The sequence below is a fragment of the Citrobacter sp. Cpo040 genome (assembly GCF_030332915.1).
Lineage (GTDB): Bacteria > Pseudomonadota > Gammaproteobacteria > Enterobacterales > Enterobacteriaceae > Citrobacter > Citrobacter portucalensis.
This window is the reverse complement of the sequence record NZ_JAOWGX010000032.1, coordinates 113,455-156,463: the sequence shown is the minus strand read 5'-3', so window position 1 is coordinate 156,463 and position 43,009 is coordinate 113,455. Positions and strand designations below refer to the sequence as shown.

39 protein-coding genes, 4 tRNA genes and 1 rRNA gene (1 of these 44 cut by a window edge) are annotated in these 43,009 nt (G+C 52.2%); 23 read left to right on the top strand and 21 right to left on the bottom strand.

Going from position 1 to position 43,009, the window contains the following annotated elements; all coding sequences use genetic code 11:
- A 5S ribosomal RNA gene (rrf, locus tag OGX86_RS22790) occupies positions 1-73 on the top strand; the annotation flags it as partial.
- Positions 74-578: 505 nt separating this feature from the next.
- Positions 579-2,300, top strand: a complete 1,722-nt coding sequence (locus tag OGX86_RS03070) for a SulP family inorganic anion transporter (protein WP_081003608.1) — start codon at positions 579-581, stop codon at positions 2,298-2,300.
- A gap of 310 nt (positions 2,301-2,610) precedes the next feature.
- On the opposite strand, the gene OGX86_RS03065 is transcribed toward OGX86_RS03070, so the two are convergent.
- On the bottom strand, positions 2,611-4,272 hold the full coding sequence (locus tag OGX86_RS03065; RefSeq protein WP_048215098.1) for a fatty acid--CoA ligase: 1,662 nt from the start codon (positions 4,270-4,272) through the stop codon (positions 2,611-2,613).
- Positions 4,273-4,321: 49 nt separating this feature from the next.
- Here OGX86_RS03065 and OGX86_RS03060 point away from each other — a divergent pair, with 49 nt between their 5' ends.
- Entirely contained in the window at positions 4,322-4,639 is a 318-nt protein-coding gene (locus OGX86_RS03060) for a helix-turn-helix transcriptional regulator (protein ID WP_286639281.1), read from the top strand.
- An 82-nt stretch (positions 4,640-4,721) separates the two neighbouring features.
- Here the strand turns inward: OGX86_RS03060 and OGX86_RS03055 are convergent.
- The 6 genes from OGX86_RS03055 to aspA form a co-directional block, all read right to left on the bottom strand.
- Positions 4,722-4,797 (bottom strand) — tRNA-Phe (locus tag OGX86_RS03055).
- 152 nt (positions 4,798-4,949) lie between these two features.
- The gene (locus tag OGX86_RS03050) at positions 4,950-5,525 is read right to left on the bottom strand and encodes a transcriptional regulator (protein WP_008785982.1); all 576 of its coding nucleotides are present in this window, start codon (positions 5,523-5,525) and stop codon (positions 4,950-4,952) included.
- 36 nt (positions 5,526-5,561) lie between these two features.
- Entirely contained in the window at positions 5,562-7,271 is a 1,710-nt protein-coding gene (locus OGX86_RS03045; RefSeq protein ID WP_286639279.1) for a protein-disulfide reductase DsbD, read from the bottom strand.
- Positions 7,247-7,594, bottom strand: a complete 348-nt coding sequence (gene cutA, locus OGX86_RS03040; RefSeq protein WP_003025447.1) for a divalent cation tolerance protein CutA — start codon at positions 7,592-7,594, stop codon at positions 7,247-7,249. The genes OGX86_RS03045 and cutA overlap by 25 nt, the downstream gene beginning before the upstream one ends.
- Before the next feature lie 128 nt (positions 7,595-7,722).
- Positions 7,723-9,024: an anaerobic C4-dicarboxylate transporter DcuA gene (gene dcuA / locus OGX86_RS03035; RefSeq protein ID WP_003830670.1), complete on the bottom strand. Its 1,302-nt coding sequence runs from the start codon at positions 9,022-9,024 to the stop codon at positions 7,723-7,725.
- Positions 9,025-9,139: 115 nt separating this feature from the next.
- Positions 9,140-10,576 (bottom strand): aspartate ammonia-lyase, encoded by a 1,437-nt coding sequence (gene aspA, locus OGX86_RS03030; protein ID WP_048215096.1) that lies wholly within the window; start codon positions 10,574-10,576, stop codon positions 9,140-9,142.
- 338 nt (positions 10,577-10,914) lie between these two features.
- Here aspA and OGX86_RS03025 point away from each other — a divergent pair, with 338 nt between their 5' ends.
- The gene (locus OGX86_RS03025; RefSeq protein ID WP_003025457.1) at positions 10,915-11,391 is read left to right on the top strand and encodes an FxsA family protein; all 477 of its coding nucleotides are present in this window, start codon (positions 10,915-10,917) and stop codon (positions 11,389-11,391) included.
- A 49-nt stretch (positions 11,392-11,440) separates the two neighbouring features.
- On the opposite strand, the gene yjeH is transcribed toward OGX86_RS03025, so the two are convergent.
- Positions 11,441-12,706, bottom strand: a complete 1,266-nt coding sequence (gene yjeH, locus OGX86_RS03020) for an L-methionine/branched-chain amino acid transporter (RefSeq protein WP_008785985.1) — start codon at positions 12,704-12,706, stop codon at positions 11,441-11,443.
- A gap of 275 nt (positions 12,707-12,981) precedes the next feature.
- On the opposite strand from yjeH, the gene OGX86_RS03015 reads away from it, so the two are divergent.
- From OGX86_RS03015 to OGX86_RS03005, 3 genes are all read left to right on the top strand, one after another.
- Entirely contained in the window at positions 12,982-13,275 is a 294-nt protein-coding gene (locus OGX86_RS03015; protein WP_000027827.1) for a co-chaperone GroES, read from the top strand.
- Between the two features lie 43 nt (positions 13,276-13,318).
- On the top strand, positions 13,319-14,962 hold the full coding sequence (gene groL / locus OGX86_RS03010; protein ID WP_003830576.1) for a chaperonin GroEL: 1,644 nt from the start codon (positions 13,319-13,321) through the stop codon (positions 14,960-14,962).
- Positions 14,963-15,214: 252 nt separating this feature from the next.
- Complete coding sequence (locus OGX86_RS03005; RefSeq protein WP_003025468.1) at positions 15,215-15,568, top strand: DUF4156 domain-containing protein; 354 nt, start codon at positions 15,215-15,217, stop codon at positions 15,566-15,568.
- A gap of 88 nt (positions 15,569-15,656) precedes the next feature.
- Here the strand turns inward: OGX86_RS03005 and yjeJ are convergent, their stop codons facing one another.
- Both yjeJ and epmB read right to left on the bottom strand, forming a co-directional pair.
- Positions 15,657-16,520 (bottom strand): YjeJ family protein, encoded by an 864-nt coding sequence (gene yjeJ / locus OGX86_RS03000; protein WP_048227213.1) that lies wholly within the window; start codon positions 16,518-16,520, stop codon positions 15,657-15,659.
- Positions 16,521-16,703: 183 nt separating this feature from the next.
- Positions 16,704-17,732, bottom strand: a complete 1,029-nt coding sequence (gene epmB, locus OGX86_RS02995; RefSeq protein ID WP_136391434.1) for an EF-P beta-lysylation protein EpmB — start codon at positions 17,730-17,732, stop codon at positions 16,704-16,706.
- 41 nt (positions 17,733-17,773) lie between these two features.
- Here epmB and efp point away from each other — a divergent pair, with 41 nt between their 5' ends.
- The 3 genes from efp (at position 17,774) to ecnB (ending at position 18,786) form a co-directional block, all read left to right on the top strand.
- Positions 17,774-18,340, top strand: a complete 567-nt coding sequence (gene efp / locus OGX86_RS02990) for an elongation factor P (protein WP_003025478.1) — start codon at positions 17,774-17,776, stop codon at positions 18,338-18,340.
- A 57-nt stretch (positions 18,341-18,397) separates the two neighbouring features.
- Positions 18,398-18,532 carry a lipoprotein antitoxin entericidin A gene (ecnA, locus tag OGX86_RS02985; RefSeq protein ID WP_003830568.1) on the top strand — a complete coding sequence of 45 codons (135 nt, stop codon included), beginning with the start codon at positions 18,398-18,400 and terminating at the stop codon, positions 18,530-18,532.
- A 107-nt stretch (positions 18,533-18,639) separates the two neighbouring features.
- On the top strand, positions 18,640-18,786 hold the full coding sequence (gene ecnB, locus OGX86_RS02980) for a lipoprotein toxin entericidin B (RefSeq protein ID WP_003025482.1): 147 nt from the start codon (positions 18,640-18,642) through the stop codon (positions 18,784-18,786).
- A gap of 36 nt (positions 18,787-18,822) precedes the next feature.
- Here the strand turns inward: ecnB and OGX86_RS02975 are convergent, their stop codons facing one another.
- A complete protein-coding gene (locus tag OGX86_RS02975; protein ID WP_286639276.1) occupies positions 18,823-19,422 on the bottom strand; it encodes a LuxR C-terminal-related transcriptional regulator in 600 nt (199 codons plus the stop codon).
- A 256-nt stretch (positions 19,423-19,678) separates the two neighbouring features.
- On the opposite strand from OGX86_RS02975, the gene sugE reads away from it, so the two are divergent.
- Entirely contained in the window at positions 19,679-19,996 is a 318-nt protein-coding gene (sugE, locus tag OGX86_RS02970; RefSeq protein ID WP_000118520.1) for a quaternary ammonium compound efflux SMR transporter SugE, read from the top strand.
- Here sugE and OGX86_RS02965 read toward each other — a convergent pair.
- Together OGX86_RS02965 and OGX86_RS02960 are read right to left on the bottom strand one after the other, a co-directional pair.
- On the bottom strand, positions 19,993-20,526 hold the full coding sequence (locus OGX86_RS02965; protein ID WP_001221666.1) for a lipocalin family protein: 534 nt from the start codon (positions 20,524-20,526) through the stop codon (positions 19,993-19,995). The genes sugE and OGX86_RS02965 overlap by 4 nt on opposite strands.
- Positions 20,527-20,619: 93 nt before the next feature.
- Complete coding sequence (locus tag OGX86_RS02960) at positions 20,620-21,765, bottom strand: class C beta-lactamase CMY-39 (RefSeq protein ID WP_063859839.1); 1,146 nt, start codon at positions 21,763-21,765, stop codon at positions 20,620-20,622.
- 131 nt (positions 21,766-21,896) lie between these two features.
- Between OGX86_RS02960 and ampR the strand changes: the two genes are divergently transcribed.
- Positions 21,897-22,772 (top strand): LysR family transcriptional regulator AmpR, encoded by an 876-nt coding sequence (gene ampR / locus OGX86_RS02955; protein ID WP_020996269.1) that lies wholly within the window; start codon positions 21,897-21,899, stop codon positions 22,770-22,772.
- A 41-nt stretch (positions 22,773-22,813) separates the two neighbouring features.
- Here the strand turns inward: ampR and frdD are convergent, their stop codons facing one another.
- Genes frdD through frdA form a run of 4 tightly spaced genes read right to left on the bottom strand, consistent with a single transcriptional unit; the run spans position 22,814 to position 26,104 of the window.
- On the bottom strand, positions 22,814-23,170 hold the full coding sequence (gene frdD, locus OGX86_RS02950) for a fumarate reductase subunit FrdD (protein WP_003025535.1): 357 nt from the start codon (positions 23,168-23,170) through the stop codon (positions 22,814-22,816).
- Positions 23,171-23,180: 10 nt separating this feature from the next.
- Entirely contained in the window at positions 23,181-23,576 is a 396-nt protein-coding gene (frdC, locus tag OGX86_RS02945; protein WP_003025537.1) for a fumarate reductase subunit FrdC, read from the bottom strand.
- 10 nt (positions 23,577-23,586) lie between these two features.
- Complete coding sequence (gene frdB, locus OGX86_RS02940; RefSeq protein WP_003025540.1) at positions 23,587-24,321, bottom strand: fumarate reductase iron-sulfur protein; 735 nt, start codon at positions 24,319-24,321, stop codon at positions 23,587-23,589.
- Positions 24,314-26,104 carry a fumarate reductase (quinol) flavoprotein subunit gene (frdA, locus tag OGX86_RS02935; RefSeq protein ID WP_003830519.1) on the bottom strand — a complete coding sequence of 597 codons (1,791 nt, stop codon included), beginning with the start codon at positions 26,102-26,104 and terminating at the stop codon, positions 24,314-24,316. The genes frdB and frdA overlap by 8 nt, the downstream gene beginning before the upstream one ends.
- 324 nt (positions 26,105-26,428) lie before the next feature.
- On the opposite strand from frdA, the gene epmA reads away from it, so the two are divergent.
- Both epmA and yjeM read left to right on the top strand, forming a co-directional pair.
- Positions 26,429-27,406, top strand: coding sequence for an elongation factor P--(R)-beta-lysine ligase (gene epmA, locus OGX86_RS02930; RefSeq protein ID WP_048215093.1), 978 nt, complete (start codon positions 26,429-26,431; stop codon positions 27,404-27,406).
- A gap of 214 nt (positions 27,407-27,620) precedes the next feature.
- Positions 27,621-29,123, top strand: a complete 1,503-nt coding sequence (yjeM, locus tag OGX86_RS02925) for a glutamate/gamma-aminobutyrate family transporter YjeM (protein ID WP_008785995.1) — start codon at positions 27,621-27,623, stop codon at positions 29,121-29,123.
- Positions 29,124-29,304: 181 nt separating this feature from the next.
- Here the strand turns inward: yjeM and mscM are convergent, their stop codons facing one another.
- From mscM to rsgA, 3 genes are all read right to left on the bottom strand, one after another.
- Positions 29,305-32,619 (bottom strand): miniconductance mechanosensitive channel MscM, encoded by a 3,315-nt coding sequence (gene mscM / locus OGX86_RS02920; RefSeq protein ID WP_286639273.1) that lies wholly within the window; start codon positions 32,617-32,619, stop codon positions 29,305-29,307.
- Between the two features lie 17 nt (positions 32,620-32,636).
- Entirely contained in the window at positions 32,637-33,605 is a 969-nt protein-coding gene (gene asd / locus OGX86_RS02915; RefSeq protein WP_008785997.1) for an archaetidylserine decarboxylase, read from the bottom strand.
- A 92-nt stretch (positions 33,606-33,697) separates the two neighbouring features.
- The gene (rsgA, locus tag OGX86_RS02910) at positions 33,698-34,750 is read right to left on the bottom strand and encodes a small ribosomal subunit biogenesis GTPase RsgA (protein WP_170974257.1); all 1,053 of its coding nucleotides are present in this window, start codon (positions 34,748-34,750) and stop codon (positions 33,698-33,700) included.
- A 105-nt stretch (positions 34,751-34,855) separates the two neighbouring features.
- Here rsgA and orn point away from each other — a divergent pair, with 105 nt between their 5' ends.
- The 4 genes from orn (at position 34,856) to OGX86_RS02890 (ending at position 35,899) form a co-directional block, all read left to right on the top strand.
- Positions 34,856-35,401, top strand: coding sequence for an oligoribonuclease (orn, locus tag OGX86_RS02905; RefSeq protein ID WP_020996267.1), 546 nt, complete (start codon positions 34,856-34,858; stop codon positions 35,399-35,401).
- A 196-nt stretch (positions 35,402-35,597) separates the two neighbouring features.
- Positions 35,598-35,673 (top strand) — tRNA-Gly (locus OGX86_RS02900).
- Positions 35,674-35,710: 37 nt separating this feature from the next.
- A tRNA-Gly gene (locus tag OGX86_RS02895) sits at positions 35,711-35,786 on the top strand.
- 37 nt (positions 35,787-35,823) lie between these two features.
- A tRNA-Gly gene (locus OGX86_RS02890) sits at positions 35,824-35,899 on the top strand.
- A gap of 269 nt (positions 35,900-36,168) precedes the next feature.
- Here the strand turns inward: OGX86_RS02890 and queG are convergent.
- Positions 36,169-37,308: a tRNA epoxyqueuosine(34) reductase QueG gene (queG, locus tag OGX86_RS02885; protein ID WP_048227209.1), complete on the bottom strand. Its 1,140-nt coding sequence runs from the start codon at positions 37,306-37,308 to the stop codon at positions 36,169-36,171.
- Here queG and nnr point away from each other — a divergent pair.
- The 5 genes in view from nnr to miaA are tightly spaced (at most 16 nt apart) and all read left to right on the top strand, a layout consistent with a single transcriptional unit that may run on beyond the window.
- Positions 37,307-38,854, top strand: coding sequence for a bifunctional ADP-dependent NAD(P)H-hydrate dehydratase/NAD(P)H-hydrate epimerase (nnr, locus tag OGX86_RS02880; RefSeq protein WP_048227208.1), 1,548 nt, complete (start codon positions 37,307-37,309; stop codon positions 38,852-38,854). The two genes, queG and nnr, sit on opposite strands and share 2 nt — an antisense overlap.
- Positions 38,826-39,287 (top strand): tRNA (adenosine(37)-N6)-threonylcarbamoyltransferase complex ATPase subunit type 1 TsaE, encoded by a 462-nt coding sequence (gene tsaE, locus OGX86_RS02875; protein WP_008786002.1) that lies wholly within the window; start codon positions 38,826-38,828, stop codon positions 39,285-39,287. The genes nnr and tsaE overlap by 29 nt, the downstream gene beginning before the upstream one ends.
- Positions 39,288-39,303: 16 nt before the next feature.
- Positions 39,304-40,635 carry an N-acetylmuramoyl-L-alanine amidase AmiB gene (amiB, locus tag OGX86_RS02870; RefSeq protein ID WP_168978603.1) on the top strand — a complete coding sequence of 444 codons (1,332 nt, stop codon included), beginning with the start codon at positions 39,304-39,306 and terminating at the stop codon, positions 40,633-40,635.
- 9 nt (positions 40,636-40,644) lie between these two features.
- The gene (gene mutL, locus OGX86_RS02865) at positions 40,645-42,531 is read left to right on the top strand and encodes a DNA mismatch repair endonuclease MutL (RefSeq protein WP_048227206.1); all 1,887 of its coding nucleotides are present in this window, start codon (positions 40,645-40,647) and stop codon (positions 42,529-42,531) included.
- A protein-coding gene (gene miaA / locus OGX86_RS02860) for a tRNA (adenosine(37)-N6)-dimethylallyltransferase MiaA (RefSeq protein ID WP_008786004.1) crosses the window boundary here: on the top strand, positions 42,524-43,009 show its 5' portion. Its footprint extends 465 nt past the window's final position; the window shows 486 of its 951 coding nt (coding positions 1-486); its start codon is at positions 42,524-42,526; its stop codon lies off the right edge, out of view. Before mutL ends, miaA begins: the two co-directional genes overlap by 8 nt.

Here is a 43,009-nt window from a genome sequence, read left to right as displayed (position 1 = left end):
ACTCAGAAGTGAAACGCCGTAGCGCCGATGGTAGTGTGGGGTCTCCCCATGCGAGAGTAGGGAACTGCCAGGCATCAAATAAAAGCGAAAGGCTCAGTCGAAAGACTGGGCCTTTTGTTTTATCTGTTGTCTGTCGGTGAGCGCTCTCCTGCCCAGGACAAATCCGCCGGGAGCGGATTTGAACGTTGCGCAGCAACGGCCCGGAGGGTGGCGGGCAGGACGCCCGCCATAAACTGCCAGGCATTAATTAAAGTGAAGAAGCCCATCCTGACGGATGGGCTTTTTTGCGTCTGTGCGGGATGAAAACCGCCGGATGCGGCGTACCGCCTTATCCGGCCTGCAGGGGCCGGGCTGAACGTATTTTGTAGGCCTGATAAGCGCAGCGCATCAGGCACATCACAACACCGCACCATCGGGTGCAAAGCTATATCCTGAGCCTCCATAACACAAGCCATCCTGCGGTATATGCAGTAAACCCCCAATCTGAATTTTCTGTATTACCTCCCGAAAATATCAGGATCGCCTGCGACAGTTACGTGTACCTTTATCTATAAGTAAGGGTCTATCCGGAGAATAAAGTGTTCGGAAAAATGGTATTAAACTACATGCCAGGGCTAAAAAATTTATTAGCGTACGATAAAAGCTGGCTAAAACATGATGTTAAAGCCGGGTTATCCGTTGCTGCCGTAGCACTACCGGTTGCGATTGCTTACGCTGAGTTGGCGGGAGTCGGGGCTATCGTCGGATTATATTCCTGTGTTTTGCCAATGCTAGCTTATGCGCTGTTTGGTTCTTCCCGCCAATTGATTGTTGGTCCTGATGCCACGACCTGCGCGGTAATTGCAGCCGTTGTAGTTCCTCTTTCTGCCGGAAACCCAGAACTTCACTGGCAGTTGACAATTGTCATGACTGTGATGATGGGGGGATGGTGCCTGCTTGCCAGTAAATTTCGCCTGGGTGCGCTTGCTGACTTGCTTTCGCATCCCATTCTAACGGGTCTGCTTAACGGGGTTGCCGTGACGATTATTGTCGGGCAACTCGGTAAGGTGTTGGGGATTACGCTTGATGAAGAGCAAGTGATTGAGAAGATCATTGCCCTGCCTGGCCGACTCTCAGAAATTCATTTATTAACCTTAGGTATCTCCATCCTAACGTTAGCGATTTTAATAGCTATCAAAACGTTTCGTAGCCAATGGCCAGCACCGTTGATTGCTATTGTGATAACAACGGCGCTGGTATGGATTACATCTGCGCAGCAGTATGGGATTGCCACTATTGGGGGATCGGGCTTTCAGTCTGGTTTGCCCGTCGTTCACTGGGGATCGTTTCAGCCTGGTCTGGCGCGTGATTTATTGATCCCTGCGCTGAACCTGGCGTTAGTCAGTTTTGTTAGCCTGATGCTAACCGCTCGCAGTTTTGCCGCAAAAAACGGATACGAAATAAATGCTGATGCTGAGTTCAGGGCTTTGGGTGTCGCGAATCTAATGTCTGGCTTATCTCAGGGGTTTGCGATTAGCGGAGCCGATTCCCGGACTGCGGTAAATGATTCCTCTGGAGGGAAAAGCCAGCTTGTTTCCGTTGTTGCTGCCTTAATCATCGGAATCGTCGTGGTATTTTTCACGCAGCCATTACAATTTATTCCGGTATCTGCATTAGGCATTGTTCTAATTTATGCATCGTGGTCATTAATTGATTTACGCGGACTCTGGAACCTGAGGCGAAGAAATAAACCCGCATTTCGCCTGGCGTTCTTCACCTTTGGCTGTGTTCTGATTATTGGTGTTATTCAGGGGATTGGCCTTGCGGTATTGTTGGGTCTGTTGCAGTTCCTGCGCACAGTTTTCCGTCCTACTGAACACTTATTGGGAATTGACGAAAATGGGATGATTCACTCATTAGGTAATTCAACTGATGTGAAAATGATCCCTGGCGTGTTGATGTACCGATTTAACTCACCGCTGACCTATTTTAATGTGGCTTATTTTAAGCGCCGCGTTTTGAATTTAGTCGATGGTGCAGTACTACAACCTAAATGGGTGGTCATTGACGCCGTTTCTTGCTTTACCTATTCAGATATCAGCGTTCTGGCAACCATTAATGAGTTAAAACGGGACCTGAAGGGGCGGCAGATTAAGTTAATTCTTGCGGGCCGAAAAACGGAGTTAACACGCTGGTTTAAGGAGAGTCGACCGACAATGAAAGATGACGACATGATTCTGGCACCAGACCTTTATTTGGCGCTCCGGTTCATTCAAAGCAAAGAAAGCATGAGTGAGGGTGAATCTGGCGTTGTTGAATAATGCAGATTTAGGTAAGTGATCAGGCTGGATGGAAGGTCTGGGGGCGGATTTTTCGTCCAGCAGGACCTGACATTGACCGAAATCCACAAAGCAAGGAAATCAGCCCGTAAACTGATTTTGCCGAATCAACATAACGCCGGGCCCGAGGTGCCTGTGGCGATGAACATGCCCAGGCACCCATTTGCTAAAGGGCGATCAGCATCCGCGCGGGGACGGTGAGATCCCCGGCAGAGCATTGATACCGACATGCTACCTGAAATATAAGCAGTGTGACTGTTGTTAACCTTACGCTATGAATGCGACAGATCGCTTAAATGCTTTCCTTCCCATTGCTGGCTTCGAGCTCGCGGATCAAGCGCTTGTTGATCTTGCCGACGCTGGTTTTGGGAATTTCCGGGACTATCCTTATCTGCCGTGGGATCGCCCATTTAGTGATGTGGCCGCGGTCGACGAATCCTTGCAGATGTGCCGCTATGGCCTGCGGCTCCAGGTCTTCTCCTTCCTTGCAAACCACCAGAGCCAGGGGGCGTTCGCCCCACTGTTCATCAGGTATCCCGACGACGGCTACCGACCTGACCGCCGCGTGTGAGCTGATGAGGCTCTCCAGCTCCAGCGTGCTTATCCACTCACCGCCCGTCTTGATTACGTCTTTGATGCGATCCTTGATTTCCACTATCCCATGGGGATCGATAGAGGCAATGTCGCCGGTATGCAGCCAACTGCCATTCCATAGCTCAGCTCCTTTCTCGGGTTCCTTCAGGTAGCCCTGAGTCAGCCAAGGGGCTCGCACCACTATTTCACCCAGGGCTTCGCCGTCGTGCACTACCTCCCGACCTTCGCCATCGACGATACGCAGATCCACCAACGGAACAGGCAGGCCGGTTCGAATCCGCAAGGGTAACTGCTCATCCATGGGAAGGGCCAGCTCGGCATCGCTTAAGTGGGTCATACAGAGCAGGGGACAGGTTTCAGACATACCATAGCCAGCGTGAATGCGTATGCCCTTATGGTGGGCCTGTGTCGCCAGTCCAAGGGACAGTGAACTGCCACCCAGCAACATCTTCCATCCCGACAGATCGGTCCGTGTGGCTTCGTCGCACTCGAGGATCATTTGCAAGATGGTTGGCACACAGTGCGAGAAGGTTACACCCTCATCGTGATAGAACCGCACCAGCTTGTTGGGTTCGTAACGACCGGGGTAGACCTGCTTCACACCAAGCATTGTTGCGACATAGGGAGCGCCCCAGGCGTGCACGTGAAACATAGGAGTGATCGGCATGTAGACATCGTTCGATCGTAGCAGCGACTGTCCCTCGTGGGCTGCCAGGAGGCCCAGCTCATTGAGCGTGTGCAGGACCAGCTGACGATGGCTGAAGTAGACCCCCTTGGGATTGCCCGTGGTTCCAGTGGTGTAGAACAAGGTCGCTACCGAGTTTTCATCGAAGTCGGGGAAGTCAAAGCGATCTCCCGCTGCGGCCAGAAGGGGCTCATATTCCCCCAGCACCGGCAGGCTGGTTGCCTTCGATTCTTCGTCGCTAAGCTGGATGTATCCCCGGACAGTGGTCAGTGTCTCTGCCAGTGACTCGACAACCGGCAAGAAGTCGTCGTGCACCAGTACCAGGTTGTCCTCGGCATGATTCATGGTGTAAGCGATTTGGTCCGCCGAGAAGCGGACGTTCACCGTGTGTAGCACGGCACCAATCATAGGCACCGCGAAGAAGCACTCGAGGGCGCGATGGCTGTCCCAATCTAAGAGGGCGACGGTGTCTCCAGGCATGACACCGGCCGCTGTCAGCATGTTTGCCAGGCGATGGATGCGCTGTTTGAGGGTGCGATAGTCGTAACGCAGCTTGTCGGCGTAGACGATTTCTCGCTCGGGATGAGAACGCCCACCCGACAGCAGCAAGCTCTTGATCAGCAACGGATAGGCATGGGCTCCCTGCGCTGACTGTATGACTCTTGTTTTCACCATCCAGGTTCCTCGTTGACTCATTATTTGCTCGGTATGATGGCAATTGTAGATGAAGGTTGGTATTTACTCCCTGGCGTTTGCTTCAGATGTCGAGGCGGCGCACCAACTCCAGCCCGTGGGGATGAATGTGCGTACCCTGCAACGCCATCTGGAAGAGGGGGGGACCTTCAGCGAGCTTATCAATGAAGTGCGGCGCGACCTGGCGCTCCCGCAACAGTATTGTGCCCAAGGTTGTTCAGATAAATTACTCAAATTTAGCCTACGGTTAAGCACGCCAGACAAAGAGGTGTGCCTGATACCGCTATATTTTTTGCAGTACCATCGTGGTTCCAGTGAAAGGTTTAACTGTCGTGATGATGTGGGGTAGGAGTCGCTGTGGGCAGAACGATAAGAAATCTCGCGGAACCCATAAAGCAAAAAACCCGCCATAGGCGGGTTCTTCTAAATAGTGGTGCCCGGACTCGGAATCGAACCAAGGACACGGGGATTTTCAATCCCCTGCTCTACCGACTGAGCTATCCGGGCAACGGGGCGCATTAAACCGTATTCACGTCTGTCAGTCAATCAAATTTCTGGAAACATTGTTCAACCGCTTAATATTACGGCAATCTGCATGGTTATGCCTGAAGTTTGCACAAAACTATCCGGCAGAGGCGACGAAAACAGATAATGTTCGCTTAGGTCAGCGCACCGCCCATTCGGCACTGGGCAAAGCGCAGGATATCTTCAGCCAGGCGGTGTGCCGTTTCGACATCAGCATGACTACGATTAACCAGCATGCGGCTCAGGCAGCCTTCCAGCACCAGTTCCATCTGTTTGGCGACCATTGCCGGGTCGTCAACTTCCAGCGTCGTCAGCAGCTCATGGGTGAAGTCATGTGCCGCCTTTTTTTGCTGATCGGCTAACTGATGGATCGGATGCCCGGGATCGGGGTAAAACGTACAAGCGGCGATGAACAGACAGCCGGGATAGCGATTATTGCTCACGCATTCGGACAGCGCAGTGTAGCGCGCCAGTAATTTCTGCTCAGCGCTCAGCGTGTCATCCAGCAAAAGCTGACGCCGCCAGATATCCACCCGCTGGCTGAGGTAGCGTAGCGCATCGTACAGAATGGCCTCTTTATCGGGCCAAAAGCGCTGCAGTTCATCCAGAGGATAATCGATGCGTTCGGCCACCATTTCCAGCGTGGTATTGGCTATCCCTTGCACCTCAAGTAATTTCAGGGCTTCTCCCAGGACATCTTCACGTTGCACGGTATTCTCCTCCGTATTTCCTGTTGCAAGTGTCGCTCACGGTTGGCGATCGCGCAAATGTGCGCTGAAGGTCGCGGCATCCATAAAGCCCGTAACCCGAGCTTCCGGGTGCTCTTTCCCCTCGGCATCAAAGAACAAGATAGTCGGCAAACCTAAAACCTGTAGATGTTTCAGGAGAGCGACATCCTGGGCATTGTTTGCTGTCACATCCGCCTGCAATAGCACCGTGTTGCCTAGCGCTTGCTGAACCTGCGGATTACTGAACGTGTACTTTTCAAATTCCTTACAGGCTACACACCAGTCGGCATACAGATCCAGCATGACTGGCCTGCCTTTAGCTTGCGCCAGTGCTTGATTTAACGCATCTACCGATGCCACCGATGTGAAGTTAAGATGTGCCTGGGTTTGAGCATGTGGCGCGCCGAACGCCCAGTCTTGCAATGGACGTACACTGACAAGCGCTGCGGCTAACAGGACAATCTGCACGATGCGCATCCAGGCGTGCTTTGCCTGCAGGCTGGTGATGAACGCCCAGCCAAAGAACGCGACGCCTAGCAGTGACCATAAGCGAACGCCCCACTCGTCGCCAACGATACGTTCGAGTAAGAAGACGGGAAGCGCCAGAATGACAAAGCCAAAAGCGGTTTTGACATGTTCCATCCATGGGCCACTTTTAGGCAGCAGGCGGTTGCCAAATACGGTAATCAGCATCAGGGGTAATCCCATCCCCAACGCATACAGATACAGTGTGCCGCCTCCCAGCCACATGTTCCCGCTCTGAGCGATATACAGCAAAATCGCGCTTAGCGGGGCCGTTGTGCAAGGAGAACAGATGAGGCCAGCAATCGCCCCCATCGCAAAGACGCTGCCGGGAGATCCGCCTTGCTGGCGGTTACTCATTAGCGTGAGACGCGTTTGCAGTGATGAAGGCAATTGCAGCGTGAACAAGCCAAACATCGACAGAGCCAGCAGCGTAAAGATGACGGCAAGGCCAATCAGGACGTAGGGATGCTGAAGCGCAGCCTGAAACTGCAAACCGGCGGCTGCAACAACCAAACCCAGCGCGGTATAGGTGAGCGCCATACCTTGAACGTAGATAAACGTCAGCAACAGTGCCCGTCCGGTTGATAAGCGTTGCTTGCCACCCAGTACGATACCGGAAATCAACGGATACATCGGCAATACGCAAGGCGTAAACGCGATACCAATTCCGATCAGCAATGCCCACAGCGCGGAGAAGGGGAGTTGGGCCGTGGGCTGCGGTTTTTCTTGCGGATCTGCAGTGGCTGGGGCTGGTGCAGGGGCCGCCGCGGAACCAGAAGACACTTCACTTAATGGCACCGTTTTTGTTTCTGGTGGATAGCAAAATCCAGCGTCGGCGCAGCCCTGATATGTGACCGTTAATGTTGCGCCAGACTTAGCCTGATTGACCGTGATCGGGACAGTCAGCTGTTTACGGTAAATCTCACTTTTGCCGTAAAACTCATCTTCATGCCAGACGCCTGGCGGCAGTTTTACCTCAGCAATATCGGCCTGAGATGGCATGATGCTTATCTGTTTGCGATACAGATAGTAGCCATCTTTAACCTGCCATGTGAGGTTCAGATCGTGTTGGTTTTGCTGAAAATCAAAAACAAACGCCCGATCGGCAGGAACAAACTGCGAGCGGCCAGGCGCGTCAAATAATCCGGCAAAGGTAGATGTGCTGCACAGCAGCAGGATCAGCGTAAGGATGCGTTGAGCCATGAGCGGTAATCAAAGTCTCCGTGAGTGACGGGTAAAACCAGAAGTTCAGGTGTTTGATATGGATGATGTGACTTCAGGCAATCGAGAAGGGCTTGCTGGTGTGTGACGGTGGTTTTTAAAATCATCTGGACTTCATATTCCTGTTCCAGTTTGCCTTCCCAATAGTAGAGGGAGGTCGCACCGGGTAGCAGGGTCACGCAAGCAGCCAGCTTTTCCGCCAGCACTTTGGCGGCGAGATCCTGGGCGGTTGCTTCATCCGGGGCGGTACAGAGCACCACAACGGTATCGGGGATGGAAATATCCTGACTCTTTACATCAAGCATAAACACCTCGAAAGAACAGAGTAACCAGCAAAAGAATGGTCACTATACAACGGACGAGGGAAGGATGTTAGTTAAAGCGGGGTGGGGAGGAGGAACTGCAGGGCGCCCAGGCACCCTGCAGGAAAAACTTACAGCATGAAGCTGCCCAGCAAGAAGCCGAAGCAGACAGCCAGAACCACACCCAGAGTACCCGGGATGAAGAACGGATGGTTAAAGACGAATTTACCAATGCGAGTTGTACCGGTGTCATCCATCTGAACTGCCGCAACCAGAGTTGGGTAGGTTGGCAGAATGAACAGGCCAGAAACCGCGGCGAAAGACGCAACAGCAGTCAGTGGGGAAACGTTCAGAGCCAGAGCCATCGGCATCAGTGCTTTAGCGGTTGCAGCCTGAGAGTACAGCAGTGCAGAAGCAAAGAAGAAGATGACAGCCAGCAGCCACGGATGACCCTGAATTACGCTACCTGCAGTATCTTTGATCCAGTCAATGTTGTGAGATACGAAGGTATCACCCAGCCATGCAACACCCAGGATACAAATACAGGCGCTCATACCGGCTTTGAAAGTGCTGGAGTTCAGGATTGAGTCAGTTTCAACGCGGCAGATGATTGTGGTCAGCGTCGCGATGCTCAGCATGATGATCAGGATTGCGTTGGTGGTGTTCATCAGCGGTTTAGCGACCAGACCGAGGCTTGGGCTGTTGACGATCGCATATACGACGACACAAACCACGCCCAGCAGGAACAACCAAACAGAAGTTTTTGCGCCCGCTTTGATTTCAACTTGTCTTTCACCACGCAGTTCAACCAGGCCTTCTTCCAGACGCTTACGATAAATCGGATCGTCAGACAGTTTGGAGTTGAACAGCGCAGTTACCAGGAAGGACATGACCAGAACAGCCAGCAGGGTGGACGGAATGACCACGGACAGCAGGTGAATGTAGCTGATGCCATGACCTTCCATTACGGAAGACATGTAAACCACGGCTGCGGAGATTGGAGAAGCCGTAATCGCAATCTGTGCAGAAACCACTGCAGTAGAGAGCGGACGGCAAGGTTTGATCCCTTGTTCTTTCGCAACTTCAGCGATAACTGGCAGCGTGGCCAGAGAGATGTTGCCGGTACCTGCGAAGATAGTCAGGAAATAGGTCACGATAGGTGCAAGGATCGTGATGTATTTCGGGTTTTTACGCAGCAGTTTTTCAGTTTGATGAACCAGATAGTCCAGACCACCTGCAATCTGCATAGCTGAAATGGCAGCGATAACCGCCATGATGATGGAAATAACATCGAACGGGATATTACCGGGTTTTACGCCGATAGCGGCGAGAACCAGAACACCCAGCCCACCTGCAAATCCAATACCGATACCCCCAAGTCTGGCACCTAAAAAGATTGCCAGCAAAACGATGATAAGTTCTAAAACTATCATATTAGCCTTCCTTGTTGTTTAACAAGTTGATATTAAATTGTTGTTTTTAAGTAACTTCGAGTAAGAAAAAAGGCACGTCATCATGACGTGCCTTCTCCGGTACTACCCTACACGATTACTGTTCGCTTTCATCAGTATAACGTTTTGCTTTATAAGCAGGGTGCATCAGGTTCTGTGCAGAGAAGATATCGTCCAGTTCAGACTCGGTCAACAGACCGCGCTCCAGGACAACTTCACGTACGCTCTTACCGGTTTCGGCACAAATTTTACCGACGATGTCGCCGTTGTGGTGACCAATGAACGGGTTGAGGTAAGTAACGATGCCGATGGAGTTGAATACAAACGCTTCACAGACTTCTTTGTTAGCAGTGATGCCACTAACGCATTTTTCCAGCAGGTTGTAGCAAGCATTGCTCAGAATGTGAATGGATTCAAACATTGCCTGACCAATGACCGGCTCCATTACGTTCAGCTGCAGCTGACCAGCTTCAGATGCCATGGTTACAGTGATGTCGTTACCGATGACTTTGAAGCACACCTGGTTTACGACTTCCGGAACAACCGGGTTCACTTTAGCTGGCATGATAGAAGAACCAGCTTGCAGTTCCGGCAGGTTGATCTCGTTCAGACCCGCACGCGGACCAGAGGAGAGCAAACGCAGGTCGTTACAGATTTTGGACATCTTCACAGCCAGACGTTTCAGTGCGCCGTGCACCATAACGTATGCGCCACAGTCAGAAGTTGCTTCAATCAGGTCTTCTGCAGGAACACAGGCGAAGCCGGTGACTTCAGCCAGTTTCTGTACTGCCAGCGGAGAGTACTCTTTCGGCGTGTTCAGACCAGTACCGATTGCTGTCGCGCCGAGGTTAACTTCCAGCAGCAGCTCAGCGGTACGGCTAATGTTTTTCACTTCTTCTTTCAACAGTACGCTAAAAGCATGGAATTCCTGACCGAGGGTCATCGGTACAGCATCCTGCAGCTGGGTACGACCCATTTTCAGGATGTCCTGGAATTCAACAGCTTTTTTCTCGAAGCCTTCGCGCAGCTGGTTCAGTGCATCAATCAGTTTGATGATGGATGCGTATACAGCGATACGGAAGCCAGTTGGGTATGCGTCGTTGGTAGACTGACATTTGTTAACGTGGTCGTTCGGGTTCAGGTACTGATATTCACCTTTCTGGTGACCCATCAGTTCCAGACCGATATTGGCCAGAACTTCGTTGGTGTTCATGTTGACGGAGGTACCCGCACCACCCTGGTAAACGTCTACCGGGAACTGATCCATGCATTTTCCGTTATTCAGGACTTCATCACACGCCGCGATGATGGCATTTGCCACACTCTTAGGAATGGTTTGCAGCTCTTTGTTGGCCATAGCCGCTGCCTTTTTAACCATTACCATACCGCGAACAAATTCAGGAATATCGCTGATTTTGTTGTTGCTAATGTAGAAGTTTTCAATCGCTCTCAGAGTGTGGACACCGTAGTAGGCGTCCGCTGGAACTTCCCTGGTACCCAACAAGTCTTCTTCGATACGAATGTTGTTTAACATGTGAACCTTCTTTTTCAAGCTGCCAATGATTTGACTAAACACACAGGATATATGTGATTTCGATTGTTTCTCGACCGACGATTATCCCCTGCATCGGTCTGATACCCGAGATCATATGCTGGTTCAGGATTTCTACCGTAATCTGGATCACTTAAAGCGTGGAATTTACCCCTTATTTATTATTCTGTGAAATGGATCACCCCTTTGTGATTAACCCCAAATATTAGTGTACAAGCCACTTGAAATTTTGCTAACCACCACAATATCAAATCGATGCGATTAACATAATTTTTCGAACAGAAGTTGAACAAAACGGCTGTTATTAACAGGAGATCCCTTTGCGCTGGATACCATTACTTGCCATTTTTCTCTATGTTTACATAGAGATATCTATTTTTATTCAGGTTGCCCATGTGATGGGCGTCCTGATGACGCTGATTTTGGTTATTTTTACATCGGTTATCGGTATGTCTCTGGTTCGTAATCAGGGATTTAAGAACTTTTTACTGATGCAACAGAAAATGGCGGCAGGTGAAAGTCCGGCTGCAGAAATGATCAAAAGCGTATCGCTGATTATTGCCGGTCTGCTGTTGGTGCTGCCCGGATTTTTCACCGATTTCCTCGGTCTTCTTCTTTTATTACCCCCGGTGCAAAAACATCTGACGATGAAACTGCTGCCACATTTGCGTTTTTCGCGTATGCCTGGCGGTGGTTTTAGCGCCGGAACGGGTGGCGGTGAGACTTTTGATGGTGAATTTCAGCGCAAGGATGACAAGCGCGACAGCATCGAACATAAAGACGATCGTCGGGATTAAGCATCAGTATGTAGGCCGGATAAGCGTTAGCGTCATCCGGCAAAAGTGTTTATAGGCCGGATGATGGCGTCAACGTTGCCTTATCCGGCCTGCGGGGTAAAAACAGCCACAGTCCTGCCAGCATAATCAACGCGTACAGACTCTTCCAGCCGACCATCGCCAGTAGCAGTAGGCACAGCAGACCGCCAATGACCGCCAGTACGCGATAATGCCCTTTCAGTAATCGACAACCTGCCAGCATGCACAGCAGATAAATCATAATAAAGATGCCGTTGGCGTAGACGATTAACGCATCGAGATTGATTTGCAGCATATAGATGCACAGAGTACTGATTACGCAACAGCCCAATACGGCGTTTAGCGCATTGCGCGGAAGGTGTCGGGGGGACAGACGAGCCAGATAACTCTCCGGCTTATACTGCGCTTGTGACCAGACCAGCCGGGCGAAGCTTTGTATATAAATGTTGAGGCTGGCAAAACAGGCCAGATAACCAATGATGCAGGCGACCCACAGAGCTTGTACGCCAAACAGTTGCACGACGATCTCTGGCAGCGACGCTGCGGCCGCCATTTGCTCGCCGTAGGCACCAAAATGGAGAACGACAACGGTGCATGCCCAATAAACAGACCCTGCCAGCAGCAGGCCGATCATCAGTGCGCGTGGGAAGTCTCGCTCCGGATTTTTGAATTCAGACGCCAGGTGAGCAAACGCTTCAAGGCCGACAAAGCACCAGAACATGACCGACAACGCGGCGAACAGGCCGGGAAGCTCAATATCGGTAATCGCAGGGAAGGGGATTTCGCCAGGTGTCAGATCGCCCGCCCACCAGATAGCAACAATCAGGGCAACAATCAGTCCTGCAATGACCGTTTGTAGATTCGCGCTGGAGCTTGCGCCGCGAGAGCCGATGTACCAAACCAATGCCAGCGTACCGAGCTCAGCCAGCAAAAGCTGCTCGTCATGCCAGCCAAACATCGCCTGACCGAATCCGGCGGCGATATGCAATGCCGCAGGCAAACCGACAGGAATGACCGACAAAAATAGCCATCCGGTGACGCGCTCCAGGCGTGAACCAAAGGCCATGCCGACAAAATGCGCCACACCGCCTGCGCTGGGAAAATGACGACCCAGTACGGCGAAGACAATCGCCACAGGAAAGACCAAAACAATCAGCACCGGCCATGCCCACAGGCTGTTGTTGCCCGCAACCAGTGCGGCCAGCGCGGGGACGGCAAAAACGCCTGTACCTAACAATGATGTCGACAACAGGCCAACGCCCTGAGCCAGTCCCAGCTCTTGTTTCAGTCCGCTCATAAATTGTTATCCGGTTATGCCCATTGATCGGGCTACAGCGCAGATTTTTGATGGTATCACAATCAGATTTGCTTATGACGACGTGACTGAAATCGTTATGAAATGTGAGGTGCGTCGGCGTTTTGACGGGATTTTCTGCTGATAAAAAATTTTTTTCGCTTGCCCCCTTGAAGGCACAAAACCCCATCCCCATCTCTCTGGTCACTAGCCGGGAAACCGTTTACGGGCCGGCGTCACCCATAACTGATAAAGACTTTCTCAAAGGAGAGCTATCAATGAGTATTCGTCCGTTACATGATCGTGTGATCGTCAAACGTAAAGAAGTTGAATCCAAATCTGCTGGCGGCATCGTACTGACTGGTTCTGCAGCAGGTAAATCAACTCGTGGCGAAATCATCGCTGTCGGTAAGGGTCGCATCCTGGACAACGGTACCGTACAGCCGCTGGACGTGAAAGTCGGCGATATCGTTATTTTCAACGATGGCTACGGAGTTAAATCTGAGAAGATCGACAATGAAGAAGTGTTGATCATGTCTGAAAGCGACATCCTGGCGATTGTTGAAGCCTAATCCGCGAACGACACTGAACATACGAATTTAAGGGAAAGAGAAAATGGCAGCTAAAGACGTAAAATTCGGTAACGACGCTCGTGTGAAAATGCTGCGCGGCGTAAACGTACTGGCAGATGCAGTGAAAGTTACCCTCGGTCCAAAAGGCCGTAACGTAGTTCTGGATAAATCTTTCGGTGCACCGACCATCACTAAAGATGGTGTTTCCGTAGCACGTGAAATCGAACTGGAAGACAAGTTCGAAAACATGGGTGCGCAGATGGTGAAAGAAGTTGCCTCTAAAGCGAACGACGCTGCAGGTGACGGTACCACCACCGCAACCGTACTGGCTCAGTCCATCATCACTGAAGGTCTGAAAGCCGTTGCTGCGGGCATGAACCCGATGGATCTGAAACGTGGTATCGACAAAGCTGTCGCTGCTGCTGTTGAAGAACTGAAAGCACTGTCCGTACCGTGCTCCGACTCTAAAGCTATTGCTCAGGTTGGTACCATCTCCGCTAACTCCGACGAAACCGTAGGTAAACTGATCGCTGAAGCGATGGACAAAGTCGGTAAAGAAGGCGTGATCACCGTTGAAGACGGTACCGGTCTGCAGGACGAACTGGACGTGGTTGAAGGTATGCAGTTCGACCGTGGCTACCTGTCTCCTTACTTCATCAACAAGCCGGAAACTGGCGCAGTAGAACTGGAAAGCCCGTTCATCCTGCTGGCTGACAAGAAAATCTCCAACATCCGCGAAATGCTGCCGGTTCTGGAAGCTGTAGCGAAAGCAGGCAAACCGCTGCTGATCATCGCTGAAGATGTTGAAGGCGAAGCGCTGGCAACTCTGGTTGTTAACACCATGCGCGGTATCGTGAAAGTCGCTGCAGTTAAAGCACCTGGCTTCGGCGATCGTCGTAAAGCAATGCTGCAGGATATCGCTACCCTGACCGGTGGTACCGTTATCTCTGAAGAGATCGGTATGGAGCTGGAAAAAGCAACTCTGGAAGATCTGGGTCAGGCGAAACGCGTTGTTATCAACAAAGATACCACCACCATCATCGATGGCGTGGGCGACGAAGCTGCAATCCAGGGTCGCGTGACTCAGATTCGTCAGCAGATCGAAGAAGCAACTTCTGACTATGACCGTGAAAAACTGCAGGAGCGCGTAGCGAAACTGGCAGGCGGCGTTGCGGTTATCAAAGTTGGTGCTGCGACTGAAGTTGAAATGAAAGAGAAGAAAGCCCGCGTTGAAGATGCCCTGCACGCTACCCGTGCTGCGGTAGAAGAAGGCGTGGTTGCTGGTGGTGGTGTTGCGCTGATTCGCGTAGCGTCTAAAATTGCCGGCCTGAAAGGTCAGAACGAAGACCAAAACGTAGGTATCAAAGTTGCGCTGCGCGCAATGGAATCCCCACTGCGTCAAATCGTACTGAACTGCGGCGAAGAGCCGTCTGTAGTGGCTAACACCGTAAAAGCGGGTGACGGTAACTACGGTTACAACGCTGCAACTGAAGAATACGGCAACATGATCGACATGGGTATCCTGGATCCAACCAAAGTAACTCGTTCTGCTCTGCAGTACGCGGCTTCTGTTGCGGGTCTGATGATCACCACCGAGTGCATGGTTACCGACCTGCCGAAAGGCGATGCGCCTGACTTAGGTGCTGCCGGTATGGGTGGCATGGGTGGAATGGGCGGCATGATGTAATTTAATCTTCATACTTCAAGCCGCAGGTTCGTTGGCCGCGTTCGTTCACCCCAGTCACTTACTCATGTAAGCTCCTGGGGATTCATGAACTTGCCGCCTGCCTGCAACTTGAATTATTTGATTAAATACGCATCTCGCGAAAAATGAGAAACCCTCGGGCAGAAATGTCTGGGGGTTTTTCTTTTGGTCATCTTTTTAGTATATGATTCAGCTACGGACATAAGGTCCAAATAATTGAATATGGGGAATGACATGCACGTGAAATATTTAGCAGGGATCGTTGGTGCCGCGCTACTGATGGCGGGTTGTAGCTCCAGCAATGAACTGAGTTCAGCCGGGCAAAGCGTACGCTTCGTCGAAGACAAGCCTGGCGCAGAGTGCCAATTGATAGGCACTGCAACCGGTAAGCAAAGCAACTGGCTTTCTGGCCAGCACGGCGAAGAGGGCGGCTCAATGCGTGGCGCAGCAAACGATCTGCGTAACCAGGCTGCGGCAATGGGCGGTAACGTGATTTATGGCGTCAGCAGCCCATCGCAGGGAATGCTGTCCAGCTTTGTTCCTACCGCCAGTGAGATGATTGGACAGGTTTATAAGTGCCCTAATTGAGAACTGCTGCTGATGCCGGATGGCGACGCTAAAGCGTCTTATCCGGCCTACGGTACGAATGATCGTAGGCCTGATAAGCGCAGCGCCATCAGGCATTCTGAGTCTTATGCGCAGACTGAACGCGTAAATGATGCAATGCGCGCAGGCACTGATCCTGATTGAGCTTTTGCGTCTTATCACCCGTCAACGTTCTGACAAACACCTGGCACGGTACACCGGCAAGTTTTTTCAGCCGCGGGCTGAAGTCGAGAAGGCGGCGAGTAATGGCTTCGGCTTCTTTGCTACCGGAAAGGGCGCGAGTTTTCACGACCGAACCACAGAACTGGGCTTTTCCTTTATCATCTGTATAGCGGTAAATAATCGCCAGATAATGATTAAACAGGTTATGTTTCCATTCGGGTTGTGTATAAGAGTCGTATTCCAGATTGTCGTTTTGCTGACAATCAACATCGTACAGCGGCAGGAAATCCAGCAGCGATGTTATTCGTAGCGCGAGTTCTCTCATGCCAGCATTATTTATTGCGTGAATAATTGCATGCGCCAGCACCTGAATCTGTAATTCATTAACCAGTAATTCGCATGTTTGTCCGTCATGCAACGTCAGAGAAAATGTTAAATTCTCGCCTTTGTCATCCACTAACATCAGCGAATTTATGCGGCGGTTAATATCCGCATTTTTTAGTTCATCTTCCTGAATTGACGGAATATTCTCGTGCATTTTTTTGCTGGCTTTATCACATGCCTTTTCATATTGTATACGCTCGTCTTTGTTTAGCTGAGAAATAGCGTACAGCCGGCTCTCCAGCGCGATAAGCAGGTCTCTAAGTCCAAGTGGAGAGAGAAAAAAGAGTGATTCCTTGTTTCTTGGTTCTTTTATTTTTAATGCCATGGCAACAAATTCATTCTTTTGACGAATAATGCCAGTATTAATGCCCTTAATACTTATAGCCATAAAAGGTTCTCCCTAACCATATATTTGTTAATATTCTGCATTTGAAATTATTGATAAAATTTACGAATGAATGATTTAACTGCGCTAATTAAAATAGCACAGATTAAAAGCGAGGCTCCACTTGTGGGGATTTAAATAATAAGTAATCGTGGTGAGTGTCCGGAATCGGACACTCAGTAATGGCTATTGTTGACGTAACTGCAGATCCAGCGGTGTTTTACTTGGCTCTCCACCAATTTCACGCGCCAGTTTGGGGACCATATAGCCGGAAACTAGCGTCAGAAGCTCACGCATAATGCGACGCGCTTCATCGTCGCTGACCATAAAGTGTGCGGCACCCTGCACTTTATCCAGCACGTGCAGGTAATAGGGCATCACACCGGCATCAAACAGTGTGTTGCTAAGGTTTGCCAGGGTTTGTGCGTTATCGTTCACGCCTCGCAGCAATACGCTCTGGTTGAGTAACGTAACGCCCGCGGCGCGCAGACTGCTCATCGCCTGGCGAAACGTCTCATCAATTTCATTGGCATGGTTAATGTGATTGACCAGCAGAATCTGCAAGGAGGAGTGCGCAAAACGCTCGACCAGTCCTTCTGTAATGCGCGCCGGGATCACTATCGGCAAACGGCTGTGAATACGCAGACGCTTAATGTGCGGGATAGCTTCCAGTTGCGTGAGCAACCAGTCCAGTTCGTGGTCCTTGGCCATTAACGGATCGCCACCAGAAAAGATGATTTCATCCAGCTCAGGGTGCGCGTTAATGTAGTCGATGGCGACCTGCCAGTTGCGCTTATTGCCCTGATTTTCGGCGTATGGGAAATGCCGGCGGAAGCAATAGCGACAATTTACCGCGCAACCGCCTTTAACCAGCAGCAGTGCCCGATTACGATATTTATGCAGCAGACCGGGAACCACGCTGTGCTGTTCTTCCAGTGGGTCGGTTGAGTAGCCTGGCGCGGCCACAAACTCTTCCTGGGCAGTCAGTACCTGACGTAAAAGCGGATCGTCCGGGTTGCCTTTCTCCATGCGGGCAATAAACGCACGCGGCACGCGCAGGGCGAAAAGCCGTCTCGCGTCGCGTCCGGCCAACAGTTTTTCATCTGCATCTATGTTCAAAAGATGCAGAAGTTCATCGGGATCGGTCACAACATCGGCAAGTTGCGATAACCAATCTTCTCTGGATGGGGTATTTAGGGTTACAATATGCGCCATTTTGTGGCTTAGCTACCAGTTAACAATTTTCAGAGGGCCTTATGGCAACGTACTATAGCAACGATTTTCGTGCTGGTCTTAAAATCATGTTGGACGGCGAACCTTATGCGGTTGAAGCCAGCGAATTCGTTAAACCAGGTAAAGGCCAGGCGTTTGCGCGCGTTAAGCTGCGTCGCCTGCTGACCGGTACTCGCGTAGAGAAAACCTTCAAGTCTACTGACTCCGCTGAAGGCGCAGACGTAGCCGACATGAACCTGACCTTCCTGTATAGCGACGGTGAGTTCTGGCACTTTATGAATAATACCACTTTCGAACAGCTGGCTGCAGACGAGAAAGCGGTAGGCGATAACGCTAAATGGCTGCTGGACCAGGCTGAATGCATCGTGACCCTGTGGAACGGTCAGCCGATCTCCGTAACTCCGCCGAACTTCGTTGAGCTGGAAGTTGTTGAAACCGACCCAGGTCTGAAAGGCGATACCGCTGGTACTGGCGGCAAACCGGCTACCCTGTCTACCGGCGCAGTCGTTAAAGTTCCGCTGTTCGTACAGATCGGCGAAGTGATCAAAGTGGATACCCGCTCCGGCGAATACGTTTCTCGCGTAAAATAAGTCTTCCATTTGATCTTATGGCGCAGGTTGCTGCGCCATACTTTTTCCAGGGCAGGAATGATGAAACGTCTTCTCGGTCTTGTAATGCTACTCCTTTTCACCAGCACCCTTCTGACAGGATGCAATACCGCGCGCGGCTTCGGTGAAGACATCAAACATCTTGGCAACTCAATTTCACACGCCGCCAGCTAATCCTTTCATATAGTCTTAAAAACGGTTGTTTATCCATCACACTCCCGGATCTTGTCTATTATTAAGTAGCTATACACAAACAATATTGGCTAGAAAAGGAAGACGTTATGGTTAAGAAGACAATTGCTGCGATCTTTTCTGTGTTGGTACTTTCTTCCGTTTTAACCGCGTGTAATACCACACGAGGCGTAGGACAGGATATCTCTGAAGGCGGTAGCGCAATCTCTGGTGCAGCGACAAAAGCTCAGCAATAGCAATAATGAAGAACGGTACGACGTCGTGTCGTACCGTTAATCACCCTTCCCTGGGAGTGAAAGGAACGGCGAGAAGCGGTTCCCCAGGTGCAGTTTCATACGGATATTCCGCTTATAGGTGTAGACCGTTTTGCCATGAATGCTGAGCGCGGCGGCAATGGCATTGTTACTCACACCATCCATCCACATTGATAATACTTTCTCCTCTTGCGGCGTAAGCAAAGGCGTGGCGTTTTTGGCTATTTCTAATGCGGGGCGAACCTGAAGCGCTTCCTGAATTGTGTGGGAGAGTGTGTTCAGCGTGGTGTGCTTGGTCAAGACCGAATGGGCTACGGATTGAGAGGCCACGATGGGGGCATGCTGTCTGTCTGCTGATTGCAGTAAAATCAGTGGGATGACGCCACAACTCATAAAAAAAGGTTTAATTGGCGGACTGGAGTGCGTCTCGCTAATAAAACTGTATAAATCCGCGATCACCAGATGCGGTTTCCATTGCAAAATATGCTCTTTTGCTAACAGGAGATTATTGATTCCTGATACCAGAAATGAGGAGCTGAACCTGCCAGAATGATTAAGCAAGGCCTCTATCCCTGTGCGGGTAAAGTGGCACCGGTCAATCACTAAAATTTTAAGCATAAACGTTTCGCATTCAGAAGAGGGGCAATCGACTTTCTGGTTTCAGAAAGCCCTTCATCATAGAGAACTCCGATGAGTGCCAAATGCGGGAACTACGCCGCTAATTATGCTTAATTCTTGCTTTTAGCAGGCAGTGAATAAAAAGGTTGAAATTCATTTTCTTCCGGGCAAAAATGCCATTTCACACATCAGCTTTGCAGGACGACCTGCAAACGCTTCATTCACCGGGGACGGCCCCATAGTTCTGGAGCCTGATATGTCCTGGATCGTTTTATTAATTGCAGGTTTGCTCGAAGTCGTATGGGCGATTGGCCTGAAATACACCCACGGTTTTACGCGTCTTACGCCAAGCATTATCACTATTGCGGCGATGATCGTCAGTATCGCCATGCTCTCCTGGGCAATGCGCACGTTGCCTGTTGGAACAGCTTATGCGGTCTGGACCGGTATTGGCGCTGTTGGGGCGGCCATTACAGGGATTTTGCTGCTGGGTGAGTCTGCCAGCCCGGCACGTTTGCTGAGCCTTGGGCTGATCGTTGCTGGTATTATTGGTCTGAAGCTGAGCACTCACTAAGCGCCAGGCTGTTTCACCCAAATCAGTTTATTCACTTCAAACCCTTCCCGGGTCGCGATGGCTAACATTTGCTGTTTCATTTCATCTGAAATAGTAGGGGTCCGTGAAAGGATCCACAGGTAGTCGCGATCCGGACCACAAACCAGCGCGTGACGATATTCCCGGTCGAGTGCAATTACGTTATACCCGCCATAGAAGGGGCCGAAAAAAGAAACTTTAAGCGCGGCTCTGCTTGGGTCGCCGGTGAAATAGGCTTTCCCTTCCGTTTTCTGCCACATCTCCCTGTCAGGGTTATAGCCCTTGTTAATAACGTTGATGCCGCCGTCGTCGCGCAAGCTGTATGTTGCGGTCACTTTATCCAACCCGCGCTCGAAACGATGGTCGAAGCGCGCAATTTCATACCAGGTTCCCAGATAGCGTTTGGCATCAAAGTTATTTACCACGGTAACGCCTTTCGGCGGTGTCGGGGAGCTACACGCGACAACCAGGAATGCAGCCGTAACTGCAGCAACGACGGGCAAAATGCGCATGGGATTTTCCTTGCTGTATTTTTGTTAAGTGTAGATGACAACAGGAAAAAAAGAGAAAGAAAGGAGGCCCAATATCCTGGGCCTCATCGTTAGTTATTGCAGCTTTTCAAGAATGCGCCAGGCCGCCTCGACACGGACAGGGTTAGGATAGCTTTTGTTTGCCAGCATCACGATGCCAAGGTTTTTTTCTGGAACGAAGGCTACGTAGCTGCCAAATCCTCCAGTGGATCCCGTTTTATGCACCCATGAGGCTTTCACTGCGGGGGCGGGCGGGTTTACCTCAACGGCGGGAAGCGCTGCCAATGCCACTTTGCTGTCGCTACCGTTGATGATTGAATCAGCTTTCAGCGGCCAGTTCAGCATCTCCCAGCCTAATCCCTGGTACATATCGCCAATACGCCAGTAGCGAGACTGCGCAAGCGCAATGCCCTGCTGGAGCGTTTTCTCCTGAACGCGGCTGGCGTCCATGTTGACCTGAACCCAGCGGGCCATATCAATAACGCTGGATTTCACGCCATAGGCTTCGGCGTCAAGTTGTCCCGGAGAAACGTGTACAGCCTTCCCTTCGCGATAGCCCCAGGCATAATCTTTTTGTTCGCTTTGCGGAACTTTAATCCAGGTATGTGCCAGTTTTAATGGTTGCAGGACGCGTCTGGTCATTGCCTCTTCGTAACTCATTCCTGAGGGTTTCACCGCCAGCGCGCCAAACAGACCAATGCTGGAGTTAGCGTAAAGACGCTTAGCGCCCGGGGCCCATTGCGGCTGCCAGTTTTGATAAAAACGCAGTAATGCGGCTTTATCCGTAACGTCATCGGGGATCTGCAGCGGCAGGCCGCCTGCCGTGTAGGTGGCTAAGTGCAGCAGGCTGATACCCTGCCACTGTTTGCCTGTCAGTTCTGGCCAGTATTTCGTGACCGGATCGCTGAGCTTAATTTCGCCGCGGGCGATAGCATCGCCGCCCAACACGCCGTTAAACGTCTTACTGACCGACCCTAGCTCAAACAGAGTTTGCTGCGTGACTGGGTGGTTATTGGTGATATCGGCTTTACCCCAGGTGAAATAATAGGGTTTTCCCTGGTAGATAACGGCAACAGCCATACCCGGAATAGCCTGCTCCTGCATCAACGGGGTGATGGTGCGATTAACGATATCGGCAATCTGTTGTTCTGTTTTGGCGGCGGCAAACGTGGATAAAGGGGCTGTCAGCAGCAGAGCGCAGCATAACGATTTTTTCATCATGAAATCAGTTCCGTAATTAAAAGCAAAAGGGTGTCCGGGCCCGTCAGACGCAATCAGTGTGTTTGATTTGCACCGTGTTGACAAACGGTTAAATTTAGCAGCAGATATAAGTTTTTCTAACAGGCCGAATGATGACGCGTAGCTATATCCCTCTTAACTCGCTGCGGGCTTTTGAAGCCGCGGCCAGACATCTCAGTTTTACCCGCGCCGCGATTGAGCTCAACGTGACGCATTCTGCCATCAGTCAGCATGTAAAAGCGCTGGAGCAGCAGCTAAATTGTCAGCTTTTTGTGCGCGGTTCTCGTGGATTAATGTTGACGACTGAAGGGGAAAGTCTGTTACCTGTACTTAATGACTCTTTCGATCGTATGGCGGGGATGCTGGATCGTTTTGCCACCAAACAGACCCAGGAAAAACTTAAAATTGGCGTGGTGGGGACCTTTGCGGTTGGGTGTCTGTTTCCTCTACTGGGCGATTTTAAGCGCAGTTACCCGCATATTGATTTGCATATTTCTACCCATAATAACCGCGTGGATCCCGCTGCCGAAGGGCTGGATTATACCATTCGCTACGGAGGGGGAGCCTGGCACGATACCGACGCGCAATATTTATGTAGCGCGTTGATGTCTCCACTGTGTTCGCCAACATTGGCTTCGCAGATTCAAACGCCTGCGGACATCCTGAAATTTCCGTTATTACGTTCGTATCGGCGGGATGAATGGACGCTTTGGATGCAGGCCGCCGGAGAGGCACCCCCGTCACCGACGCACAACGTGGTAGTGTTTGATTCGTCCGTCACCATGCTGGAAGCCGCGCAGGCGGGGATCGGTGTGGCAATTGCACCAGTCAGAATGTTCACGCATTTACTCAGTAGGGAACGAATCGTTCAACCGTTTTTAACGCAGATTGATTTGGGAAGTTACTGGATAACGCGTTTGCAATCGCGTCCGGAGACACCCGCGATGCGTGAATTTTCCCGTTGGTTGACAGGAATGCTGCACAAATAAAAAGGCCCGCCAATGGCGGGCCTGATAATTAACGCATGTACTTAGATGGTCAGAATACCAATAGCCGTTACAACGGTCAGGATTGCTGCCAGTCCGTAGAAGACCCATTTGCCAGCAGGCACGTGGATTTTCAGGTCATGCATCGCGTGGTGCATACGGTGTAAACCACACCACAGCGGCAGAACGATCATCAGGAACAGAAACGCACGTCCGATGAAGCTCTGAGCGAATGCCAGTACGCGTTCATAGCTGAAAGCATCAGGAACAAAGCCCAGCGGCAGCATAATGCCTACCAGCAGGATCATTACTGGCGCAATGATTGCGCTCCACATACCGCCTGCACCAAACAGGCCCCAGAATACGGGTTCGTCAGAGCGTTTTGGATTTGGATTAATCATTCCGGACTCCTTACCAGAACAGGGCAACAAACAGTATGACTACTGTCGCAACCACAGTAACTGCCCAGAGACCTTTGATGATCGGCTCTGGCCCCATTTTTTCGTCTTTTACGATGATGTTGGCTGCTTTTGGCGCCAGCTCAAACCAGGTTTTGGTATGCAGCAGCGCTGCTGCCAGGGCGATAATGTTAAGGATTACCACCACCGGGTTTTGCAAAAAGGCGACAAAGCCCATCCAGGACTCTGCACCATGCTTGAGTGCAAACAGGCCGATAATCAGTTCAATGCTGAACCAGACTGCCGGAACTGCCGTGCCTTCACGCAGCATGTAAAAACGATAAAATGGCAGCTTTTTCCACCAGGTGGACGTCATTGGCCGCACATAGGCTTTACGTTTAGTCGTCATCGTGCACTCCTTAGCGTGGTTTCAGGGTAGCGATAAGAAAGTCTTTTGAACTTTCAACTTTACCCTGCTGAATGGCCGCAGCCGGATCGACGTGTTTCGGGCAGACTTCGGAGCAGTAGCCCACGAAAGTACAGGTCCAGACGCCGTTCGGGCTGTTCAACTGAGCCATACGCTCCTTCTTACCGTGGTCGCGGCTATCTTCGTTGTAACGATGCGCCAGCGTAATCGCAGCCGGTCCAATGAACTCAGGGTTCAGGCCGAACTGCGGACACGCGGCATAGCACAGACCACAGTTGATGCAACCGGAGAACTGATGATACTTCGCCATCTGCGCCGGAGTCTGGGTGTTTGGACCCTGATCCGGTGTACGCGGGTTACCGATAATGTACGGTTTGATCGCTTCCAGGCTTTCGATAAAGTGCGTCATGTCGACGACCAGATCGCGCTCAATCGGGAAGTTGCCCAGCGCTTCAACCTTCATGCCGTTGGTGTAATCACGCAGGAAGGTTTTGCATGCCAGTTTCGGTACATTGTTGACCATCATGCCGCAGGAGCCGCAGATCGCCATACGGCAGGACCAGCGGTAGCTCAGGTCCGGTGCCAGGTTATCCTTGATGTAGCCCAGCGCATCCAGCAGTGACGTGGTTTCATCATAAGGAACTTCGTAGAAAGCACTGTGCGGCGCGGTATCGGTTTCCGGGTTATAGCGCACCACCTCAACTTTCAGGTTTTTCATCTCAGCCATTCGCCTTCTCCTTCTTATCGGCTGCTTCCGCTTCGCCACCGTAAACACGTTTAGCTGGTGGCAGAGTGGTGATTTTCACGTCGCTGTATTCCAGGCGAGTCGTGCCGTCAGCATCGCGGAAGGCGAGGGTGTGTTTGAGGAAGTTCACATCGTCACGCTCGGTGCAGCCTTCATCCAGACGCTGGTGCGCGCCGCGGGATTCTTTACGCGCCAGAGCAGAGTGCGCCATACATTCAGCAACGTTCAGACCGTGACCCAGTTCGATGGTATACAGCAGGTCGGTGTTGAAGACGCTGGAGGTATCAGTGATACGTACGCGCTTGAAGCGTTCCTGCAGTTCCGCCAGCTTATCAACGGTTTTCTGCATGAGTTCCGGCGTACGGTAGATACCGCAACCTTCTTCCATGGACAGGCCCATTTCGTCACGGATCTTAGACCAGTTTTCGTTACCTTCCTGGTTAACCAGATCTTTCAGACGTTTTTCAACGCCAGCAACCTGTGCATCAAGAGCGGCACTGTTTGCAGCGCCAGCCGTTGCAGCGCGTTCTGCTGCCTGCTCACCGGCCATACGACCGAAGACCACCAGTTCTGCCAGGGAGTTAGAGCCCAGACGGTTAGCGCCATGCAGACCAACAGAGGAACATTCGCCGACAGCGAACAGACCTTTAATGCGGGTTTCACAGTGCTGATCGGTTTCGATACCGCCCATGGTGTAGTGCGCGGTCGGACGTACCGGGATCGGTTCTTTAACTGGATCGACACCCACGTAAGCTTTCGCCAGTTCGCAGATGAACGGTAAACGTTCGAGCAGTTTTTTCTCGCCGAGGTGACGCAGGTCGAGGTGAACCACATCGCCACGCGGAGTGGAAATGGTGTTGCCTTTGCGCCATTCGTGCCAGAACGCCTGAGAAACTTTGTCGCGCGGACCGAGTTCCATGTATTTGTTTTTTGGCTCGCCCAGCGGGGTTTCCGGACCCATGCCGTAGTCTTGCAGATAACGGTAGCCGTTTTTGTTGACCAGAATACCGCCTTCACCACGGCAGCCTTCAGTCATCAGGATACCGGAGCCTGGCAGACCTGTTGGGTGATACTGAACGAATTCCATATCACGCAGCGGAACGCCGTGGCTCAGCGCCATGCCCATACCGTCGCCGGTTACGATGCCGCCGTTGGTGTTGTAACGGTAAACACGACCTGCGCCGCCCGTTGCCATAACAACAGCGTTAGCACGGATTTGCACCAGCGTGCCTTCCATCATGTTCATGGCAACCAGGCCGCGAGCATGACCGTCGTCAACCAGGATATCCAGAACGAAGTGTTCGTCAAAGCGCTGAATCTGCGGGAACTGCAAAGATGTTTGGAACAGCGTATGCAGCATGTGGAAGCCGGTCTTATCCGCGGCAAACCAAGTACGCTCGATTTTCATGCCGCCGAAGCGACGTACGTTGACGCTACCGTCTTCACGACGGCTCCATGGGCAGCCCCATTGTTCCAGTTGCGTCATTTCAGTTGGGCAGTGGTGGACAAAGTAATCCACGACATCCTGCTCACACAGCCAGTCTCCGCCTGCTACCGTATCGTGAAAATGGTAGTCAAAGCTGTCATGATCCTGCGCGACAGCAGCAGAGCCGCCTTCGGCAGCAACGGTATGGCTGCGCATTGGGTACACTTTTGAGATCAGTGCGATTTTAGCGTTGGGATTTGCTTGTGCGGCAGCAATTGCAGCACGTAATCCCGCGCCACCGGCGCCTATAATGGCAAGATCGGCTTGAAAGGTTTGCACGACATTCCTCCAGATTGTTGTTATTTCATCCCTGCCTGAAATCAGATGCTTCATCGGCTTCAAACAGGTTATGAACGCGTTTCCACTGCTCCTTTATAGGTACAATAGTATAGTCTTAGGGATGTGCGGGAAATTTGACGTGTTCGATTTTTTTAGCGTGTCATAGGGGGGAATTATCATTGAATTTGATTAATTTAATTACTAAACCACCCTAAGTCGCTTTTTTTATCCAATTGCCAGTGATGATTAGTGCTGCCTGAAATTTGTCTCGTTAGCGCGATACGAGTAGACTTCGTGCCCTTGTCATAAATCGGAGAAACAACCATGAGCGAAACGGCAACCTGGCAGCCGAGCGCGTCCATCCCCAATTTGTTAAAACGTGCAGCAATTATAGCGGAGATTCGCCGCTTTTTTGCCGATCGTGGCGTGCTTGAGGTTGAGACCCCTTGTATGAGTCAGGCAACGGTAACGGACATCCACCTGTTCCCGTTCGAAACGCGTTTCGTTGGTCCTGGACACTCCCAGGGAATGAATCTCTATTTAATGACCAGCCCTGAATACCATATGAAGCGCCTGCTGGTGGCAGGATGCGGCCCGGTGTATCAACTGTGCCGCAGCTTCCGTAATGAAGAGATGGGGCGCCATCATAACCCTGAATTCACCATGCTTGAGTGGTATCGTCCGCACTACGATATGTATCGCCTGATGAATGAAGTGGATGATTTGCTCCAGCAGGTGCTGGACTGCTCACCTGCGGAAAGCCTTTCTTACCAGCAGGCCTTCCAGCGCCATCTGGAGATTGACCCGCTGTCTGCGGATAAAACCCAACTGCGGGAAGTGGCGGCGAAATTGGATCTCAGCAATATCGCTGATACCGAAGAAGACCGGGATACCTTACTGCAACTGCTGTTTACGATGGGTGTTGAACCGCATATTGGTAAAGACAAGCCGACGTTTGTGTATCATTTCCCGGCCAGCCAGGCATCACTGGCGCAAATCAGTACCGAAGATCACCGCGTGGCTGAACGTTTCGAGGTTTATTTCAAAGGTATTGAGCTGGCGAATGGTTTCCATGAATTAACCGACGCGCGCGAACAGCAGCAGCGGTTTGAACAGGATAACCGCAAACGTGCCGCACGAGGCTTACCACAGCAACCTATCGATACCAACCTGCTGGAAGCGCTGAAAGTCGGCATGCCGGATTGCTCAGGCGTTGCGCTGGGCGTTGACCGTCTGGTGATGCTGGCGCTGGGCGCAGAGAGCCTGGCCGAGGTAATCGCATTTACCGTCGATCGCGCATAACTTACTCTTCTGCAATACAAAGTGGTGGCTTAATCGCCACTTTGTAGCATATTTTTTCATTTCCCCTCTAATGGCCACAATTTTCACCTGGATATTTGATATCGTTTAGGTATCAATTCTGTGTTGATTTTTTTATCGCTGAACTCTGCAAAGAGAGCAGTGCCAACCGGTGAGCGGCGTTTGTTAAACGCTTGCCAGAGTAAGGGATGGTTTAATGACCCAAACAATAAAAAAGATGAGCCTGATAGGTCTCATTCTCATGATATTTACGTCAGTTTTCGGTTTTGCTAATAGCCCCTCCGCGTTCTATTTAATGGGGTATAGTGCAATACCGTGGTATATATTTTCTGCATTATTATTCTTTATTCCATTTGCTTTAATGATGGCGGAAATGGGTTCTGCCTATCGGAAAGAAGAGGGGGGAATCTATTCGTGGATGAATAATAGCGTTGGACCACGCTATGCGTTTATCGGCACGTTTATGTGGTTTTCTTCTTATGTGATATGGATGGTTAGTACTGCGGCGAAAGTCTGGGTACCTTTTTCAACCTTCTTGTTTGGCGCAGACATGACGCAGCACTGGCGTATTGCAGGGCTTGAGCCTACGCAGGTTGTCGGACTGCTCGCAGTCGGTTGGATGATCCTGGTGACCTGCGTGGCATCCCGGGGTATTAATAAGATTGCGCGTATTACGGCTGTAGGTGGAATTGCCGTAATGTGTCTTAATTTAGTTCTGTTGTTAGTGAGTGTCGCTATTTTGTTATTAACTGGTGGCCACTTTGCACAGGATATTAATTTCATCTCTTCGCCTAATCCAGGATATCAGTCTGGACTGGCAATGTTGTCATTTGTTGTGTTTGCCATTTTTGCTTACGGCGGAATTGAAGCTGTAGGGGGACTGGTTGATAAAACAGAAAAACCAGAAAAGAACTTTGCTAAAGGCATTGTCTTTGCCGCTATTGTCATTTCTGTTGGTTATTCACTGGCCATCTTTTTATGGGGCGTTAGCACTAACTGGCAGCAGGTATTAAGTAATAGCTCAGTTAACCTCGGGAATATTACCTATATCCTGATGAAAAGCCTCGGAATGACGTTGGGTAACGCGCTACATCTTTCCCCTGATGCCGCAATGGTGATGGGCGTATGGTTTGCACGTATTACCGGGCTTTCCATGTTCCTTGCCTACACCGGCGCTTTTTTCACCCTCAGCTACTCACCGCTGAAAGCGATTATTCAGGGCACGCCGAAGGCGTTGTGGCCCGCGCCGATGACCAAACTGAATGCCGTAGGGATGCCGACGACGGCAATGTGGTTACAGTGCCTACTGGTGAGCCTGTTTATCCTGTTGGTTTCATTTGGTGGCGATACGGCTTCAGCGTTCTATAACAAACTGACGCTGATGGCGAACGTCTCGATGACGCTGCCGTATCTGTTCCTGGCGCTGGCGTTTCCGTTCTTTAAATCCCGTCCGGGTCTGGAAAGGCCGTTTGTTGTCTTTAAAACCCGAGCGGCGACGCTGCTGGCAACGGGAGTGGTCGTGCTGGTGGTGACGTTTGCTAACGTGTTCACCATCATCCAGCCGGTAATTGAAGCCGGGGACTGGAACAGCGCACTGTGGATGACCGGCGGTCCGATCTTCTTCTCACTGCTGGCGATGGCGATTTATCAGAACTACAGCCGTCGCACGACCAACGAGCCTGAGTGGGCGGTGGAATAAAGGCCATCTGGCGTTTATTGCCTGTTGCCGATCCGGACGCATATTAAGCCCGAAAATGTCTGTAATCGGCGATGAAATGCCCGATGGCGCAAGCTTATCGGGCCTACAGGTTAATTGCAGACCCGTAGGCCGGATTAGACCCAACGGGTCGCCATCCGGCATTTCTTGCCTGCATTGTGCGTTACAAACTCCCTGCCGGGCGACTGCCTCTTCCTGCAGAACTTAATGTTCTCCCTGTTTGCTTACCGCCGAGGCTCTCCAGACGCATCTGGAACGGAGGGAACGGCATATCAATACCGTGCTCGCGGAAGCCTGCCAGAATCAGTTGATGGATTTCATGGCGCAGCGGCATGCGATGTCCCATCTCTGCGGCATAAATACGCAGTTCGAAGATTTGAATCCCCTGATGCAGGTCAACCAGGAAGACTTCAGGTGCCGGATTATCGATAACCAGCGAACAGCGCTGAGCGGCAGTCAGCAGGATCTGCGTAACCTCCTCGCTATTCGCCTCAGATGGTGCCGGGATGGTTAACACCACACGGGTAACGGAATCGGATAACGACCAGTTGATAAACTGTTCAGTGATAAAGGCTTTGTTGGGCACGATGATCTCTTTGCGGTCCCAGTCGCTGATAGTGGTGGCGCGGGTATTAATTTTCGTCACGCTACCGGTAAGATCGCGAATCGTCACCGTGTCGCCAATGCGGATTGGTTTTTCAAACAGGATAATCAGGCCGGAAATAAAGTTGGCGAAGATCTCCTGCAAACCAAAGCCCAGACCGACACCGAGAGCCGCCACCAGCCATTGCAGTTTGGACCATTCAATACCGATCATCGAGAAACCAACCAGACCGCCAATCAGCATCAGCAAATACTTGGTAATGGTGGTGATGGCATAACCGGTGCCGGGGGTTAAATCCAGATGTTGCAGTAGTGCCAGCTCCAGCAGTGCGGGTAGGTTGCGCACTAACTGGGTGGTGATGATGAATACCAGAATCGCGATAAGCACCGCGCCCAGCGTTATCGGTTCTAAGCTTTCCACGCCCTGAACCGTGGAGGTGACATCCCACAATGAGATGTTTTCCAGGAAGCCGAAAGCGGAGTGAATTTCTGACCACAGTACAATGACTGAGAGCAGGGCGATAAGCATCAGGATAGAACGCACCAGGCGCAGCGATTGCGCGCTGATAGCATCCAAATCCACTTCGCTTTCATCAACGTCGATCGCGCCTTCAAGGCTGGTGGAATGCGGCGGTTCTTCTTCGCCCCGCGCGCGCTGCGCCAGCATTTCAGCGCGTCGATGCTTGGCGCGGTCAAACGCCAGGCGGCGACGCTGAATCAGCATCCAACGGCGGATAACGTGATACACCACCAGTAATAAGAACCAAATCGCTACAGACGTTTCCAGACGTGCCAGCAGGGCTTGTGATGTGGCGAGGTAGCCTACTGCCGCGGCGAGAATGGCAATCAGCGGCGCACCCATCAGCATATTCCACAGCATGCTGTTGACCATGTTATCGCTGTTGCCCTCTTTATCGAGGTACAGCGGTATCCCGGCGCGTTTCAGGCTCAGGGTTACGACAGCCAGCGCACCGCAAATCAGAATAAAGCACAGACGCCCCAGTGAGGCGGAGAATTCCCGGTCATTGAGGTTATCAAACATAATCACCGCCATGATCAACGGGACAATCAGCCCGATGCTCATCAGGTAATAGTGCATGGCTTTCGCGACGCGGTTCCGCGGCCAGCCAAAGTGGGCAATGAACAGACCGTTGGGACGTGCAAAGGTGGCGCAGATCATTACTGCCCACAGCATGGGCACCGTGGCGGTAACGCCATCGCCGATCGCGACAGCCAACGGATAAGGCCAGGCTTCCTGCAATCCGTAACCGAGCGTTGCCCACAGCACTGGCAACGGCGAAGCGACGAGTATTGACCAGAATACCGTGCGTATTGTCAGCCAGAAGTGATCCTGGGTGACTTTCCCGACCCGCGCGGACGAGCGTTCAAGGAAACGGGTGAAGTGCTTGCGCGAAGAGAGGCTAAAGCCAACTAACACCAACGCCGCGAACAGCGGTAGCAGCGTTTCTTTGCTGGTCAGCATCATGATGCTGGCTTTGCCCAACTGATTAAACGTATCTAATGAGATCAGACGCCGCAGATCCTGAACGATGTCGACAGGCCAGGAGAGGGAGATAGGGCTAACGTCTGACGTCCAGAACAGGTAGCGGTGCGTCGCTTCGTTGACCTCTTTTAGTGCATCTTCCAGTTGGCTGTTGGAAACTTTGAGCTTGGTCAGCTCAAGGATCAGCGTATCGCCACCCTGTAACAATGAGTTCAGCAGCTCACGCTGGGTGCGTAGCTGGGCGTTGAGGATGCTGCTCTGTTCAGCGGTCAGCGGTTGTCCATCGGCCTGATGAATCTGACGCAGCTGCGGCTGTTTGTTGAGGAGATCCTCATAGCGCATGCGGTGTACGCGAAGCTGCGCCATTTCGGTATCCAGCTGCTGAGGCTTGGGCATTTCCGGTAAACGGGATACCTGCGCTCGCAGCGCTTCTCCCAGCATATTTGAAACCCCAAGCCACTGAGACTGCTCTCGCAGCGTATTCAATGCCTGACGCACCTGCAGCGTTTGACTGGCGGCCTGACGCTGCTGCGAAGCGACCAGATCCATACGCTGTGCTTGCTGGTTCAAGGCCTGAGAAAGCTCGCGGTTTACCTTGAACTGGTCGACAATACCCTCCGGCAGTCCCGCGCTGTTTTCCGCCAGCAGTTCAGTGCTTTCCAGCGCTCGCTCAGCTTCACGCTGACGCTGACTGTTAAGCTGGTTGCGCAAAGCCTGCAGGTAAGCGTCGAGTTGTTGACTCTGTTTTTCCGCCAGTTCGGAGCGCATACGCGCCAGTTCCTGACGGTTATTGGCGGAAAGCTGCGCCAGCTCCAGTTCATCGACCTGGGCTTTAAGTTTGGCGGATTCAGCCTGCATCGCCTGATTCTGTGCGGAATTGCCGTTGGCGGTACCAATGCGTCGCTCAAGCTCATTGAGCTGGCGGCGGGCATCGGTTTGCTGTTGAGGAAGCTGGCTTAACGAGTCGGCGATTTCCCGGGCGCGATCCTGCTCCTGTTGGGCCTGACGACTCTTTTCCAGCAGTTGGCTGCTAACCTGGAGGATCTCCTGGTTTAACGCATCGGTAGTGAGTCCGGTTGGCACATTGCGCGGTTCATCACGCAGGTTGCTAAGCTGCGCGCGTAACGTTGCGGACAGCTTGGGGAAGTTATCAATAACTTGCTGGTATTGCTGGGCGCGCTCGAGAGCGCCTTTACGCTCCTCAAGGGCATTCAGCGCGGACTGGAGCGCCTCGACGGTTTCTGGCTGAGCGGGTTTTGCCGCTTTTGCCTGCTCCAGTTCCTGGGTGAGTTGTTTGGCATCGGGGGCCGTCGCAGCGTACGCCCCCAGGCTGAGGCACCAGGCCATCAGAAAAGTGATAATCAGGCGCACAGCAGCGATTCCTATGTTTAACTTTCGTCTTTTTTGTCGTCAACCAGCGGGCTGGCATCGTGTTCTGCTTCGATCTCTTCTTTCGCCAGCGGGGCCGGTTCTGCCTCTGGCGTCACGAAAGTCTCGGTCGAGATGGCCATTGGTTGGCCGATTTTGGTCACGGACAGATCCTGCAACTGCTCAACCAGGTTAACTTTGCCAGGTGCGAACAGGTTGATGACGGTGGAACCGAGCTTAAAGCGGCCCATTTCCTGACCTTTCAGCAGCGCCACCGACCCTTCGCTTTCGCCTTCCGGCCAGGTCCAGCGCTTGATGACGCCTTCACGCGGTGGAGTAATGGTGCCAGCCCATGCGGTTTCAATACTGCCGACGATGGTCGCGCCGACCAGAATCTGCACCATCGGGCCAAATTCGGTATCAAACAGACAGATTACACGTTCGTTGCGGGCAAACAGGTTCGGTACGTTTTGCGCAGTCAGGATGTTTACAGAGAAGAGATCGCCCGGCACGTACATCATTTCACGCAGGATACCGTTACACGGCATGTGTACACGGTGGTAATCGCGTGGAGACAAGTAAGTGGTCACAAACGTACCGTTGCGGAATTTGTCCGCCATCTGATAGTTGCCAGCCAGCAGCGCTTCAAGGGTATAACTGTGCCCTTTAGCCTGCAGCAGTTTGTCTTCCTCGATGTTGCCTAACTGGTTAATCACACCGTCAGCGGGCATGACCAGTACGTTTGGATCGGTATTAATCGGACGAGCATCGTCGCGCAGCGGGCGAACAAAGAAGTCGTTGAAGGTGCGATAGCTGGCGGTGTCCGGCTTTTGCGCCTCTTTCATATCGACCTTGTAATATTTCACGAACAGATCGATAACCAGTTTGGTCAGCCATCCCGCTCGTTTGCTCGCACCCCAACCCGCCAGGCGAGTGAGCCATAGTTTCGGCAGAATGTATTGTAGCGAAAGCTTAAATGAGTTTAACAAGGTAGCCTCCAGGCCATAATTTGTTCCCGATCCGGCATACGGGCCGGATCCTGAAAAAAGGGGGACGATTCTAGCGATGCTTAGCTTAGTTGTCAGTTGTCTGTATCAGAAAAGTTTTTACGCGTTTTTACCTGCGCCATGCTTTCCAGGATGCGGTGATAATTTTCAAACCGGGTTTCGGCTATGGCCCCTTTTTCTACAGCCTCACGGATAGCGCAGCCTGGATCGGTATCATGCTTGCAGTCGCGGTATTTGCAATGGCCCAGGTAGTCATGAAATTCGACAAAGCCATGCGTGATTTGTTCCGGCTCCAGATGCCACAGTCCAAACTCACGTACACCAGGGGAGTCGATAACGTCGCCGCCGTGCGGGAAGTGATACAGGCGAGAGGCCGTGGTGGTGTGCTGTCCAAGGCCGGAGTTGTCAGAGACATCATTGGTCAGGATCTCTTCCTGCAGGCCGAGGAGGTTATTGAGCAGGCTGGATTTACCTACGCCCGATTGACCGGCAAAAATGCTGATGCGATCGGTTAATGCTTCTTCAAGCGGTTTCAGGCCGTCTTTTGTGCGGCTTGATACCATCAACACCCGATAGCCAATGTTGCGATAGATATCCATCTGTTCGTTAACGAAGGCCATGCCTTCATCATCCAGCAGATCGATCTTATTCAGCACGATAATCGGTTCAACGTGTAGCGTTTCGCAGGCTACCAGATACCGGTCGATAATATTGAGTGACAGCTCGGGTAAGATGGCTGAGACAATAACGATCTGGTCGATGTTGGCGGCAATAGGCTTTACCCCGTCGTAAAAGTCGGGGCGTGTCAGTACCGAGGTACGATCGTGTACCGCTTCAACGATACCTTTGACATTCACGCCTTCAGCTGCCGCTTTACCCGGGCGCCAGACTACGCGATCGCCAGTAACCAGCGAGCGAATTGTACGGCGGATGTTGCAGCGGTGAATTTCACCGTCAGCAGACTCTACGTCGGCATGCATGCCAAAACGGCTGATAACGATGCCTTCAGCGGTTTCGCCAAACAGGTTGTCGTCGTAGTCGGGCTTCTCCGTGGACGTTTTAAGACGACGCTGGTGATTGGCGTTCACACGGCGCTGTTGGCCTTTGGAGAGTTTATTCTTACTCAATCGGACTGGCTCCTGGTCGCCCATGATGGGCAAAACATTTATGATACACACAATTTTAGATCAATGTAGTCACACTGAATGTGACGCTGAAGGGTGGAAAATAGCATGAGTGCCAATGAAAACAACCTGATTTGGATCGATCTGGAGATGACAGGTCTGGATCCCGAGCGCGATCGCATTATTGAGATCGCCACGCTGGTGACGGATGCCAACCTGAATATTCTGGCTGAAGGACCGACAATTGCGGTGCACCAGTCCGACGAACAGCTGGCATTAATGGATGACTGGAACGTACGTACGCATACCGGTAGCGGGCTGGTGGAGCGCGTGAAGGCGAGCACCATGGGCGATCGTGAAGCTGAACTGGCCACGCTGGCTTTTTTGAAAGAGTGGGTTCCGGAAGGGAAATCACCTATCTGCGGCAACAGCATCGGGCAGGATCGTCGTTTCCTGTTTAAATACATGCCGGAGCTGGAGGCGTATTTCCATTATCGCTATCTGGACGTCAGTACGCTCAAAGAACTGGCGCGTCGTTGGAAGCCGGAAATCCTTGCGGGCTTCACCAAGCAGGGAACACATCAGGCGATGGACGACATTCGTGAATCTGTTGCTGAGCTTGCTTACTATCGCGAACATTTTATTAATCTTTGATTTTGTTCTCCGGTGGCTTGCGTCACCGGTTTTTTGACGCTAAATTGTTCAGCTTGATTGTAAATTAATCACTTGAACGAATTTTCGAAAAAAACGCTTTCAGGGGGGTTGCAGCTAAACGGATTTCTCGTATAATGCGCCTCCCGTAACGACGCAGAAATGCGAATTACGACAGCAACAAAAGCAGTACAGATTTGCGGGAATAGCTCAGTTGGTAGAGCACGACCTTGCCAAGGTCGGGGTCGCGAGTTCGAGTCTCGTTTCCCGCTCCAAAATTTGAAAGTGCTTATTAAGCACAGACACACCCAAGCGGGAATAGCTCAGTTGGTAGAGCACGACCTTGCCAAGGTCGGGGTCGCGAGTTCGAGTCTCGTTTCCCGCTCCAAAATTTGAAAGTGCTTATTAAGCACAGACACACCCAAGCGGGAATAGCTCAGTTGGTAGAGCACGACCTTGCCAAGGTCGGGGTCGCGAGTTCGAGTCTCGTTTCCCGCTCCAAATTCTTACCCCAATAAAAATATCCACAACGAATAATCGCGTTGGGGACGTTTTGTTTCGTCATTGACATACTCTTGTAAACAGACTTATCCACAGGTTCGGGTATTATTCCTGGAATGCAAAAAACTTCGCCGGGTGAATAGTATCATTTTAACTATTTGAAATTATTAATTTAATTATCATTTCAAATTGTTAATGCGATCACTTGACGATTTTTTCCCTCTTGAATATCAATGTGTTTTTATTTTTATACACAAGCTGTGGATGACTTAAGCATCGCGCGGCAGACCCTTCTCAATGACCCTGACCAAACGTTGTTTCTGCGGTAGCTGCACCTCAACTACGCAGGCATTTCGCTTCTCGATTTGCTGAGCAACCGCCCACTCTATGTGTTCGTCGAGAAGTGGGTGCTCACCTCTGCGACTTTCCAGTGCGCGAAGAATGGCTTCATTCCAGGGAGCATTACCCAACGCAACGGCGATATTTCGCAGCCAGCGCAGGTGGCCAATACGACGAATGGCAGACCCCTCCGTGACTTTTAAAAACCACGCTTCGCTCCAGCGAAACAGCTCTATTAACTCCGGAGCATGAAGCTGCTTGCGCGGGTTGAAGTCATCCTCTGCCGTCAACTGTGAATAGCGGTTCCACGGGCAAATGAGCTGGCAATCATCACAGCCGTAAATTCGATTCCCCAACAATGGACGAAATTCTTCCGGGATCGCGCCTTCCAGTTCGATAGTGAGATAAGAGATACAGCGGCGCGCATCCACCGTGTAGGGTTCAACAATGGCCCCGGTGGGACAGATGGTCATGCAGGCGACGCATTTCCCACATCCTTCTTCTACTGGTTGGTCGATCGGTAGGGGTAAGTCGATCAGTAATTCCCCGAGGAAGAAAAATGAACCGGCTTCGCGATTGAGGATAAGTGAGTGCTTACCTGTCCAGCCAAGCCCGGCTTTTTCCGCTAACGGACGCTCAAGAATGGGCGCAGAATCGACAAAAGGTCTAAAATTCAGCGAAACGCAGTGCTGTTGAATCATCTCTCCCAGCTTTTTTAAGCGGTTACGTAGCAGCTTATGGTAGTCGCGCCCCAGCGCGTAACGGCTGACGTAACCCAGAGAAGGATTCTTCAACGTGCTGGCGAAGGCCGCATTGGCAGGAAGATAGTTCATACGTACGCTGATGACACGTAGCGTACCGGGCAATAATTCGTGAGGTCGGGCGCGCATCATGCCGTGACGGGCCATCCAGTCCATCTCGCCGTGGTATTGTTTATCCAGCCAGGCCTGCAGTTTGGGTTCCGCTTCGCTGAGGTCGGTATCGGCAATCCCGACCTGCTGAAAGCCAAGCTCCAGCCCCCACTGCTTAATATTTTGCGCTAACTGATTGAGATCGAGGGGCTCTGACATGACGGACCATACAATGAAGAAAAACCCCGCAAGTATACCACACTCCATCTGGCACGCCGATGACATCAGGCGGATGGAGCGAGAGGTGGCAGACAGTTCAGGGCTGACGCTGTACGAACTGATGCAACGGGCGGGAGAGGCGGCGTTTCAGGTCACTCGTGAGGCTTATCCGAACGCCCGGCACTGGCTGGTGCTATGTGGTCATGGCAACAACGGCGGTGATGGTTACGTAGTGGCAAGACTTGCCAAAGCGCTGGGTCTTGAAGTTACGTTGCTGGCGCAGGAAAGTGACAAACCGCTCCCCGAGGAGGCGCAGCAGGCGCGTGATGCCTGGCTTAACGCTGGTGGCGTCATTCACGCGGCGGATATCAATTGGCCAAATAACGTGGACGTCATTATTGATGCGCTGTCAGGCACTGGCTTAAAACATGCGCCGCGTGAGTCTCTCTCGGTATTGATTGAACGTGCCAATTCTCACCCAGCCCCCACCGTGGCGATAGATATTCCCTCCGGCCTGCTAGCGCAGACGGGAGCGACGCCGGGCGCGGTCATCAACGCAGCGCATACCATTACCTTTATTGCACTCAAGCCGGGCCTGCTCACCGGTAAAGCGCGCGATGTCACCGGGCGTCTGCATGTTAACGCACTTGGGCTGGACGACTGGCTGGCGGGGCAGAATGCGCCAATACAACGTTTTGATGCTCAACAGCTTGCACACTGGCTAACACCGCGTCGACCCACCTCGCACAAAGGCTCCCACGGTCGACTGGTGATTATCGGCGGTGACCACGGTACGGCAGGCGCAATACGCATGGCCGGGGAAGCCGCGCTGCGAGCAGGTGCCGGGCTGGTCAAAGTGCTGACGCGCAGTGAAAACATTGCGCCTATTTTGACAGCCAGACCGGAACTGATGGTCGATGCGCTGACGCCGCAGACGCTGGAAGAGAGCCTGGCGTGGGCGGATGTAGTGGTGATAGGCCCCGGGCTTGGTCAGCAGGAGTGGGGCAAAAAAGCGCTGCAAAAAGTGGAGAATTTTCGCAAACCGATGCTCTGGGATGCGGATGCGCTGAACCTGCTGGCAATCAACCCCGATAAACGTCACAATCGCGTGATCACGCCGCATCCAGGTGAAGCCGCGCGACTGCTGGGTTGTTCCATTGCAGAAATTGAAGACGATCGCTTACTTTGTGCACAACGTCTGGTAAAACGGTACGGAGGCGTGGTGGTGCTGAAAGGCGCGGGTACGGTTGTTGCTGCTGAACAGGCGGAGTTGGGTATTATTGATACCGGCAATGCCGGGATGGCCAGCGGCGGAATGGGGGATGTGCTTTCCGGTATTATTGGCGCATTGCTCGGACAGAAGCTTACCCCGTATGATGCAGCATGTGCGGGATGTGTTGCGCACGGAGCGGCGGCGGATGTGCTGGCGGCGCGTTTTGGTACGCGCGGCATGCTGGCGACAGATCTCTTTACCACGCTACAGCGTATTGTTAACCCTGATGTGATTGACGTTTATCATGATGAATCGAGTAATTCCACTACCTGATGAGCAGGCGACTTTAGACCTGGGACTGCGGGTAGCCAAAGCCTGTGACGGCGCGACGGTTATATATTTGTACGGCGACCTGGGGGCGGGTAAAACCACCTTCAGCCGAGGATTTCTGCAGGCGTTAGGTCATAAAGGTAATGTAAAAAGCCCCACCTACACGCTGGTTGAGCCCTATTCACTCGATAACTTGATGGTATATCACTTCGATTTATACCGACTTGCGGACCCAGAGGAGCTGGAATTTATGGGGATCCGCGATTATTTTGCCAATGATGCCATCTGCCTGGTGGAATGGCCGCAACAAGGTAAAGGTGTACTGCCAGACCCGGACGTCGAAATACACATTGAATACCAGGCACAAGGTCGAGAGGCGCGTGTAAGCGCAGTCTCCTCATCAGGTGATTTATTGCTGGCGCGTTTAGCCGATTAACCTTAAGGGTGGCGGGATGATTTATCGCATCAGAAACTGGCTGATGGCAACCCTGGTCCTGCTGTGCGCGCAGGCAGGGGCCGCCAGCCTCTCCGATCTTCAGGTGTCCAATGGCGATCAACAGGCGCGGATTACGCTGAGCTTTATTGGCGATCCTGAATATGCCGTTTCGCAGGACGGGAAACGAACCGTCGCGCTGGATATTAAACAAACCGGAGTGATTCAGGGATTACCGCTGCTGTTTAGCGGCAATAATCTGGTGAAATCTATCCGTTCCGGCACGCCAAAAGATGCGCAGTCTCTGCGCCTGGTGGTGGATTTAACCGAGAACGGTAAAGCCGAAGCAGTAAAACGCCAGAACGGCGGCAATTATACCGTCGTGTTTACCATCAACGCTGATGCGCCACCGCCGCCGCCTCCACCTCCCGTGGTTGCAAAGCGTGTTGAAGCGCCGATTGTTGCCCCACGTCCTGTCGAGCCTGCACGCAATCCATTTAAAGCGGAAAACGATCGCACTACGGCTGTGACTAACAGCAATAGCTCTACGCGCCCTGCGGCGCGCGCCAGTTCCAGCAACGGCGATAAAGTGGTGATTGCCATTGATGCCGGACACGGTGGACAGGATCCTGGCGCTATTGGTCCTGGCGGCACGCGTGAGAAAAACGTCACGATTGCCGTGGCGCGCAAGCTGCGCAGTTTGCTCAATGATGACCCGATGTTTAAAGGTGTACTCACCCGTGATGGTGATTACTTTATCTCGGTGATGGGGCGTTCAGACGTCGCGCGTAAACAAAACGCCAATTTCCTGGTTTCTATTCACGCGGATGCTGCGCCAAATCGTGATGCCACAGGTGCTTCCGTTTGGGTGCTGTCAAACCGTCGGGCGAACAGTGAGATGGCCGGCTGGCTGGAACAGCACGAGAAGCAATCGGAGCTGTTGGGCGGCGCGGGCGATGTGCTGGCAAACAGCCAGTCCGACCCTTATCTCAGCCAGGCCGTACTGGATCTGCAGTTCGGTCATTCGCAGCGCGTCGGGTATGATGTGGCGACCAGCATGATCGGCCAGTTAGAACGTATTGGTTCGATGCATAAGCGTCGTCCAGAACACGCCAGTCTTGGCGTACTGCGTTCGCCTGATATCCCGTCAGTGCTGGTTGAAACTGGCTTTATCAGTAACAACAGCGAAGAACGTCTGTTGGCGAGCGATGATTACCAGCAGCAACTGGCTGAGGCGATTTACAAAGGATTGCGTAACTATTTCCAGGCGCACCCGATGCAAACCGGGCCGCAGGGCGCACCGGCGCAAACCGCCAGCGCCATATCGCCGGGTAACACGTTAACAAATTAAGGATTAGCCATGCCGATTCAGGTTCTACCGCCACAGCTGGCGAACCAGATTGCCGCAGGCGAGGTGGTAGAACGGCCTGCGTCAGTGGTGAAAGAGCTGGTGGAAAACAGCATCGATGCCGGTGCGACGCGCATTGATATCGATATTGAACGCGGCGGCGCGAAGCTTATCCGTATTCGTGACAACGGCTGCGGGATTAAAAAAGACGAGCTGGCGTTGGCGTTGGCGCGTCATGCCACCAGTAAAATAGCCTCGCTTGACGATCTTGAAGCCATCGTAAGCCTCGGATTTCGCGGCGAAGCGCTGGCCAGTATCAGCTCCGTGTCTCGTTTAACCCTGACGTCGCGTACGCAAGAACAACCCGAAGCCTGGCAGGCGTATGCCGAAGGGCGTGACATGGATGTCACAGTTAAACCCGCTGCGCATCCGGTGGGAACCACGCTGGAGGTGCTAGATCTGTTCTACAACACCCCGGCGCGGCGCAAATTTATGCGCACCGAGAAAACCGAATTTAATCATATCGACGAGATTATTCGCCGCATTGCGCTGGCGCGTTTTGATGTGACGATAAATTTGTCGCACAACGGCAAAGTGGTGCGTCAGTACCGGGCAGTGGCCGCGGATGGGCAGAAAGAGCGCCGACTGGGCGCGATTTGCGGCACGCCGTTTCTGGAGCATGCGCTGGCGATCGAATGGCAGCATGGTGATTTAACATTGCGCGGCTGGGTGGCCGATCCTAACCACACAACGGCAGCACTGGCAGAAATCCAGTACTGCTACGTGAATGGTCGGATGATGCGCGACCGGCTGATCAACCATGCTATCCGCCAGGCCTGTGAAGATAAGCTGGGAGCCGATCAACAGCCCGCTTTTGTGTTGTATCTGGAAATCGATCCGCATCAAGTGGATGTCAACGTACACCCAGCTAAACATGAGGTCCGTTTCCATCAATCCCGGCTGGTGCACGATTTTATTTACCAGGGCGTGTTGAGTGTCCTGCAACAGCAGCTTGAAACGCCGCTGCCGTTGGCTGATGACGACGAACCCGCCCCAAGGCACATTCCGGAAAACCGCGTTGCTGCTGGACGCAACCATTTTGCCGAGCCGGCTCCCGCGCGTGAACCTGCGACACCGCGGTACTCAGCATCCGCTGGCACTGGAAGTGGCAATAGTGGTGGCAGTAGTGGTGGCGGTGGCCGTCAGGCGGAAGCCAGTTGGCCTCATGCTCAACCCGGATACCAAAAGCAGCAGGGCGAAATTTATCAGCAACTGATGCAGACGCCTGCTCCAACGCGTAAAACGCCGGTCTCTGAAACGCCATCGACGCCTCTGACTGGCAACAGTCAGGGCTTTGGCCGGGTGCTAACGATTGTTGGTGCAGACTGCGCGTTACTCGAGTGTGATGGCCATATTCGGTTGTTGGCATTACCGGTGGCTGAGCGTTGGTTGCGTCAGGCGCAGTTAACGCCGGGTCAGGGAGCGGTTTGTGCTCAACCGTTACTGATCCCTTTACGTCTAAAAGTGACCGCTGATGAAAAAGCGGCACTGCAAAAAGGACAGAGCCAACTGGCTGAGTTGGGCATTGAATTTCAGCTGGATGCGCAGCATGTGACCATCCGGGCGGTGCCTTTACCCTTACGCCAACAAAATTTACAAATCTTGATTCCTGAACTGATAGGCTACCTGGCGCAGCAATCCGTATTCGAGCCGGGCAATATTGCACAGTGGATCGCACGTAACCTGATGAGCGAGCATCCACAGTGGAGCATGGCACAGGCGATTACGCTGTTAGCGGATGTTGAGCGGCTCTGCCCACAACTCGTGAAGGCACCGCCGGGTGGTCTGTTACAACCTGTTGATTTACATTCGGTATTGAATGCCCTGAAACATGAGTGATACCCGTAAGGCGAGCCTGCCAAAGGCGATTTTTTTGATGGGGCCAACGGCCTCCGGTAAAACGGCATTAGCAATTGAATTGCGTAAAGTTTTGCCCATAGAGTTGATAAGCGTTGATTCCGCCCTTATTTACAAGGGGATGGATATCGGTACAGCTAAGCCTGATGCAGCTGAATTACAGGCCGCACCGCACCGATTGCTGGATATCCGCGATCCATCGCAGGCGTACTCCGCTGCGGATTTTCGTCGCGATGCGTTAGCCGAGATGGCCGACATCACCGCCGCGGGCCGTATCCCGTTGCTGGTGGGCGGCACAATGTTATATTTCAAAGCCTTGCTTGAAGGACTGTCGCCGTTACCGTCGGCGGACCCGGAAGTCAGGGCCAGAATTGAGCAGCAGGCGGCAGAGCAGGGTTGGGACGCGTTACACCGACAGCTTCAGGACATCGATCCCGTGGCAGCGGCGCGCATTCATCCA

Coding starts and splice junctions, on each gene's coding strand:
- OGX86_RS03065 (WP_048215098.1), bottom strand. CDS start 4,272: ATGGTGAAAACAAGAGTCATACAGTCAGCGCAGGGAGCCCATGCCTAT.
- OGX86_RS03060 (WP_286639281.1), top strand. CDS start 4,322: ATGAAGGTTGGTATTTACTCCCTGGCGTTTGCTTCAGATGTCGAGGCG.
- OGX86_RS03045 (WP_286639279.1), bottom strand. CDS start 7,271: ATGGCTCAACGCATCCTTACGCTGATCCTGCTGCTGTGCAGCACATCT.
- cutA (WP_003025447.1), bottom strand. CDS start 7,594: ATGCTTGATGTAAAGAGTCAGGATATTTCCATCCCCGATACCGTTGTG.
- dcuA (WP_003830670.1), bottom strand. CDS start 9,024: ATGATAGTTTTAGAACTTATCATCGTTTTGCTGGCAATCTTTTTAGGT.
- aspA (WP_048215096.1), bottom strand. CDS start 10,576: ATGTTAAACAACATTCGTATCGAAGAAGACTTGTTGGGTACCAGGGAA.
- yjeH (WP_008785985.1), bottom strand. CDS start 12,706: ATGAGCGGACTGAAACAAGAGCTGGGACTGGCTCAGGGCGTTGGCCTG.
- OGX86_RS03015 (WP_000027827.1), top strand. CDS start 12,982: ATGAGTATTCGTCCGTTACATGATCGTGTGATCGTCAAACGTAAAGAA.
- groL (WP_003830576.1), top strand. CDS start 13,319: ATGGCAGCTAAAGACGTAAAATTCGGTAACGACGCTCGTGTGAAAATG.
- OGX86_RS03005 (WP_003025468.1), top strand. CDS start 15,215: ATGCACGTGAAATATTTAGCAGGGATCGTTGGTGCCGCGCTACTGATG.
- yjeJ (WP_048227213.1), bottom strand. CDS start 16,520: ATGGCTATAAGTATTAAGGGCATTAATACTGGCATTATTCGTCAAAAG.
- epmB (WP_136391434.1), bottom strand. CDS start 17,732: ATGGCGCATATTGTAACCCTAAATACCCCATCCAGAGAAGATTGGTTA.
- efp (WP_003025478.1), top strand. CDS start 17,774: ATGGCAACGTACTATAGCAACGATTTTCGTGCTGGTCTTAAAATCATG.
- ecnA (WP_003830568.1), top strand. CDS start 18,398: ATGATGAAACGTCTTCTCGGTCTTGTAATGCTACTCCTTTTCACCAGC.
- ecnB (WP_003025482.1), top strand. CDS start 18,640: ATGGTTAAGAAGACAATTGCTGCGATCTTTTCTGTGTTGGTACTTTCT.
- OGX86_RS02975 (WP_286639276.1), bottom strand. CDS start 19,422: ATGCTTAAAATTTTAGTGATTGACCGGTGCCACTTTACCCGCACAGGG.
- sugE (WP_000118520.1), top strand. CDS start 19,679: ATGTCCTGGATCGTTTTATTAATTGCAGGTTTGCTCGAAGTCGTATGG.
- OGX86_RS02965 (WP_001221666.1), bottom strand. CDS start 20,526: ATGCGCATTTTGCCCGTCGTTGCTGCAGTTACGGCTGCATTCCTGGTT.
- OGX86_RS02960 (WP_063859839.1), bottom strand. CDS start 21,765: ATGATGAAAAAATCGTTATGCTGCGCTCTGCTGCTGACAGCCCCTTTA.
- ampR (WP_020996269.1), top strand. CDS start 21,897: ATGACGCGTAGCTATATCCCTCTTAACTCGCTGCGGGCTTTTGAAGCC.
- frdD (WP_003025535.1), bottom strand. CDS start 23,170: ATGATTAATCCAAATCCAAAACGCTCTGACGAACCCGTATTCTGGGGC.
- frdC (WP_003025537.1), bottom strand. CDS start 23,576: ATGACGACTAAACGTAAAGCCTATGTGCGGCCAATGACGTCCACCTGG.
- frdB (WP_003025540.1), bottom strand. CDS start 24,321: ATGGCTGAGATGAAAAACCTGAAAGTTGAGGTGGTGCGCTATAACCCG.
- epmA (WP_048215093.1), top strand. CDS start 26,429: ATGAGCGAAACGGCAACCTGGCAGCCGAGCGCGTCCATCCCCAATTTG.
- yjeM (WP_008785995.1), top strand. CDS start 27,621: ATGACCCAAACAATAAAAAAGATGAGCCTGATAGGTCTCATTCTCATG.
- orn (WP_020996267.1), top strand. CDS start 34,856: ATGAGTGCCAATGAAAACAACCTGATTTGGATCGATCTGGAGATGACA.
- nnr (WP_048227208.1), top strand. CDS start 37,307: ATGACGGACCATACAATGAAGAAAAACCCCGCAAGTATACCACACTCC.
- queG (WP_048227209.1), bottom strand. CDS start 37,308: ATGTCAGAGCCCCTCGATCTCAATCAGTTAGCGCAAAATATTAAGCAG.
- tsaE (WP_008786002.1), top strand. CDS start 38,826: ATGATGAATCGAGTAATTCCACTACCTGATGAGCAGGCGACTTTAGAC.
- amiB (WP_168978603.1), top strand. CDS start 39,304: ATGATTTATCGCATCAGAAACTGGCTGATGGCAACCCTGGTCCTGCTG.
- mutL (WP_048227206.1), top strand. CDS start 40,645: ATGCCGATTCAGGTTCTACCGCCACAGCTGGCGAACCAGATTGCCGCA.